This is a genomic window from Ferdinandcohnia sp. GQ5 (assembly GCF_059759275.1).
On sequence record NZ_JCAXEW010000018.1, the window covers coordinates 57,672 to 115,342 of the forward strand.

Here is a 57,671-nt window from a genome sequence, read left to right on the forward strand (position 1 = left end):
AAATTACTGCCAGAAGGTGATATGGGAAGATTCAAAATCATCGATTCTTTGACAGAGGCAGAAAAAATAATCCTGATTGAAAAGCCAGAGGCTTTATTAAATAGTTCATGGGTTGAAGGTATAGAAGAAGGTATCAAGAAAAAGCTATCCGATTTGGCAGGCAACACCCATGGCCAAATCTTAATGGTAGGTCAGTCCCATATTGATCTTGCATGGCTTTGGCCAGTAAAGGAAGCCATTCGCAAGTGCAGCAGGACCTTTTCGACGATGAGTACCCTGCTGGAGGAGAATACAAACTTCACCTATGCACAGAGTCAGCCCCAAGCCTATGCTTTTGTAAAGGAACATTACCCTGAAATCTATAACAGAGTGAAAAAGCATATTGCTGAGGGGCGCTGGGAGGTTGTCGGAGGTATGTGGGTTGAGCCTGATTTAAATATGCCATCAGGTGAATCTTTAGTCCGTCAGTTATTATATGGGATGAAATTTTACAAGGATGAATTCGGGGTCCAGCCTAAAATTGAGTGGCTTCCGGATACATTTGGTTATTGTGCATCCCTGCCGCAATTATTAAAAGGTGCTGGAATTGACTATTTTATGACAACAAAAATGAATTGGAATGATACCAATTCATTTCCTTATGATTTATTTTACTGGGAAGGTATCGACGGAACTAGGATTCTCTCATATTTGAACCATGGATTAAATGAATATACGCATCCTCAAGAAATCCATGACCACTGGAATAGCTTTAAGCAAAAGAATGTCTATCCTAAACAAATGCTTCTTTATGGACATGGCGATGGTGGCGGCGGTGTTACACAAGAAATGATTGATTATATTGACCGTTCGGCCTCACTACCTGGCCTGCCAGAAGTGATAAACAGTACAGCACACGAATTTTTTGATGGGATCAGCGAGGTAAACACACAACTCCCTACATGGGTTGGAGATATGTATCTCGAGCTTCATCGCGGAACATACACAACACATGCCCGGAATAAGAAATGGAATCGTAAGGCGGAAGTCCTTTATCGAGATGCAGAAATTTGGAGCAGTTTAGCTGTACACTTCGCTGGAGCAAACCTTCCTTCGTCAATGGAAGAAGGGTGGAAATTGCTTCTTCTAAACCAATTCCACGATATTATTCCAGGCTCATCCATTCCAGAGGTATATGTGGATTCAGAGTCTGATTACAAGAAAGTTTTTGAATACGGGGAAAAGACGAGAAAGGAAGCTTTGCAGGCATTGGAGAAACAAATAGACACCAATGGTGACGGGTTACCAATCGTCCTATTTAATAGTTTATCCTGGAAGAGATCTGAAACAGTAAAAATTGTTGGCGGACCTGAATTAGTAGGAAAGGGAGCAGTAAATCTGGATGGTGAAGAACTTCCAGCGGACTTTATTCAAAAGGGGGATGGCCAAATCGAATTAACTGTTTACGTTCCTGATATTCCAGAACTAGGCTATGTAGTCATATGGCTAAAAGATTTGGAGAAACAAGTCATCGAAGAGCAAGAGGATATAGGCCGCGAGTGGGAAACAGAATATTATCTGGTCGAATGGAATGAAAAGGGGGAAATCTCCCGTCTATATGATAAAAAAGCCCAGCGTGAAGTCACATGCAATGGCGGAGCCGCTAACGAGTTCCAGCTATTCCATGACCGCCCGATGCTTTGGGATGCATGGGATATCGATCCCAAATTTGAAGATCAGCCTGCGGAGAAGGTTGTCCTTCTTGAACAAGGCATCCGAACAGGGGCAACGAAGGACGTCATTTGGTTTAAATGGCAGTTAGCACAATCAACCATTGAACAAGATATGGTTTTATACCACCACAGTAGGCGAATTGATTTCCAAACAAGAGTCGATTGGCGGGAGGATCACAAATTATTGAAGGTCGCTTTTCCTGTCGATGTGGTTAGTAATAAAGCCACGTTTGAGATTCCGTTCGGATCGGTTGAAAGAGCAACACATTCAAATACTAGCTGGGAGCAAGCACAGTTTGAAGTATGCGGCCATCGCTTTGCCGATCTTTCTGAACACAATTATGGAGTCAGTTTATTGAATGATTGCAAGTACGGGTATGACGTGAAACAAAATGTTCTGCGCTTATCATTGTTACGGGCACCAAAATGGCCTGACCGGGGGGCAGATCAGGGGAATCATGAATTTACCTACTCCCTTCTTCCGCATGAAGGTGACTGGAGAGATGCTGATGTAGTCAAGAGAGGGTATGAGTTGAATCACCCAGCTGTTGTTTTCCGTACTTCAGCCCATGAGGGGAGTCTTCCAAGTTCATATTCCTTTATTAAGACAGAGTCTAAACAGGTCATTCTTGATACGGTTAAGCAGTCAGAGGATGGTACGGGGCTTACGCTTAGAATGTATGAATCCAGCGGGGGCAGAGAGAAAGTTCAATTATCTATGTCAGGGCAGGTTCATTCCGCATATGAAACCAATCTGTTGGAAGAGAAACCGGTGGGAATTTCGGTACAAGGGAATAAACTAACTACATCACTGAAGCCATTTGAGGTAAAAACGATTCTATTAACCTAGTACAGTGGGGTAAGTTTGAAAATACTACAATAGTTAGGTGGAAAAATGGAACATTATAATACTGCAAACGAAAAAATAGATGATCAAGTAGAAACGTTACTGGCAGGCATGACTTTAAAGGAAAAGGTTGGACAGGTCAACCAAAAATTATATGGTTGGGAAGTCTACAGAAAAACTGACACCGGATACGAACTAACGGAGAAGTTTAAAGAGCATGTTCAACGGTGGGATGGGATCGGAGTCCTTTATGGGTTATTCCGTTCCGATCCTTGGTCATCAATCAATTTTGAAAATGGGATTGCCAAAGATTCAAGTGCCGAAGTGGCTAATATGATTCAACAATATGTAAAGGAACATACCAGGTTGGGGATTCCTGTCCTTCTTTCCGAAGAGTGCCCCCATGGTCATCAAGGATTAGATAGCATGATAACTCCTGTAAACTTGGGAATTGGTGCGACGTGGAATACCGAATTACATGAAAAACTGATAGCAGCTGTTGCAAACGAAATCAGAGCAAAAGGTGCTCATTTAGGACTTGTATCGACATTGGATATCCTTCGGGATCCTAGATGGGGAAGATCGGAAGAGTGTTTCAGTGAAGATCCATATCTTACTTCTCGATTAACAGAAGCGGTTGTAAAAGGGATGCAAGGGGAAGAAAGTGATATCATTCCGGAAGGTAAAATGATTGCTGTTCTTAAACACTTTACAGCTCAAGGTAATGGAATAGGGGGGCATAATGCAGCCCCTGCATCGATAGGAGAAAGAGAATTAAGGGAGATTCATCTTCCGCCAATGAAAGCAGCTATTAAATTAGGAGCTCTTGCTTGTATGGCTGCTTATAATGAAATTGATGGAATCCCATGTCATGCTAATGGGTATCTTCTCAACCAAATCCTACGCAAGGAATCAGGATTTAAAGGGGCTGTAATGGCAGATGGTTGTGCACTAGACCTTTTAGTCCCATTAACACAAAGTCAGGAAGCAGCTGCTGCGCTGGCTCTAGAAAATGGGGTAGATATAAGTCTTTGGGACAACGTGTATACTACTTTAGAAAAAGCCATTGGAGAAGGTCTTGTCAGTGAAGAAAAGCTGGACGATGCAGTTAGAAGGGTTTTGACACTTAAATTTAAAATGGGTTTATTTGAAAATCCTTTTATAGAAACAAAAACCCCAATAAGTCAGGAACAAGCACAAAAAATCAATCTTGAGTCGGCACGGCAGTCAATTGTCTTGTTAAAAAATCAAGGGATATTACCAATAAAAGGGAGTAATAAAAAAATAGCAGTTATTGGACCTAATGCAGACTCTGTTTATAATCAGCTAGGAGATTATACACCGTTTCAACAAGAAGGTAAAGTTGTCACTGTTCTACAGGGGATTACTGAATTAGCAAATGATGCAGAAGTTGCTTATGAAAGAGGATGCGGCATTCGTTCCCTAGATACGGAAGGGATCGAAAAGGCAGTTCATCTGGCTAACAGTTCGGATGTTGCCGTCGTCGTTTTAGGTGGTTCTAGTGCAAGAAATTTTGATGCACAATTTGACCTTAATGGTGCTGTAATCAATACAACCGGAGAAGAAGAAATGGATTGTGGTGAAAATGTTGACGTAGCTAATTTAGAATTAGGTGGCCAGCAACTACACCTACTACAGCGAATCATCCAGACTGGAACACCAACTGTTGTTGTCTTGATACAAGGAAGACCGCATGCCATTCCGTGGGTGGCGGAAAATGTCCCAGCTGTTTTAAGTGCATGGTATCCAGGACAAATGGGTGGCCAGGCAATAGCAGAGGTTTTATTTGGAAAAGTCAATCCAAGTGGAAGATTGCCTGTTTCAATTCCAAGATCCTCCATGCAAATTCCTGTATTTTATAATCACAAGGAGGGTGGATACAAGAGAGATTATTTTGATATGTCCGGGAAGGCATTATTTCCTTTTGGATATGGCCTTTCGTATACTACATTCACGTATGATAATCTTCGTTGCTCTATTCAGTCCATCCCAGTTTGTAAACTCTTAGCGGGGGAAACATTCAAAATTATGGTTGAAGTCACCAATAAAGGGGACCGTGATGGCTATGATGTAATACAGCTTTATATAAAAGGAAAGGGTTCAAGTATAACGAGGAGAGTAAAGGAATTAAAAGGATTTAAGAAGATTTGGATTGCAGCAGGAGAAACAAAAGAAGTAATGTTTGAACTGGGGACGGAAGAATTGGAAGTATTTAGCAGCCAAAATAAATATAGGATCGAGGAAGGATGTATTGAAATTGAGGTTGGAAATCCTATCGATTTTGTAAGTGCCGACTTAATAATTAGCTAATTAATTCCGGTTCACTTGGAACCACTGAGTATAAGGAGAAAAAAGTAACAATTAAAAAGAGCCAATTGTCTTGGGGAAATTAAGTTATCCAGGATCCGTGGAATCTATCAAAATAACAGGGGAAGTGGCAGATATGGAGAAGTATCTTCTAGGGATTGATTTGGGAGGAACTAACCTAAGAATTGCGGTTGTAACTTCTGAAGGTCAGTTAATGGAAGAAATAAATATAAAAACAGAAAGTGATAAAGGACCAAATTATATAATCGGTCAAATGATTCAGCATTGCGAGAAAATCCTACAAGACCGAAATATCGAAGCAATTGGAATCGGGTCCCCGGGCCCATTAGATGTGAAACAGGGATTAATCCTGAGTCCAAACAATTTACCTGGGTGGGATAATATTCCAATAGTATCTATGTTAGAAAAGGCTTTGAATAAAAAGGTTTATCTTGATAATGATGCAAATGCAGCTGCACTTGCAGAAGCCATCATTGGTGCTGGGGAAGGAAAAGAGTCTGTTTTTTATATTACTGTTAGCACAGGAGTTGGCGGAGGGTTTGTATTCCGCAAGCAATTGCTTCAAGGTGCACACTTCTGTGCAGGTGAAATAGGCAATTTAATTGTAGATTGTGAGGGACCGTCACATCATGCCTTGAATGTTGGTGCCTTAGAAACACTGGCAAGTGGAACTGCAGTTAAGCAGCGTGGAAGAGAACAACTAAGGATTACAGGCCATGCAGGTGAGGTAATTGAGATGGCAATGAATGGGAATGAGGAAGCAGGAAATATTGTCGATCAAATGATAGTCTCATTGGCAAAAGGCATTGCGAATATTGTTCATACTGTTGATCCACACATCATCGTTCTTGGTGGTGGAGTTATGCAGTCAAAAGACTATATTATGCCACTCCTTCTAGAAAGGGTTAATGACTTTTTATATCCACAGCTGCAGCATAAAGTTGAAATTGTAGATGCTTCATTAGGTACAAAGGCTGGTGTCATTGGAGCTGCTCTGCTTACTCAACAAGCATCTTTTTAGTAACAGGAGGGCTGACCATGAATTCTTATATGGTATTTGATATAGGTGGTACCTTTATTAAGTATGCAGTAATGAACGAGCGCGGATTGAAGCTGGAAGGCGGAAAGATCCCTACTCCGCAAGAAGGTTTAGAGAGTTTTCTGGAGACGATTACCGAAATCACCAATGAATATCGACAGGGCTTTGAAATTGAAGGGATTGCTATTAGTTCACCAGGTGCGGTTAATGTGATAAATGGATATATCGGTGGGTCAAGCGCAATCCCATATATCCACGGTATTAGTTTGACAGAATTGATAAAGGAGCGGACCGGTCTGGATGTGTCGATTGAAAATGATGCGAACTGCGCTGCATTGGCAGAGGGGTGGATTGGAGCAGCAAAAGAAATAGATTACTATATTTGTATAGTAATAGGTACAGGCATTGGCGGTAGTATCGTGATGAATCATACCGTTTTACGTGGTGCCACCTTACAAGGGGGCGAGTTTGGCTATATGATTATGGGCGACCCGTTGAGGAATCCCCTAAAATCAACCTGGAGCCTAGTTGCCTCAACAAATGCTCTAGCCAAAGAGGCGGAACATAAGAAATCCTTGGAAAATGGGACCTTGAACGGGGAAAAGGTATTCCGGATGGCTGAAGAGGGTGATCCCATTGCAAAAGAATGCATTACTCTTTTTTACAAGAGGCTTGCAGCTGGTATCTATAATATAAAATACGCACTTGACCCAGAGAAAATCCTAATCGGCGGGGGGATCAGCAAACGTCCGGATGTAATTGAAGGCATTAATAATGAGCTAAAACTATTAAAGAATGAGATCTCTACACCGGATATTAGTGTTGAACCTTGTCAATTTGATAATGACGCTAACTTGATAGGGGCTTTACATCACTTTTTAACCAGAAAATAAGATACTAAGCGTAATAAAAATTCAGTTAACACTGAATATTGAAAGACATGAACAAAATTCACTGGAGGTTTTTTCCCGATGGAACCATTATTATTAAAACCAATTTTTAAAGAGAGGATTTGGGGTGGTACCGCGTTACAAACGGAATATGGGTATGAAATTCCATTCCAAAATACTGGGGAATGCTGGGCAATTTCTGCGCATTCTAATGGACAATCTGTTGTCGAGAATGGTCCTTTTAAGGGAATGACATTAGACAAACTTTGGCAGGAACACCCCGACTTATTTGGTAACCCCGAAAGCGTGGTGTTTCCTTTATTAACAAAGATATTGGATGCGAATATGGATTTATCAGTACAGGTACATCCAAACGATGCTTATGCAATGATAAATGAAAATGGTGATTTAGGAAAAACAGAGTGCTGGTATATTCTTGATTGCAAACAGGATGCTCAAATGATTTTTGGCCATAATGCTAGTTCTAAAGAAGAGCTAGTTAAGCAAATCGAGGAAGGTAAATGGGACGAACTACTTCGTAAAGTGAAAATCAAGCCAGGTGATTTCTTTTATGTGCCAAGTGGAACGATTCATGCTCTTTGTGAAGGAACCCTTGTCTTGGAAACCCAGCAAAGCTCGGACACTACTTACCGGATGTACGACTATGACCGTAGGGATGCCGAGGGGAATTTACGTGAACTTCATTTAGAAAAGGCAATTGAGATAACGAATGTTCCACATGAAGATATGGGGTTTACCCCACATGTTGAGGAACTTGAAAATGTTACGATTACTACTTTTGTCGAGTCAGAGTTTTTTTCCGTATATAAATGGGATGTACATGGAGATGCCATGTTCTCATTCAATGAATACTATTTACTTCTAAGTGTTGCAAATGGTGAAGGAACCCTTTTACATAATGGAGAAGAATATAATTTGAAAAAGGGTATGCATTTTATTATCCCAGTTGGATTTGGTGAGTTTGAAATCAGCGGGAAATGCCAACTAATTGTTTCTCATCCTTAGTATCAACTAACTGTAATGCGAAAATAACTAACTGCTTGCTGTTGAAAAATCATATAAAGGGAGCACGGTTATGCCTGATTTTACGACAAATGACCTACAATCTGAAAAATTCAAACGATATTCTCCCATACCATGGGAAGTGAGGGATGAGTCTTCTTAAAGAAATTATCACAAATGAAGTCTCCGGACCTCCTTGAAACCCAAGAGGATCTATTCTACCAAGTAAATGACTTTGCCTTAATGCTACCGGATTATGGCTGAGTGGACTTAGGAAGACAAGGAGGAAGACGCGGAGAATATATGACCGTCTTTTATAAAAAAAGAACAGTTAGAAATCAGTGATTTTGGATTGAAATGGTCTTCATCGAGGTTATGAAGGACATTTCATCCATGATTTCACTTAGTAATGTCCTTCATTTTATCAAAAATTTGAGTCCCAAACTCACACTATGTTTACCCCTAAATATTTGGCCCGTAAACACGGCTTTCAATTGATTTTGATTCACCTTTTAGTCGTTTTGCTAATGTTTCTTTCCAGTTCGCTGCAAGGTGTATGCAGGCTGCAAGTTTGGCTGCTGCCTCTTTATCATCTCTCTTTTCATGCATAACTTCATTGCAACTGGCAATGGTCCATTCAGGGTATGGGCGTTCTATTAACTTAATTTTATCTTGTTCTTTAACAATGCCTTCTTTGATAACGCGGAAGTACCATCCGGTTCGACCACTTTTTTGAATTCGTAGTGCAAAATCGAGTATTTTAAAGCGACGGGCAGGCTTCCAGCACGGCTGACGTGGTTGTGAAACTTGAACCAAAGCCTCACCAACCTCATAAATATCCCCGATGCAAACATTGAATTCATCAAGACCCACAATTGAGAAATTTTCTCCCATTGCTCCTGCGACAATTTGATCATTGTTTAATTCACTTTGCCATTTTTCATAATGGATTGCTGCATAGGCAAGAACGGCTTTTTCAGGTCCGCCGTGATTTTTTAAATCAGCTTGACCATCCCCGGTTAGACCTTCTTTACCAAGCATTACCGGATAATGAATGGGCTCTTTAAAAATACCACTTGTCCATTCTTTATCCATGAGCTTTTTCGCATTTGGGTCACCCATTGTTTTGGGTTTGCCAATAAATAATTGGTTTATGTATGGTTGGTTTTCCATTTCGTTATCACCTCTGGTTTTAGTTTACCATGGTTGAAGAGAGGAATCTGTCCGATTATGGCTTAACGTGTTGGATACTGAAGAGATATTTACTACTTTCTTTTAATTCAAACTATTGAAACGGATAGAGGGGCACTATACTATTAAATTAATAGTTTCTAAAGGTTGTTTTAAATTGAAGGAGGGTAACCATGGATAAGAAAAGAATCATTATGTTAAGTACAGGAGGGACTATTGCCAGTAAACGAAATCCCGAAACTGGGTTATTAACAGCTGGTGTGATGTCTGGTGAAGAACTATCTGAAATGTGTGATCTCCCTTCATATATAGATGTTGATGTGATATCTGTCTTTCAGATACCTAGTAATCATATGACGTTTGGTCATTTAATTACATTGAAGGAAAAGATTGAAGAAGTCTTTGAAAGCCCAGATATAGATGGAGTCGTAGTCACCCATGGTACGGATACATTAGAAGAAACGGCATATTTCTTAGATTTAGTTATTGCTGATGAGAGGCCAGTTGTGATCACTGGTTCACAGCGGGGACCTCAAGTGAATGGAACGGATGCTTTTGTTAACTTGCGACAATCCATTCTATTAGCTGCATATCAAGAATGTAGGGGTCTTGGAACGGTTGCTATATTTAATGAGCGGATTTTTTCTGGGCGATACATCAAGAAAAAACATGCTTCAAACGTAGATGGATTTACTTCTTTTGGCTTCGGTTACCTAGGAATTGTGGATCAAGAGACAATCTTTATCTATCAAAAACCTGTGAAACGAGAAACATATACTTTGAAAACCTCATTACCTACTGTTGAGCTCGTAAAAACCTCACTTGGTTCAGATGGTAAGTTTATAGATTGTGCCGCTGATTATGGGGCTAAAGGAATTATTGTAGAAGCCCCTGGTAGGGGTCATGCACCACCTTATATCCTCGATAGTGTGAAAAGAGCGGTTGAAAAAGGAATATATGTACTCCTTACAACAAGTGCTGAGGAAGGGGAAGTAAAGACGGTTTATGACTTCCCAGGAAGTGCCTGGTCCTTACAAAATGCGGGGGTCCTATTAGCAGGTGATTATGACAGCAAGAAGGCCCGAATTAAATTAGCGGTTCTGATAGCTGCGGGCGTAAAAGAAATAAATGAAGATCATTTTCATCATTAAATTCTTAGAAGAGGATAGGTTCATTTGTAATTTGTGAAATTCGCAAAGAGGGTGGACCTGTCCTTTTTGTCGGTTTTAGTAGTAGTTTGTAACATTTTGGGATGAGGGACCTATCCCCCTGTCCCGCTAACTGGCAAATTATTGGCTCAGGCATGTTTTGAACGGATAGAAGGTGGTTTGATGTGATTAGCTTAGTTTGGTAGCGTTTACACTCACTAATTGAATCATATGCATATGACTTTCCGAGATACCCTTGATAATGGTTTTTAAGATGTTACGATAAATACGTTCTTAAATTTTTACCACAAGGGAGACATTTGATGTTACATGAAAAAACAATCGCCTTTATAGGGGCAGGTTCTATGGCAGAGGCAATGATATCAGGAATTGTTGCGGCTGGAAAAGTTCCTTCGAATCAGATTTTTGTTACCAACCGTTCGAATACAGCACGACTACAACAGCTTGAAGAAAATTATTATATTAAAGGTTTAACAAGCAAACATCTAAACCTACAAAATATCGATATTATCGTCCTCGCAATGAAACCTAAAGATGCAGAAGTTGCACTACAGTCCATCAAAGATTCACTTCAACCAAACCAACTCGTTTTATCCGTACTAGCGGGTATTACCACAACTTACATGGAGCAGCATTTACCAGCGGGACAACAGGTGATTCGTGTGATGCCGAATACATCTAGCATGATTGGAGAGTCTGCAACAGCCATTTCAGCTGGTTCCTCGACTACTACGGAAGATATGTTACTGGCTAAAGACCTGCTTGAATCAATTGGAGAAGTTTACGAGATTCCAGAGGACCAAATGGATGTGTTTACAGGAGTAGCGGGTAGTGGACCTGCCTATATTTATTACCTAATGGAGCATATGGAAGCAACAGTGAAAAAGGCAGGATTACAAGAAAAAGTGACAAGAGAAATTATTGCTCAAACGATTGTCGGAGCAGCAAAAATGATTCAGCAACAGAATGAGACACCGACCACATTACGGGAAAATGTGACTTCCCCAAATGGAACAACAGCTGCAGGTTTAGCAGCCTTAGAAAAAAATGGTGCCGGTAAGGCGATCTCACAAGCTATTAAACATGCGGCAAAGCGTTCCCAAGAAATCAGTTCACAGCTTGAAGGCACTACTGAGAAAAAAGTTCAAGCTGTTTAACATAAGCATAAAACCCTTTTACGGGCGATAAGCGCTTGTAAAAGTATTATCGTCCGGCAATCAAATCAAAAACAAAACAGATAAGGATTGATCGGATGTCCATAGAAAAAAGAGTTGTTATAAAGGTCGGAAGTAGCTCGTTAACGAGCCGTCATGGAGAAATTAGTAAGATAAAACTAGAAAAATTGACGAATGAAATTGCTGAGTTGAAGGATGCAGGGCACGAGGTTGTTCTAGTATCATCAGGGGCCGTCGCTGCTGGATATAGAAAGCTCGGCTGTCTTAAACGCCCAGATTCATTGTCAGAAAAACAAGCAGCTGCATCGATTGGTCAAGGATTATTAATGGAGTCCTATTCCCACCTATTTTTATCACACGGCTATGTGGCTTCGCAAATCTTGATTTTAAGAAGCGACTTTTTGGATGAATCACGTTATCAAAATGTGCGCAACACATTGAATGTTTTATTAGACCGAGGGATTATTCCAATCGTTAATGAGAATGACACGCTTTCGACAGAGCGTTTGAACTTTGGTGATAATGACACATTGGCGGCTAAAGTTGCTGGTTTAGTGGATGCTGACCAACTGGTCATTTTATCTGATATAGATGGTTTATATGATAAAAACCCAACTGTACATGAGGATGCTAAGTTAATAGAGCAAGTGTCTGAAATTACGGATGAAATCGAGAATGCTGCAGGTGGTTCTGGAAGTACTGTTGGTACAGGTGGCATGAAGTCTAAAATTGAAGCCGTGAAAATTGCAATGGCGTCTGGGATTTCAACTTTTTTAGGAAATGCAAATAAAGAAAATATCATCGTGGATGCCGTGGAAGAAAAGGCGACCGGTACGTTTTTTTCTTGTAAAAAATCAGTGACAATACTTAATCAAAAGAAAAAGTGGATTGCCTTTCACTCAGGATCCAAGGGAGAAATAATCATCAATGCCGATGCAATAGAGAGAATTGTGAAGAATCGGAAGAGCTTGCGGCTAAAGGAGATTCTTCAAGTCGAAGGTAGGTTTGAAAAAGGCGCTGTTGTCCGTGTAGTGGATACGGGCGAAGAAGAAATTGCCAGAGGTTTGGTGAAAATCTCTTCAGATGAGTTAGAACGGATGCTACAGTCTCAAAGAGATCAAGTAATAGATTCCACTGTCATTATGGAAATAGGAGATTTTGTTTGCCATATAGATGCACCAATCACAATTGGAGTTTGACTTTATTCAGTAGGTAACCCAACCGAGTAAAGTCAAAGCCTCCGGCGGATGCCACAGATCTTTAGAAGTAGTTTTTCGAGCAGGCTCGAATAGATCTGGGCATCAAATACGCCAAGGCGCAATTGATTAAAGGAGGAATTAGGTGACTTTAGTAAAGGAAAATGTAGATATTAGAAATCAAGCACGTGAAGCAAAAAAAGCTGCCAAACAAGTGAGTATTCTATCAACTGACGATAAAAATAGAGCATTGTATATAATAGCTGAACATTTAGAAGCAAGCTTTGAAATTATCTTAGAAGCTAATAAGGTTGATTTGCAAAAAGGTAAAGAAGCTGGATATACGCCAGCATTCATGGATCGGCTAACACTTTCAAAGAAACGTATTTTTGATTTTGCAGAGGGACTTCGACAAGTTGCTGCTTTGGAGGACCCGACAGACCAAGTTATTTCAGATTGGACATTGGAAAACGGCCTACAGGTGAAAAAAGTAACGGTACCTTTGGGTGTTATCGGGATGATTTATGAGGCACGACCAAATGTAACGGTTGATGCAACAGGGCTCGCGTTAAAGTCAGGAAATGCAATCATCTTAAAAGGCGGCTCATCAGCGATTCACACAAATAAAGCAATCGTTGAGGTTATTCAATATGCGCTAGAGCATACGATGATACCAAGGGAAGCTGTTCAATTTATTGCAAGTACGGATCGTGAAGCTACCGGGCAGCTATTTACGATGAAGGAATATATTGATGTGCTTATTCCTCGCGGCGGGGCCTCTTTGATTCAAACGGTTGTTAAACAAGCAACAGTTCCTGTACTCGAAACAGGTGTCGGAAACTGCCATGTCTATATTGACTCTGGAGCTGATGTCAACAAGGCGTTGCCAATCCTTGTGAATGCAAAAACAGATCGACCGGCTGTTTGTAATGCTGCGGAAACAGTCCTTATACATAAGGACTGGTTGCAAAAACATAAGGATGTGCTTGTGAAAACATTACAGGAACATTCTATTACAGTGCATGGGGATGAGCAGTCACTATCAATTATCCCAAATGCAATCCCCGCAGGTAAAGAGGATTGGGCAAATGAATATTTAAGTTTGGATATTGCGATGAAGATTGTTGAAGATGTGCACGAAGCAATTGACCATATTGAAAACTATGGGACAAAGCACTCAGAGGCGGTTATTACAGAAAATCAAGAAGTAGCAGATGTGTTTATGAAACTTGTCGATGCATCTTCTCTATATCATAACGCTTCAACTCGATTTACAGACGGTGGAGCCCTAGGGTTTGGTGCTGAAATTGGTATTTCAACTCAAAAGCTTCATGCACGTGGGCCGATGGGACTACCAGCACTAACAACAGTAAAATTCTTAATGACCGGAAATGGACAAATAAGATAATAAAGAAACACGGCAGAATAAATAGGATTCTGCCGTGTTTTTTGGTGAAAGGGGTAAATTTATTGTTTCTTAAAATGGGAACTGAGTAAGTGTGCGATCCATTTACAATGTGGATGGTTCCGAACGTTTAACAAGAGTCCGTTTATAATCGCAGGGCTATATGTTCGTTTATTCACCTGTTCTTGCAATAGCAGCAGGGATTCCTTTTCAATTGAATCTTCCATTTCTTTTACTTTCTCCTCAAGTAACGAAATCAATTGTTCCTTTGTGATCTCACCCTGTCCGGATGATTCCATAAGTTCTTTTTTTAGAAAAGGAAGGGTCATGCCATGAGCTAATAAATCTGTTTTTTCCACTAGGGACTGACAAAGGAGGTCAATATCCAGTGGAACAAGCTGATACAGAAAGAGCTCCGAATACATCCTCATAAAACCTTTTATACTATAGAGTAGATCATATTTTATATGCTCTGCTTTTTCTCCATAAATGCGGTCAATCATCAAGAGAATCACTGTATTACCTAGTTTGTCATAATAATGCATTTTAAGAATTAATTTTTCGTTAAGAGACTGGGTATACTCTTTCATTAAGATATTCGCAAAATGTGAGTGTTCTTTAAATGACTGGAAGCTTACATAATAATATTCAAATAGAAGATTTTCTGTATCTTTTTTGTTTCTGACTAAATGGTCAATATTAGCAAAAAATTGCTCCATAAACTGGTCGATTAGGGCGATGATTAATTCATCTTTTGACTTGAAAGAGAGGTAGAAAGCTCCCTTTGAAATCCCACACTGATCAGTTATTTGCTGTACAGATGTTGCCTCAAAACCTTGCTTTGCGAAAAGCTCTAGCGCCTTTTCCATTATTAGTTGTTTTTTCACCATTTCGTGGTTCTCTCCCGTTTTCTTTCATTGACAAATGACTGATTGGTCATTATTATAAATAAATGGGTTTAATAAGTCAATCTAGGGTAGGTGTAAGTGTGAGAGGTATAGCCAACTTTGTATTAAAAAACAAACTAGCAGTTTGGTTATTAACAATTATTATAACTGTATCTGGAATTTATTCAGGTACACAAATGAAGACAGAAACAATTCCTGATATATCCATTCCGTTCCTAATGGTTATGGATGTATATCCTGGTGCGACTCCAGAACAGGTGATGGAAGATGTCTCAATGCCAATTGAAAAAGCGGTCGAGGGACTTGATGGGGTTAAATCTGTTTATTCCAATTCCTATTCGAACATGGCTAATATTCAAGTTGAATATGAGTATGGCGAGGATATGGACGAGGCGAAGCGTGCCCTTCAATCCGCTTTAGACGCAGTTACATTGCCAGAAGCTGCACAAGAGCCTGTTATTACGGCCATTAGCATGAATATGATGCCGGTTGTGGCATTAAGTGTAAGTAGTAAAACAGAAGATATTGTGGAATTAACATCAACAGTTGAAGATGTTTTACTTCCAAAGATTGAAAAGCTTGATGGGGTTGGATCGGCAACGATCACAGGTCAGCATATTGAAGAAGTACAACTTACTTATAATACTGAAAAAATGGCTGAACTTGACTTAACAGAGGACTCAGTCAAACAGATGATCCAAGCAAGTGATATGTCAGTATCACTAGGACTTTTTGAGTTTAAAGAAGGTGAACAAGCTGTTGCGATTGACGGAAAGTTCATGACAGCAGATGAGTTAAAGGAAATGTTAATTCCTATTACACCTACTGAAAATAATCCACAGCCATTCGTGAAACTTAGTGATATTGCTACAATTGAAGAAGTTGGACGCGTTCAATCCGTATCTCGTACGAACGGAAAAGACGCTATTGCTATTCAAATTGTTAAAGAGCAACGAGCAAACACAGTGGATGTGGTAAATGAAGTAAAGGATCTTATTGAAGACGAGCAGGAAAGAATTGAAGGTCTCGTTATCGATGTTTCACTAGACCAAGGAGAGCCAATTGAAAAATCAGTTGCAACAATGGTAGAAAAAGCACTATTTGGTGGTTTAATCGCGGTCTTAATAATTCTACTATTCCTTCGTAATTTTAGATCAACAATTATTTCGATTGTATCCATTCCGGTTTCCATTTTTATGGCATTATTGTTACTGAAGTGGATGGACATTACATTGAACTTAATGACACTAGGGGCAGTTACGGTTGCAATCGGACGTGTAATTGATGACTCCATTGTCGTTGTTGAAAATATTTATCGAAGACTACATTTAAAAGAAGAAAAGCTAAATGGCCGTGCCTTAATACGTGAAGCAACACTTGAAATGTTCAAACCAATCCTTTCCTCCACGTTAGTTACGGTTGCGGTATTTGCACCGTTAATTTTTGTAGGTGGTATGGTTGGAGAATTGTTCATGCCGTTCGCATTAACAATGACTTTTGCCTTAGGTGCTTCCTTGTTAGTTGCGATTACGATCGTTCCTGCTTTATCACATACTTTGTTTAAAAAACAGCTCTATGTTGAAAAAACAGAGTCAAAGCATAAAGAAGTAGGTAAGCTTGCAAATTGGTATAAAGGTATTTTAAATTGGTCGCTAAATCATAAAATTATTGTGTCAGTACTGTCAATATTATTATTAGTCGGTAGCTTAGCATTAACACCGCTTATTGGTTTTAGTTTTATGGGTAGTGAAGAAGAAAAGGTCATGTATCTAACTTATACGCCAGGAACTGGTGAGTTAAAAGATGAAACCTTGGATAATGTTGCAACAGTTGAAGAAGAGTTATTAAAACGAGAAGATATTGATATTCTTCAGGTTTCTGTAACAGAAAGCGGCGACCCAATGGCCGCAATGATGGGAGGCGGCGGTGACGGTGCGCTCATGTACCTCATTTTCGATCCGGAAATGGAGAACTTCCCTGAAGTCCGCGAAGAAGTTGAAGAATACGTGTTTAATATTGGCCAATCGGGTGAGTGGAAGAGCCAGAATTTCTCTTCTATGTCAATGAGCACAAATGAGGTTAGTTATACATTATATAGTGAAGATTTAGATAAGCTTTATGATGCAGTTGATATGGTTGAAGGCGTCATGAATGATGCAGACGTTTTAGAGGATGTATCGTCAAGTGCTGAGGATGCATATGTCGAGTACACATTCAATGTTGAACAGGATGAATTATTACAATATGGACTTACAACTGGTCAAATTGTGATGATGCTAAATCCAGACCGCTCACAAGAGGTTATCACAACTGTTGAAAAAGATGGAAATACATTGGAGGTTATTGTTCAGCAGGAAGAAGTAGCTACACCAGAGTCAATAGATGATCTTCTTGCAACTCAAGTACCAACAGCAATGGGTGCAACGATGCCTCTATCTGATTTAGTAACGGTTAAAGAAGGTACTACCTTAAATACACTTGCTCGTAGTAAAGGTGAGTACTATGCTTCCGTTTCAGGATCTATTATTGGGGATGATATTTCAAAAGTAACAGCTAAGGTTGGAGAAGAAGTAGAAGAACTAGACCTTCCAAAAGGAGTAACACTTGATATTGCCGGTGTTCAAGCAGATATGGTTGAAACATTTACCCAACTAGGTCTTGCAATGCTCGCAGCAATTGCAATTGTGTACTTCATCCTTGTTGTGACATTTGGTGAAGGAGTTGCACCATTTGCAATTCTGTTCTCCTTACCATTTGCAATTATTGGTTCGTTTGTTGGATTATTGATTGCAGACGAAACCATTTCGGTATCGGTTATGATGGGTCTGTTGATGTTGATCGGTATAGTGGTTACAAACGCCATCGTTTTAGTAGACCGAATCATTCATATGGAACGTGATGGACTAACAATGCGTGAAGCTGTTCTTGAGGCTGGTGCCACACGTTTACGTCCAATCTTAATGACGGCAATTGCCACAATGGGTGCACTAATCCCGTTATTATTTGGCGAAGGTGGCGGAGGTTTAATTTCGAAAGGGCTTGGTATTACCGTTATCGGTGGACTCGCAAGTTCAACTCTACTAACACTTCTAGTCGTACCAATCGTCTACGAAATTTTGTCTAAAATGTTTAAGAAAGACCGTAAAAACATTCAAGAAAACTAATCAATCCGGCCCCACAAGGTTATACATATCTTGTGGGGCTTTTATATTCACACCTTAAAAATTTTTTCGTAATTTTGTATTGACCTTAACGTTGCGTAAAGGTGTAAATTGAAATTATCAAGGGGGTGATGAGGTGGAGTATACGGTACAAAAGCTAGCGAAACTAGCAGGAGTAAGTACAAGAACTCTAAGGTACTATGATGAAATTGGGATTCTTAAGCCGGCAAGAATCAATTCATCAGGTTACCGAATTTATGGCCAAGATGAAATCGATCGTCTACAACAAATTCTTTTTTACCGTGAACTCGGGGTCAATCTAACAGATATCAAACAAATTATGACCAATCCTGCCTTTGATGAGCCTAAAGCACTCAAAGAACATCGAGAGCAGCTCCTTGATAAACGAAAACAAATCGATCTACTCATTGCCAATATTGAAAAAACCATTGCGCAAAAAGAAGGGAGAGTTATTATGTCTGATCAAGAAAAATTCGAAGGCTTTAAAAAGAAGGCACTCGAAGAAAATGAGAAAAAATACGGAAAAGAAATCCGTGAAAAATATGGTGAAGAAACAGTTAAACAATCAAACGAGATGTTCATGAATATGTCCAAAGAGGATCATGAGGCGGTAACCCGTCTTTCTGAGGAATTAATGGAGACCTTAAGTGATGCGATGAAGACTGGCAATCCAGCTGGAGAACTCGGCCAAAAAGCGGCAGAGTTGCATAAGCAGTGGCTCATGTATTTTTGGCCAAAATATAGCAAAGAAGCGCATGCAGGCTTGGCGCAAATGTACGTCGATGACGAACGATTCACAGCATATTATGACAAACAACAGCCAGGAACCGCAGAATTCTTGAGAGATGCAATAGTTGTGTATACAGGGCAAAAGGCTGAATAAGGTGGATGAGTTTTTTTGGGGGTGAGATCTTAGAGGTCTCGCTCTTTTTTTGAGAGAGTAATGTTTCAGTTCGCACGTTATTGTGTAGGAATTTGTCTAAGTGTTACCAGATTGTAGTGTTGCCATCCGGACAGAAAGTGTGGGTATCAACTGTTTGGTATCCGAGAAGAACACTACTTGCTACAGCAAGAGTGGGAAGTTGTCTGGTTGAGTCAGAATAGAGCGTTTATTGCGAAGCGAGGGCAAGAAAACGTCTGTGATGAGTCGGAAAGAAGTGTTGATTATGACAGAGAGAGCAGAAAATTGACAGAGTTGAGTCAGAATGAGGTGCTGATTGTGACAGAGCGAGTAAGGAATCAGCTGAGTTGAGTCAGAATAGAGTGCTGTTTGCGAAGCGAGGGCAAGAAAACGTCTGTGATGAGTCGGAAAGAAGTGTTGATTATGACAGAGAGAGCAGAAAATTGACAGAATAGAGTCAGAATAAGGTGTTGTTTGCGACAGAGGGAGTAGGAATCAGCAGAGGAGAGTCAGAATAGAGTGCTGATCGCGACAGCGAGAGCAGGAAATTGACAGAATTGAGTCGGAATAGAGTGTTGATTGCGACAGCGAGAGTGGGAAATCGGCAGAGGAGAGTCAGAATAGAGCGCTGATTGCGACAGCGAGCACTGGAAAATGGCAGAGTTAAGTCAGAATGAGGTGCCGATTGCGACAGAGAGAATGGGAATCAGCTGAGTTGAGTCAGAATAGAGCGCTGATTGCGACAGCGAGCACAGGAAAATGGCAGAATTGAGTCAGAATAAGGTGTTGTTTGCGACAGAGGGAGTAGGAATCAGCAGAGGAGAGTCAGAATAGAGTGCTGATCGCGACAGAGAGAGCAGGAAATTGACAGAATTGAGTCAGAATAGAGTGCTGATTGCGACAGCGAGCACAGGAAAATGGCAGAATAGAGTCAGAATAAGGTGTTGATTGCGACAGAGAGAATGGGAATCAGCAGAGGAGAGTCAGAATAGAGCGCTGATTGCGACAGCGAGCACTGGAAAATGGCAGAGTTAAGTCAGAATGAAGTGCCGATTGCGACAGAGAGAATGGGAATCAGCTGAGTTGAGTAAGAATAGAGTGTTGATTGCGACAGCGAGAACAGGAATAAGGAGGAATTGAGTCAGAATGAAGCACTAATTGCGACAGAACTCTGGAAATAAAGTAATTGCTACCACAATTTGACTTATATATATTACAATAGAATGTAAGGGATTACACAGAGCGGAAGAGATAGGACTCCTTGTCCCTTTCGTTCAATAAAGGGCTATAAAGGAGAGGAAGAAATGGAGAAAGTGAATAAAATTCCAGGTGCACTCATGGATTGGATTATTAAAACGTTAAACAGTGGCGTTAACCCTGAAGCGATTGTCGATGCAATGATTCGAAAAGGCTATGATCCTAAATTATCATATACCACTCTGTTTCGAATCGTTGGAAATAAACCAATAAACACACCAGGTGTGCAAGCTCCATATGAATATGAACAGCCCGAAATCGCGAAAAAGGGAAGTACTTTACATACAAGTGACCGTGAAATTAAGGTCCTTTCAAAAGTAGAAAAGCCTTTTATTTTACATTTGGATAATTTCCTAAGTTATGAGGAATGTGACCAGTTGATTGAAATGTCGCGAAACCGCCTTAAGCCTTCAACTGTCATTGATCCAAAGACTGGTGAAGAAAAAGCAGCTACTGGTCGAACTAGCAAAGGTATGTATTTTTATTTGCGAGAAAATGAGTTTATTAAAAAAGTAGAAAAAAGAATTGCGGAATTAACGGAGTTTCCTATTGAAAATGGAGAAGGGCTACAGGTACTGAATTATGGAATTGGTGAGGAATACAAAAGTCACTTTGACTATTTTCCACCAAGTAAGGTAGACCCTGCTAAAGGTGGTCAGCGGGTGGGGACGTTCCTCATCTATTTAAATGATGTACCTGCAGGAGGAGAAACTGTTTTTCCTAAGGTTGGAGTTTCGATTGTTCCAAAGAAAGGATCTGCTGTCTATTTTCAGTATGGAAATAGTAAAGGTGAGGTAGACCGGATGTCCCTTCATTCGAGTATTCCCGTATCCGAAGGTGAAAAATGGGTTGCAACGAAATGGATTCGCCAAGGGAATATATATAGGCACTAAACGAAATGCATTCAATTAGAATTGTCATTGTAATCATGATATAGTTAAACTAATAAATTTAAGTAAGCTGAAATTAGAGATTTTGAAAATACTAAAATGAAGTGTGTCAGTGCATAGAAAGGTGTGTGAACTTTGGATAAAGTACAAACTTTTAAAGACGTCATGGGGAATTATCCGACGGGTGTAACAGTTGTAACGACGACGGATGAAAATGGAGTACCACTTGGACTCACAGTAAACTCATTTGCCTCTGTTTCATTAGATCCATTATTGATTTTATGGTCAATTGATAAGCGAGTATCAACTTACGATATTTTTACAAATGTGGATAAATTTGCGGTTCATGTATTAGCTGGGGATCAGGGAGATATCTGTGCCCTATTTGCAAGTAAGGGAACAGATCGATTTGGTAATTGTGAATGGGAAATGTCTGATAACAACCTTCCAATCCTTAAGGGAACTTCGGGAGTATTACATTGTAAAACTCATAAGACGATTGAAGCGGGTGACCACACAATCCTAATCGGTGAAGTGGTAGAGATTGAAAATTATAATAAGCCGCCACTTCTTTATCACAACCGTAAATTCGGCAATATTCCTGCAGAGTTTTATAAATAATCATGTGGGTACCTTTCCTTATGTGGAAAGGTATCTTTAAGTTAAAATAACTCTTAAATGAAGCGAGTGGCTTTATGTGAAACTCATGTCAACATTTATGGATAGTTTGCGATTGCCGAATAAGGCAGCAATGAAACGTCTGAATAAGCTGGAAATGAGAAATACAATTCTTTTCCTTCTTTTATTATTGTTTATCGTCGCACTTCCAATTGAAATTAACTTACTTTTGGATGATTCCTATAAGGAAAGCGATATTCCTCAAAATATTTATATCATTCAAGTCCTCCTTTTTTACCCGTTTTTAATGCTTTTTTTAGGTATCGCAGGGATTTCGACTTTAGCGGGAGCGGGTGTAGGAGTCAGTAAGGTTACACATCGCCATTTGAAATTTCAATTTTTATGGAAGATGTGTGCGTTTGCGTTAACAAAACCAATTATCATTTTTGCGGTTGCCAATATCCTGATTGGTACCCATTGGATTGTGAATACAATTATATTTATATTGTTATTTTACACGATTCTACGGATGATTTTTCATTATCCGAGCCGAGTAAAGAAGCATAAGTAAAGAACCGGTGAGCCGGTTCTTTTTTTGTTTGTTACAGGAAAATATTTGAAACCTTTTGTGTGAAATATCGTACATACTTAGTGGGTTAGATTAAGAGATTTGTCTTCAATTTGTTTGCCAGTCTCCTAGGGGATTGATAAAGGAGGAGGAATATCATTATGGATGCTTTTCTGAAAGTAGATTATTTAAAGAAGTCTTTTAAAAATGTAGAGGTGCTAAAGGGTGTTTCATTTGAAGTCTATAAAGGAGAAATTATGGCGATTCTTGGTCCAAATGGCGCTGGGAAGTCAACCACGATCAGGAATATCATGGGGATCATGTATCCGGATGAAGGATCTATCACTTTCCAAGGACATACGGAAATACCTCGGAATAAAATCGGATATTTACCAGAGGAACGTGGGCTTTATAAAAATGTCAAGGTAATGGATATTCTTCTATATTTAGCTGAATTAAAGGATTATCCCATTAAGAAGGCCAAGGAACGTGCTCTTACCTACTTGAAGAAATTCGGGTTAGAGGGGAAAGAGAATTCTTCGGTTGAGGAACTATCAAAAGGTATGGGTCAAAAGGTACAATTTATTGCATCCATCTTACATGAACCTGAGTTTCTCATTCTGGACGAACCATTTTCAGGACTTGATCCAGTAAGCCAAGAGCTATTTAAAGAAGAGATCAGGAATCTGGCTAAAGGCGGCACTGCGATACTATTATCCTCTCATCAAATGAATCTAGTTGAGGAAATGTGTGATCGGTTATTTCTGATTCACCGTGGACAAAAGGTCATCTATGGATCGATGGATAATGTAAAGAAAGAATATGCCAATTTTAAATGTACCATTCGCGGTAAGAACAATTTGGAAATTCTGCATGGCCTTCCTGAGGTTCAACGGGTAGAACAACAGGAGGAAACATCAATCTTGTACCTGACAAAGGATGTTAATGTTGCAAGTTGGTTAAAGCATTTACCGGAGCAACTGGAGATCAATGAGTTATCCATTGATCGAATCTCCCTTCATGAAATATTTATTGATATTGCAACGGAAAAGAACATGCTGCGAGAGGAGGTTGCGATAGATGCGTAATGCCATGAAAGTAGCCAAATGGGAAGTAAAAAGAAATTTGAGAAATAAGTCCTTTTTGATTGGCCTATTTTTAACTCCTGTTTTATTCTTAGCTTTTATGTTCTTAGGAAGTATTTTTGGCGGATCAGAGCCCGAAGAAGAAGTTTCGACACGTGTTTTAATCAGTGATGAGCTTGGAGTTACTGATGTCATAGAAGAAACAGTCGCCGCACATGATCTGAATTGGGAACTCGAAACAACAGAAATAGGGTACGAAGAAATCCTAGAAGTACTGAAAGAGGCAGAAAATACAGCGTATATCGTGTTCGAGCAGGAGGGCTTTGAAAATGGAGTGGTTCCTGTTCATACAAGTGAAGAAATAAGTCCATATTTTATGAATCAGGTTCAAGTATTAGAGGTTCCACTAAAGACCTTACAAATGAAAAAACTCGGGCTTACAGAAGAACAATTAGCAGCATTCTCGAAACAGCTAACGTTTGAAGAAAAACTCATTGATGAAACAGAGGAAACTGCTGAAGAGGAGTCTAACTTAGTAGGAACGGATCCTCTTGAACGCATTATACCAGGCGCGTTTGCTGGAATTATTCTACTTTCAATTATTTTTTCAGGAATGTACATTTTTCAAAGTGCATCTCAAGAGAAGAAAGACAAGGTTGCGGAAATTGTATTATCGTCCCTTACTGCAGCTGAGTTGATGCAAGGAAAGATTATCGGATACTTTATATTGGGTATGATTCAAGCTGTTGTATTTCTTGGCTTTGGAATACCGATTGCACTTTGGAAGCTGGATATACCTATTTTTGACTACTTAGTGGGACCAGAGATTTTATTATATGTTTTAATTGCAATTTTAGGGTATCTCTTATTTGCTGCACTGTTTGTAGGTGTTGGCGCAACGATGGCTGATATGTCGTCAGCAGGAAACTTTCAAGGTATGGTTATGATGCTGCCATTTCTACCTTTTGTATTTATTGGGCCAGTAATTAGCGATCCAAGTGGTCTAATTGCACAAATTGGAACCTATATCCCGTTTACAGCTCCGGGTGTGTTATTATTGCGTCTCACGTTTTTAGAGGAATGGCCGTGGATTGAAATTGTTATTTCTTTAGTCATTTTAATTGTGAGTATATGGCTATTTATGAAACTCGCAGGGAAGATCTTCAAAACAGGTATTCTTATGTATGGGAAAAATGCAACTCCGAAGGAAATTTGGAAGTGGATTCGTTCCTAAGTGAAATACTAAAAAGTGGGGTGTGAAAATGGATCTTTTATTTTTGGGCATAGGCATTGCAGTCGCAGGATACTTCATCGGTGATGGTTTGAAAAATTTTAAAAATCCTGAAGCGAAGAGTGTAATGGATAAGCTTGAAGAAGATGATTTATACGAACTGATTAAAGAAAAAGATATCGCGTATCATATTGGAGTATCTAAAGAAGACGCCAAAGAATTAGTGAAGGAATATCCAAATATTCCTCATGTTGTAATAAATGGTACAGTGTATTACCCGAAGAGTAAATTAAAGCAATGGTTATCAAACCTGGGTGAATAGCTCAAAGGTCCTCCTCGATAGGTTTCTTTATGGCCCGCTGATTGTTAGCTGAGGCGCATAGGATGTGTGTCACAAAGGTTTGCCACAGACCCGCGGCGCTCTCAGTCTTTGCTCTGTGATAGGCTTTTACGGACCGTTTTCCCGTTTGAACTTCTATGTTTTCACTAAATTTTTAGTGTGGATATACTGCCCGCTAATGCGGGATAAATAAATTCCCAATCCTGTGAAACACTATCACTAGGCGAATGTGTAAGGAGGATCCTAATGGAAAAGGACATGCAGTACGGAAATGATTATAAGTTTATCCCTGCTACTTCGATTGGCAGTGGGGTTGGAATACAGGTAGTATCGGATATTTATTCTCATACCATCCAAATCGTAAACTTTATACTAGTGGGTGAGCCTGGTACATCAGATTATGTGATTGTAGATGCAGGAATGCCGGGTTCAGCGGAGGAAATAATTGCTGTATGTGAGGAACGCTTTGGCAAAGAGAGTCGACCGAAGGCGATTATCTTAACTCATGGCCATTTTGATCATGTAGGTTCAATTATTGAATTAGTTGAGCATTGGAATGTTCCTGTTTACGCTCATGAGTTGGAAATACCATTTTTAACAGGGCGAACAAGCTATCCTGAACCAGACTCGTCGGTTGAAGGGGGAATGGTGGCGAAAATATCACCGTTATTTCCGAATGAGCCAATTCAGTTAGGGAGTCATGTGGAAAAGCTGCCAGAGGATGGAACCGTTCCTCATTTGCCAGAATTTCGTTGGATTCATACGCCAGGCCATGCACCGGGCCATGTATCCTTTTTCCGAGAAAAGGATCGCGCTCTTATCGTTGGTGATGCATTTGTGACTGTGAAGCAAGAGTACTTATATAAGGTGTTTACCCAAGAATTGGAAATCAGTGGCCCTCCGAGATATTTAACAACTGATTGGCAGGCAGCGAAGAAATCTGTTGAAACACTAGCTAAATTAGAACCAAGTGTTGCCATTACGGGACATGGTTTGCCGATAACTGGCGAACTGCTAAAAGAATCCTTAACAAGACTAGTTAAAGACTTTGACCAAATTGCAATTCCGGACTATGGCCGCTATGTAGATAAAAATATCCATTAGAAAGGAAACCTGGCTGTCTAAAAAAGCCAGGTTTCTTACACTTAGCTGGGACACGGGGACAGGTCCATTGTCCCAATCCTAGATAAAAATTGGTGGGACAAGGAACCTGTCCCTCTGTCCCGGAATAAGTTAATTGTTTCATAAACAATCTTTTATATAGTATATTTTAAAGTAGAATGATTTGGTGAGAGAGGGGAATATGGTGAATATCTCTTCGTTATTATTAGGGTTGGTTATGGTCTTAAACATTGTTTTCGCCGTAGTTGTTATCTTTCGTGAAAGAAGAGATGCCAGTTCAACTTGGGCATGGTTATTAGTACTTTTCTTTATACCAGTAGCCGGCTTCATTTTGTATTTACTATTAGGTCGAAATTTAACACGCGACCATCTCTTTCAATGGGATGATTTAAAGAAAAGCGGGATTGAAGAAGTTCTAGAAAAACAAAAAGAACTGATACGTACACAAAAGTTCCTCTTTAATAATCATGTTACAAAGGATAATCAAGACCTCATTTATATGAATCTTAAAAATGATCAGGCCTTGTTCACAAAAAACAATGTTGTGGAAGTTTTTACAGATGGGCAACAAAAATTCAGGCGCTTATTTCAAGATATTGAGGACGCAAAGGAATCCATTCATTTGCAATATTATATTATTAAAAATGATAACCTTGGTCGAAAACTAATCGCGCATTTAACCAAGAAGGTTAAAGAAGGTGTTATGGTCCGCGTTCTTTATGATGAGCTAGGATCTAGAACATTAACGAAACGTTTTTTTAAAGAGTTTCGTGAGGCGGGAGGTCTAGTCGAGGTCTTTTTCCCTTCGAAGCTACGGTTTATAAATTTACGGATGAATTTTCGAAACCATCGGAAATTGGTCATAATTGATGGAAAGATTGGATACGTTGGTGGATTCAATGTTGGTGATGAGTATCTAGGTTTGAATACGAGGTTTGGATATTGGCGAGATACACATTTACGCATAAGGGGTAATGCTGTTGACACCATGCAGGCTCGCTTCATTTTAGACTGGAATCAAGCATCACGTGATTATGATATTATGTATGATCCAGAACTTTTTCCGATTGAAAATGTCAGGTTAGGCAATGTCGGGATTCAAATTGTTACAAGCGGGCCGGATTCGGAGTTTGAGCAGATTAAGAATGCGTATATCAAAATGATCTATTCAGCGAAAAAATCGATTTATATGCAGACGCCATACTTTATTCCAGATAAAAGCCTGCTTGATGCACTTAGGGTGGCATGTCTTTCAGGAGTTGAAGTGAACATCATGATTCCTGATAAACCGGACCATCCATTCGTTTATTGGGCTACCATCTCGCATATCGGAGAATTGCTACCGGTTGGAGCAAATGTCTATATTTACAGCAATGGCTTTATTCATTCAAAAACACTTGTTGTTGACGAAGAAATTTCTTCAGTTGGTACAGCGAATATTGACGTAAGAAGCTTTAGGCTAAACTTTGAGGTCAATGCATTTTTATATGATGAAAATATTTCTAAAGAGTTGACAGCTATTTTCAAAGAAGACATAAAGCTTTCTAAATTACTGACATTTGATGAATACGGAAAAAGAGGTGTTAATATTAAATTCAAAGAATCCATATCAAGACTTCTATCTCCAATCCTATAGTCGTAAAATAATTGATGTGTCTTACAACTTTGAAATGAAGTGTAAGTTGCATCGATTTTTTTATATTTTCAATTGCCTAATATTAAGGTAGGATTTATTCTGGGGGGAGTTTCTTTGAATTTAATGGATATGAATACAGAAGTGTTTTACAAAATTAATGGGTTAAGCGAGGAGTTACCGTTATTAAATCAGCTAATGATTTATATAGCGAGTTATACCTTGTATGTCCTTATCCTAGCTGTAGTGTATTACTTAATAAAAGGCTCACAAAACCGTATCATGGCGGTTAGTGCTTTGCTTTCGGTAGGGGTTGCAGTACTACTAGGAAAAGTGGCGGGAATGTTTCATTCCAATAATCAGCCTTTCGCTGAACTGCCAAATGTCAATCAACTGATTGAAAAAGCTGTCAATAATTCATTCCCAAGTGACCATACGATGATCTTTTTTGCGGTTTGTTTTACTTTTTTCTTGTTTAAAAAACCTGGAAGATATCTTTGGATGGCACTTGCATGCTTAGTCGGTTTTTCACGTATTTGGGTGGGGGTACATTATCCCGGAGATATTATCGTAGCAGCAATTTTAGCCATCCTTTCAGCGTATCTTTTATTCGTGACCGTATCAAAGCTCAAATTACGAAATCGAAAAGAGCAACTTGAGCTTCCGATAACAAAAGAAAAAGACTTTTAATAAGGAATTGGTTCCTTGAGGGGCCAATTCTTTTTCGTGCTTTCCTTTAATTTCCTTATCTATAAAATTTAAGATAGCATAGTGGTGGAGGAGAAACGTATGTGTAAAATAATCATTGTTGAAGATGACCGTCAGTTGGTTCGTTTGCTTTAAGAGCATACGCAACGATTTGGTTTCGAAACAAAAGCAGTTGAGAAGTTTGAATCGGTATTATCTGAGTTTTGAGGAGTTTACTCCACATCTTGTTCTTTTAGATGTAAACTTGCCAAGGTTTGACGGCTATTATTGGTGTCATCAGATTCGCAGTAAGTCGACTTGCCCAATATTATTTATATCAGCACGTGATGGAAAAATGGATCAAGTGGATCAAGTAATGGCGCTCGAAATTGGGTCAGACGATTATATTACAAACCCAATTTATGCGAAATTTGAAAAAGTCTATGATTTAGAACCTAATTCAATACAATATGTTTTGCCTGTTACTGATGGAGAATTGCGACAGGGATTTTTTTACAAAGGCTACTATACTTTGTGACTTCCCAGGATAGACTATTACAATAATGGAGGAATAGGTATGAATAATCATTTAGTATTGCAGACCGATTTTGGAAAGAGTGATGGGGCTGTAAGTGCAATGTATGGTGTTGCTTTATCGGTTCACCCAGCGCTACCGATCTTTGATTTAACCCATGACATATCGCCATTTAATATCTGGGAAGGCTCTTATCGACTATTTCAGACCATAAAGTATTGGCCGGAAAGGACTGTCTTTGTTTCTGTCGTGGATCCAGGTGTTGGGTCTGATCGTTTAAGCATCGTGGTGCAGACTGAGACGAACCAATATATTGTGACACCTGATAACGGAACAATCACTCATATCAAACAGAGGTTCGGAATTAAAGAAGCGAGAATGATTGATGAAAGTAAAAATCGTCTGCCATTTTCAGGTGAATCATACACCTTTCATGGAAGAGATGTTTATGCCTATACAGGGGCTAGACTTGCTTCTCGAGTTATCACTTATGAAGAGGTTGGGCCAACAGTTCCGGTAGAGTCCTTGGTGGAATTGCCTATTTTTGAAGTGGAAATTGATAATAACACAATTATTGGAAATATTGATATCCTGGATGTCCGCTTTGGTAACCTTTGGACCAATATTGACAAATCCCTTTTTAATCAACTTAGTAATAGGTATGGTGATTTCTTCGAAGTCATCATTGATCGTGAAGGAAGCAATGTATATAAAAGTACGATGAAATATGGACGTTCTTTCGCTGACAGTGAACTTGGGGATCCTCTACTCTATGTAAATTCTTTAGACAAAATAGGAGTTGCCCTTAATCAGGAGTCCTTTGCTGAAAAATTTAAAATTGGTACTGGTGCAGAATGGAAAATTAAAATCCGTAAAACAAATTAAAACACCGTTCAGGTAATGAACGGTGTTTTTTGCGTATTATGTTAAAGGCTTGTTTTGCTTTAATAAGTTTGAAGCGGGAAGCGTAATGATTTTTCCTCCGATTTGTACATGGATGGAATCATTAAATATTGCTTTTACTATCCCTTTTAACTGGACAGTTGAATTAACCGCGATCTCTTTTTTGGATTCATTATTGGTAGTCATGGCAATTCCCCTCTCAGGTTTTTATATTTAGAGGCATTAAAATAAAAACATTATATCCCATAATTATGAAAACTATACGTGTAAAATTATTATTTTATATTATTTTACCTTGAAAATTTTGTCTTGTGCAAGTTTGATGAATTGGTTTTTATTTCTTTTTTGGCGACCCTCGATAAACTGCTTCTCTAAGCTCTAAAGCATACTTATCAAAGTACGGCACTCCCATTTCGGCAGCAATACGTAATTCTTTTTCAATGTCATAGGGAACACGAACAATTTCGATTGAAAAAGGTGCGACTTCCTTTGATTGATATTCCCCGTGAAGAATTGCAAAGGTTGCTTGTGTCGTATCAAGCGGGTTACCGACACTTCCTACATTTAATAGAGTTTGCTCTGTATTCATTGGTTCAATCAAGGCAGCATGAATATCTCCGAAACCAATAATGTCTGGTGTCTTTTCCTCTAAAGGAATAATCCATTCAGTGTGATCAAACATTGCCCTTTTCTCCTCGTCGGAATGAATCATGGGGACAACACGGTGGTGGACGCTTTTTGCAGAGGCATGGTACAACCGAATGTATTTCCCACTCATATAAAAATCAAAATGAAAGGGAAGGGTTCCTAAGTATGAAAGGCGTTCTTTACCAAGCTGATTTCGGTGCCATCTAATTCCGTCATCAGGATGTTCATTTTGAATAAAGTCATCCCAATTTCCCAAAAGCACAACCTCACACACGTTTTGTATCCGGTCAACCGCGGCGGCTGAGTTTGGCCCTTTTCCTACAAGGTCTCCAAGACAAATGATGGTCTTGATTTCACGAGCTTTTATATGTTCCAAGACAGCTTCTAGTGCTGTCATATTTCCGTGTATATCGGAAATGAGCGCAATGCTCATGCTAAGGCCCCCTTGGTTTTAGTTATACTAATCTAATAATAAAATAGATTGAAAATTTTGTCATTATTAAATTAGCTAAAATTACTAAATATTCTTTCCATATATGTTTTGTCTGTTTAGAATGAAGAAAAGGGGGAGAGCGCTGTCATGGTTCAAAGGATGTTTTTATTATGTATGATATGTTTGGTTTTTATGTTAACTTCTTGTTCATCTCAAGAAATGAAGGAAGTTGGGGGAGTTGCATACGGGAATCACAACATTGAACAGAAAGAAGAAACGATTCCGAACGCAAGATTTTCTGTTGATTCATCCTGGAAAAATGAATACCTTCTTGAAATAAAAGGGGAATCTCCTTACCTAGAAAAAAAGACCGTAGCGTCCATGCAAAAATGGCGGGAAGAGATTATTGAATTCTCAAAAACTCAAGAAAATGTGTATATCAATGGTCCTAATAAAAAACAAGTGGCTTTAACGTTTGATGATGGGCCAGATAGTACGGTGACATCAGCTGTGATTGGGGTTTTGGATAATTATGGAGTCAAGGGGAATTTCTTCTTTCTGGGAAGTGAAGCCGAGAAGCATCCAGAGGTAGTGAAAGAAGCCTATGAAAAGGGGCATCTTGTTTTAAGTCATAGCTACCATCATGTTCAATTAGATAAGTTGTCCGAAGTTGAAATTCGTAATGAAATAGAAATGGCAGGGACTGCGATTGAAGAGATCATAGGTAAAGAGCCCGCATTGGTAAGAACGCCGTACGGCTCAACAAATGAATTGGTGGTAGAGGTAGCAAAAGAAAATAATGTCTCAATCATTATCTGGTCAATTGATTCACTTGATTGGGCTCAAAGAAGTACGGATGTCATATACTCCAATGTATTTTCAAACATTCGAAACGGTGACATCATACTCATGCACACAGACTCTGATGAGTACGATACATATGAGGCCTTACCACGTATCATTGAGGAATTACAAGAGCAGGGCTATGAAATAGTGGATTTAGAAGCTTTGCTTGGCCAACCAGCCTATCAATAGAGGGAAGAATCGTAGGGACCAATCTAAATGAAACCTACGATTCTTTTTATCTATTTTTTCATAATTAATTTCCACGTATCGATAACAACACTAACGGATACTATGAATAAGACCATTGCCAAGACGGGATGCAAGGCCCCAACCCACGGTGCAACCCTTGTAAAGTTTGCGCTAAAATACATACTGAAGACGAGTACTGCAAGTCCAATTACATATCCATACCCCCACCGAGGCAATTTTCCAACGAAAGCTGCAATCAGCATAAGAACAAGTATATTAAATCCAAAAATATGAACAAGTGTTGTATGTTTCAACCAATTTTCGGCGCCTACAAAAATGGCCATCCCAGCTGAAAATACTTGTCCGATAATGAATAGCGCAAAAATTGCAGCAAATAAGAAGTAAATTCCTCGTCCAATTCGGATTCGAGTAGACGGTGTAGATTGTTCCATTCGTAAAACCTCCTTCCTTAGGAAAAGCGCCCGTATTCGAGCGCTTTGCATTATCTGATGTCCACTTTTCCGCTACTCACTTCAATTTTCACATCATAGGTACCTGCACCATGTTTACCTTCAATACTGCCTTTATTTCTTGTGGATTCATCAAGGGAAAAATCATTAGAAATATATCCGCTATTTGCTTTACCTTCTAATGTAAAATCAGCATCATTTGGTAAGTCAAGGTCAAGTAAGCCGGATCGAACATCTGCTTTAATCGAATCAGTAAGTTTTGAAATGCTTGCTTTTAATCGTCCAGAACGCACTTCAGCTTCAAGTTTTCCCTCATATTCATCAATGGTTACATTCCCGGAACGAACATCAATCTCACCACTTTTTGTTGTAAGATTCTTAATTCTAGAATTTCCAGAAGCTACATTGTGTGTAAAGTGTTCAGCAGAAAGGTTTTCCAAACGTACATTTCCAGATTGGACTTCGGTTGAGAGTTCGTTCATTTTCATAGGTGAACCATCGAATTCTAAATGGCCAGATCCTACTCTTAGTGAGAGTTCCTTTTCAAAGTCTTCCGGGATATAGACGGTAAGTTTCGTATTGTCAAAGAAAGGGAACCAGCTCCAGTTGAAGAATCCACGTTCATATGTGACTTCTATTGAGTCACCGCTTTTTGTAACATGTACTTCACCTTTACCTTTTAACTCTGCTTTTACGTCATCACGATTGTCAGGGATGACCGTCGTACTGATTGATGTTATATCAATTTCGATTTCATCAATTCTTTCCGTAACCTTAGCTGAGTCTCCAGAATTCCCAAAAGGAAGTCCAGGAATTCGGTAGAGGTTTGTCATTACGAGATAAGCCCCAATAAGAATGAAAAATATAATTAAGATTTTCTTCATTTTCTAACCTGCCTTTATCATTTATTCTAACCCTATCTTAAAAGAGGATTAAGAATTAAGTAACGCACCACCGATATATTTTTAATTAGGACCTGAGGCGTATTAAAAGAAAAAAGCAGATTGCTTCTAATACAATCTGCTCTACGTTGGTGATTTATGATTCTGTTTTAACCCAGTCCTGCGACCATTTTTGAATTTCATCCATCAAAGGTTTTAAGGCCCGCCCTTTTTCGGTTAACGAATATTCAATGCGTACAGGGGTTTCTGGGTACACATGCCTTTTTACAATACCTTGATTCTCAAGATCTTTGAGTCTTTCTGAAAGAACTCTTCCACTAATTCCTATCGATGATTCAATTGTACAAAAACGCTGTGGACCTGAAAGAAGTTGATAAATCACGAGTCCTGTCCAGCGTTGGCCAAGTAAACTCATAGCTTTTTCAAATTTAGGACAAATTACACTTGAATCCATATTTCCCTCACCCCTATTTCTATATTATAGCGTATTGTAAGAAATTATAAACTTACTTGACATAATTTAATTACGAAAATATAATTACTTACATAAAGTAAGTTAGTAATACGAAATTTAGGAGGCATAAAATATGAAATATCAACGCCCACCATATACATTTGTAGAGCTTGTAGAATTAAAAGTAACCGACTTACAACGTTCCTTAACGTTTTATCAAAATATAATTGGATTTAAGGTATTAGAACAATCGGGTAGAAAGGCGCTTTTAACTGCAGATGGGAAAACAGCATTGTTATCAATCGAACAGCCTGAAAACATAGTTCCTAAGGAACCGCGTCGTACAGGACTTTACCATTTTGCATTGCTTTTACCATCCCGTGCAGAGCTAGGAAAAGTACTTTATCATTTAGTCCAAAATAATATACCAATTGGCGCGTCTGATCACGCAGTGAGCGAAGCCCTCTATTTAGATGATCCAGATGGAAATGGCATTGAAATTTATGCAGACCGCCCTGATACAGAATGGGAATGGTCAAATGGCGAAGTGAAAATGGTGACAGAGCCTCTTGATGGGCAAGGTGTACTGGCTGCTGCGAATGGCGAAAAATGGACCGGACTTCCAGAAGAAACGGTCATGGGTCATATTCACATGCATGTATCTGAACTAGCAAAGACAGAGGAATACTATACCAAAGGTCTTGGTTTTGATGTTGTAACTCGCTACGGAGGGATGGCATTGTTTATCTCAACAGGCGGGTATCATCACCATATTGGTCTAAATACATGGAATGGTGTAGGGGCACCTGCGCCATCTGAAAATAGTGCAGGGATTAAGCGGTTTACACTTGTATTACCAACCGAAAATGCATTACAAACAACCATTGAAAACCTAAAGAAAATTGGGGCATATGTCCAAGAAGAAGATGGAGTCATGGTAACAAAAGATCCTTCTGAAAATAAAATAAAACTTATTGTTGCATAGGTGACAATGGATAAAGTAGCTATCTTCGGGTAGCTACTTTTTTATTAGGGTGACAAAAGATACAGCTGAACAACTACTAGGTTGCTAGTTTTGTAGGAATGGATATGGTATAATTGGAAATGTGTGGTAGGCCTTTCTTTGTATAAGGAAGGCCTATATTTTTATATAAAAAAGGGAAGGGGAAACAAAAATGAAGGTGAAAATGAAATTTTGCAGAGTGTTTGATCCTAGCAAGGAGGATATCTACTATGAGCCATAAGGATTATTTTAATGATCAGCTCCAGTATATCGACCAAAACTTGCCAGAATTAAACAATCTCTATTCATCCTCCACACCATTTAATGAAAGGAATCGGACGTTCTTTAGTTCTTATGTCAATGAACTTAAAAGCTATGTGGATAGTGGTGCGGTAGAACCCATACCTAAGGTTTTTATTGGAACAAAGGTAACGGTTATGTTTGATGGAGAAGACGATACAGAGGATTATTATATATGTTTACCGAAACAATCTGACCCGGATACCGGATGTATCTCATTTTTATCTCCGGTTGGAAGACAATTGTTATTGTGTAAAGTAGGCGACAAAGTATTGCTGAGTACACCAGCGGGCGGCCTTCCGGTGATGATCCAAGATATAGCATTTGCAGGAAATTTAATTTTGCAGTAATAGCGTTGAAAATATAATTAAGCGCTTACAATCCACTTCCCTTTATATGCGTATAAAACGGAAGTGGATTTTTGCTTGTTAAATAGTGAATTATTCGTTAAAATAGCCTTTATATTGAATAGTAAAGTGATGATAGGAATCAGTAGCAGCTTATCTCCCTGTATTAGAGAGCCGGTGGTTGGTGAAAACCGGAACAAAGATAAATGTGAATTACCTCCTTGAGCTTTCTTTGTGAACTCATATTTAGTGAAAATTAGCAAAGAACGGACGAGCCGTTATTCGAATGAAGCGGAAGATACATATCTTCAATCAAGGGTGGTACCGCGTGCAACCACGTCCCTTTTTAGGGGCGTGGTTTTTTGTGTTTTCATCAGATTATTGGTGATCACGGACAAAGGTAGGTCAAGATTGGTACGAAATGTCTTTGAGAGGATGTCTCGAAGACAAAAGAAGTTTGAATTTAGGTTTGAATGTCTTTGAGGCGGTGTGTCGTGGACAAAAGTGGTCTAAGAATAGGCTGAAATAGCTCTGAGGCTGCATGACACAGACAAAAGCGGCAACAGATATGAAAGAAAAACCTAGAAATAATTTTAGTAAATGAACAAACCGGAGGGAAACCAAATGGAGAATTTTATTGAACAGTTAACAGGCGAACAAAAAATAGAACTGGAAAGACAATTTGCTATTTACACAAATGGGGTACAAGAGGTTGTCCCAGCACATGAATTAAAACAAAAAATTGCAAAGTCTATTGTGACCAACCAGCCATTAAAAGTGAAGCTCGGGCTTGACCCATCAGCGCCAGATGTTCACTTGGGACACACAGTGGTATTAAATAAATTAAAACAATTCCAGGAAAATGGTCATGTGGTCCAGCTTTTAATCGGTGACTTTACAGGGAAAATTGGGGACCCAACTGGAAAATCTGTTGCCCGTAAACAATTGACAGATGAAGAAGTGAAACATAATGCGAAAACATATTTTGAACAATTTGGAAAAGTATTAGACATGGAGAAGGTTGAGCTTCATTATAATTCCAAATGGCTATCAACGCTAAATTTTGAGGATATTATTAACTTAGCGGCAAGTATTACGGTTGCTCGTTTACTTGAAAGAAATGACTTCTCTGAGCGTTTAGAAACAGGAAAGCCGATTTCTCTTCATGAATTTTTCTATCCGCTTATGCAAGGATATGACTCAGTTGCCCTAGAAAGTGACATTGAACTAGGTGGAAATGACCAGCATTTCAACGTGTTAATGGGAAGACATTTACAAGAGCATTTTGGTAAAGAAAAGCAGGTTGTGATTCTTCTTCCACTATTAGAAGGACTTGATGGCGTTGAAAAAATGTCTAAGTCAAAAGGTAATTACATTGGTGTGGATGAGGCACCAAATGATATGTATGGCAAAACAATGTCCATTCAGGATGAAATGATGGCCAAATACTTTGATTTAGTGACAGACCTTGCTTTGGAAGAAAAGAATGAAATCAAGGCTAAAATAGAAAATGGCACTCTACACCCACGTGATGCAAAAATGCTTCTTGGAAGAACAATTGTAAGAATGTACCATGGTGAGGATGCAGCTCAACAGGCGGAAGAACATTTTAAGACAGTCTTTCAAAAAGGTGTCATTCCAGACGATATTCCAGAAGTAATTTGGTCAGGAGAAAATAATATTTCGATCATTGATTTACTTGTTCAATTGGATTTACAAAAGTCTAAAGGAGAAGCTAGAAAAATGATCCAAAATGGTGGAGTCAAACTAAATGGCGAAAAAGTCGAAGATATACATCTAGAGCTTGAAATAACAAACGACATGATTGTTCAAGTCGGAAAACGTAAGTTTGTAAAAATTAATAAATAACAAGTAAAAGCGGGGCGACATCCATAGATGTCAGCCCCGTTTTTTTTTAAGAGCACCCAGTTAAGTCAGGGATTCTCTCTTTATTTTCCAATAAACATTTGTGACCAGTAGTTACCGCTAGCTTGGTGCCCAACTCCGATATGAGTAAAGTTTGGATTTAGGATGTTTTTACGGTGTCCTTCACTGTTCATCCAAGCGTTTACTACTGCCTCAGGTGATGCTTGTCCTTTTGCGATATTTTCACCTGCTGTCTTGTACGATACACCGAAATCCCTCATCATATCAAACGGAGATCCGTAAGTCGGACTTGTATGAGAGAAATAATTTTTTTGTTGCATATCATTAGCTTTTGTTTTCGCAACTTTACTTAATGATGTATCGGCTTTAAGAGCAGATAAGCCATTTTTCGTACGCTGTGCATTCGTAAGGTCAATAACCTGTCTTTCAAAATTACTAATTCCAGCTGCAGGGGCTGGGGCAGGAGCAGGCTGCTGGGTTGCAGGCTGACGGTTTTGTTCAGGCGCTGTGTCACCTGCTGGGTAATCAGGCGCCGGAGTTACATTATTATTCGGTGCTGGTACAGCATTATTTCCATTACCACCTATAAAACGATTAAAATCGTTTGGAATTGCGTTTGTACCGTCAGGAGTACGAACAACAATTTTTTTATTGATAAATCGAGAATACTGTTGTTCTCCTCTTGCATGTTGTACGCTTGTAGTATGTGGATATCTATCACTTGACATTGTCGTGCGATAGGGACGGTCTTGTTTAATGATATAGCCGTTATTCACACTTTCAACGTTTGCTGAACGGTTATTGTCATCTGCAGCATTGTCGTTATTATTGTTACATGCGGACATTAAAAGCATTGCAGAGCCAAGAATTGCGATACCTGTTTTTGTAAATCTTTGCAATGTGAATTCCTCCTTAGCATGATTCGATTTACTTTTATATTTTGCTCTGCAGTAGCGAAAGTATTGGTGGTAATAAAAGAGAATCGGATTGGCAAAAAGCCATCGTACACCTTAACGAAAGTATCAACTTCCATTAAAATAAAGGAAGAAAGCAAATACAAAATCCAAGAGGTGAAAGCAATGAAAATCATTGATATTTCTCAGCCTTTAAGTCATACAACACAAGAGTGGCCAAATGATACCCCATTTAACTACGCTCTTACATGGTCCATTGAAGAAGCTTCAACAGTAAATGTCGGACAAATCACAACAAGTACTCATATTGGAACTCATATTGATGCTCCATTTCACTTTGACAATGAAGGGAAAAAGGTGCATGAACTAGACCTTGACTTATATGTAGGAAAAGCAAGAGTTATTGAAGTATCAGAAAAAAAGGAAATTGAGATTGAGGATTTAAAAAGGTTTGACTTATCTGGTGTTAAACGGCTCTTAATACGTACAAATTCATGGAAAAATCGGGACCGATTTCCGACCGCCATTACAAGTGTAAATCCAGAAATTGCATTTTACTTGGCTGAAAAAGGGATTCAATTGATTGGAGTGGACACTCCTTCTGTCGATCAATTAGATAGTAAAGATTTACAGGCTCATCATCAATTGCATAAGCATGGAATCAATATACTTGAGGGAATCATCTTAGAACATGTAGAACCTGGAGATTATGAATTAATTGCGCTGCCACTCCCAATTGAGGGTGCTGACGGTAGTCCGGTTCGTGCGGTTTTGAAGAAGTTTTAGGAATAAAGAAAAATCCATTGTCATAAGAACAATGGATTTTTTAAACCTCTAAATGGAGGAAAAACAAGCGGGTTTAACAAGCAGCAGGTATGAGCTCATTCCTATTAACAAGCTCTACCTTAAATAGTAATTCCATTTGTTTGATCTCATACATTCCATTTTCATAAACGTACAAAACTTCATACAAATCGTTTTTATAAACGACTTTATCACCCAATTTCATGGAATACTACCTCCTAATTAATGCTTATCCTCAGTTTAATATATATAAATTTCAACTTCTATACACCTTTAGTAATATTCTGGTAGATAAAAGTGCGGATTTTCATTTGAATAATCGAAATATTTGATGTAAAACAACTTTTAGGAGTGGTATAGACAACTACACAGCCCGGTGATAAAATGAGTTGCAGTAATTAATCTGACTATCCTTTGGTTACACTAACGTGTAAGCGTTAAACATAATGAAATCATTCTTGAAATATTAATAGTTAAAACCGAAGAATAGCAGAAAATCACAAAAATAAAGGAGGAAATCATCATGATGAAATATCTTCAAAAACTTGGTCGTTCATTAATGTTACCGGTTGCAGTATTGCCTGCAGCGGCTATCTTGATGGGGATCGGTTATTGGATTGACCCACAAGGATGGGGTGGGGGAAGTCCGATAGCAGCTTTCTTAATAAAAGCAGGAGGAGCCATCATTGACAACATGTCGATACTCTTTGCAGTAGGTGTCGCATTAGGAATGTCGAAAGATAAAGATGGTTCCGCTGCATTAAGTGGGTTAGTGGGATATCTAACAGTCACAACCTTACTTGCTACAAATACGGTGGCAATGCTTCAAGGGGTTGATCCAACTGAGGTAAATGCAGCATTTGGAAAAATTCAAAACCAATTTATTGGGATTATCTCAGGTATTATTGCTTCCATCATGTACAATCGTTTCAGTGATGTACAATTACCTGACGCACTAGCATTCTTCAGTGGAAAAAGACTTGTTCCAATTCTAACATCTGTTGCAATGCTAGTAGCATCACTTGTGTTGTTATTTGTTTGGCCAGTTATTTACTCAGGATTAGTTGCGTTTGGTAAAGGTATTCTTGATTTAGGTGCAGTAGGTGCCGGATTATATGGATTCTTTAACAGACTTCTAATTCCAACTGGTCTTCACCATGCATTAAATTCTGTATTCTGGTTTGATGTAGCAGGTATTAATGATATAAATAATTTCTTAAGTGGTGCTGGCGAAAAAGGTATTACTGGTAGATATCAAGCCGGATTCTTCCCAGTTATGATGTTTGGTTTGCCAGCCGCAGCTCTTGCGATGTACCATACAGCAAAATCCACAAGAAAGAAACAAGCAGCATCATTACTAATGGCAGCGGCTTTCGCGGCATTCTTCACTGGTGTTACCGAACCATTAGAATTTGCATTCATGTTCTTAGCACCAGGATTATATGTGGTGCATGCTGCATTAACCGGTATTTCTTTATTTGTGGCAGCTACATTCCACTGGACTGCTGGTTTTGCATTTAGTGCAGGCTTTGTTGACTTTTTCCTAAGTCTTCGAAACCCAATCGCAAACCAACCATGGATGCTACTAGTACAGGGACTTATCATAGCGGTTATTTATTATGTGCTATTCCGTTTCCTAATTGTTAAATTTAATCTTAAAACACCTGGTCGTGAAGATGAGGAAATTACCGAAACAACTACACAGTCAGATGGTAAATCTAGATTCGCTAGTATGGCCGCTCAAATCTATGAAGGTTTAGGTGGAGATGAGAACGTAACATCGGTTGATAACTGTGTAACTCGCTTGCGTTTAGAAGTTAAAGACATGGATAAAGTTGATCAGAAAAAAATTAAAGCAACAGGGGTTCCTGGAATCAATATTGTTGGTAAAAACAGTATTCAAGTTATTGTAGGAACAAACGTTCAATTCGTTGCAGATGAAGTCCATAAAATTCGTAAAGAGAAATAAGAATGAAAAAGAGGCTGTCCTAAGTTGGACGGGTCAGAGTTCCAAAACGGTATATTTCAATACACTTTTAGCGTGAATTCACATACGAATTCACGCTTTTATTTTTTAAGAAACTGTTATTTGCTTAAGGGAAAGTCACTTCGGACACATACTTCTTGGGCATACCTTCGCTTGTCTGAAGTTAGAGTAACTTCAGACAGAATTGAGCTGAAAAAGCCCTTATCTTGTCTGAAGTAAGTTCACCTTCGGACAGACCTGAGCAGAAAAAGCCTTTGTTTGTCTGAAGCCAGCTCATCTTCGGACAGAACGGAGCTGCAAAAGCCCTTGTGTGTCTGAAGTCAGCATAACTTCGGACTCAACGGCGATGAAAATGCCTCTGCTTGTCTGAAGTAGGCCCACCTTCGGACAGACCTGAGCAGAAAAAGCCTTTGTTTGTCTGAAGCTAGCTCATCTTCGGACAGAACGGAGCTGCAAAAGCCCTTGTGTGTCTGAAGTCAGCATAACTTCGGACAGACCTGAGCTGAATATACCTTTGCTTGTCTGAAGTCAGCTCACCTTCGGACAGACCTGAGCTGAATATGCCATTGCTTGTCTGAAGCCAACTCACCTTCGGACAGACCTGAGCTTAAACTGCCCTTGTTTGTCTGAAGTCAGCTCACCTTCGGACAGAACTGAGCAGAAAAAGCCTTTGTTTGTCTGAAGCCAGCTCATCTTCGGACAGAACGTAGCTGCAAAAGCCCTTGTTTGTCTGAAGTCAGCATAACTTTGGACTCAACGGCGATGAAACTGCCTCTGCTTGTCTGAAGTAAGCTCGACTTCGGACTCAACCACGCTAAAAAAGCCTCTTCTTTTCTGAAGCCAGCCAACCTTCGGACTCACCCGCAATGAAATTCCTTCCGCTTGTCCGAAGTTTATCTGAATTGCTCAATAGCTTTTTTGCTAAGGTTGTTATTAACAAGATAATTGGTATGTTTGCGACCCCAAATAAGCCGTTTATCCAAGTTGGACGGTTCTTTTATTTATTATAAAACACAATAATTTTAGGATAAGAGGGGAAAAGTAAGGTAAAAATAACAAAGTATTGAGTGGTATAGACAACTAGCCTTCATTCAAGATATAATGAATGAGATGAAACATAAAAGGAGTCCTTGACATGTTTATTACTAACCTAACTATATACGCAGAAGACGGTATCATCGAAAAAGGGTTTATTGAAATCGATGGGGAAAGGATTAAGAGAGTAGCGCCAATGGCTGACTTCCAAGCAAGTGATCAAGATGAAGTTGTCAACTTTGATGAATCTTACTCATTAATCCCAGGTATGATTGATTTACATATACACGGGGCAAGCGGGGCAGATGTTATGGACGCAACCCCTGATGCATTAGAAACAATGGTAAAAGCATTGCCTAAGGAAGGTACAACAAGTTTTCTTGCAACAACGATGACGAAGTCGAAGCAAGATATAGAGCATGCAATTGGGAATATCGCTGATTATATGCCAAAACAAAGTACAGGTCATGCAGAAATTTTGGGGGCACATCTAGAGGGGCCATTTTTATCTCCGAAAAGAGCGGGAGCACAGCACCCAGATAATATTATTAACCCCGATGTGGAACTGTTTAAACAATGGCAAACCTTATCAGGCAATAATATACGTCTTGTTACATTGGCACCAGAAGAACCAGGAGGTCTAAAGCTAACAGCCCATTTGAAAAATACAGGTGTAGTTGCTTCCATTGGCCATTCTGATGCCGTATACGATGAGGTTGAGGCTGCGATAGAAGCTGGAGTATCTCATGCTACCCATTTATTTAACGGGATGCGTGGAATCCATCACCGTGAGCCGGGTGTAGCTGGTGCTGTTCTTTTACATGATGAAGTAAAATGTGAAATGATTGTAGATGGGATTCATATAGCGCCAAAAATGGTTAAGTTTGCCTATAAAGTTAAAGGGAGTGAAGGCTCCATTCTTGTAACCGATGCGATGCGTGCGAAGTGCCTTGGCGCAGGCACATATGACCTAGGTGGACAAGAAGTAATCGTGAATGGAGAACGTGCAGTATTAAAAGATGGAACCTTAGCAGGAAGTATCTTAAAATTGAATGATGCAGTTCGAAATATGATGAGATTCGCAGATTGTTCATTACAAGACATTATACAAATGACAGCTGTTAATCCGGCAAAGCAAATAAATGTGTTTGATCGAAAAGGTAGTATTAAGGCTGGAAAAGATGCTGATGTTGTGATCGTGAATGATCAATTAGAAGTAATCATGACAATTTGTCGTGGAAAACTTGCGTATTCAAATAGGGAGGAATAACAGATGAAAGTTGTAGCAGTTAAAAATTTTGACGAAATGAGCCAATATGCTGCGGCCGTCATTTCACATCAAGTAAAAGAAAAACCAAACTCGCTATTAGGTCTTGCAACTGGTGGAACAGTTGTTGGAACCTATAAGGAGTTAATTAAGGACCACGGACAAAATAAGACGTCCTATGAGCAAGTTCATACTGTAAATCTCGATGAATATTTAGGAATTGAAAAGAACCATCCTAATAGTTATCACCATTTCATGATGGAAAACTTTTTTTCACATATCAATATTAATCAAGATAATATCCATATTCCTAACGGATTGGCAGAGGATTACGAAGAAGAGTGCCAAGTATATGAAAAGGTGATTTCGGAATTAGGTGGGGTCGATCTTCAACTTCTTGGAATTGGAGTTAATGGCCATATTGGTTTTAATGAACCTGGAACATCTTTTAATGCAAAAACACATGTTGTTGAGCTTGAAGAATCGACACGCCAAGCGAATTTGCGCTTTTTTAATAACATTGATGAAGTACCAACACATGCAATTACAATGGGAATTTCCACGATAATGAAAAGTAAGAAAATCCTTTTACTCATATCAGGAAAATCAAAAGCAGAGATTCTCGAAAAGGTAATCAACGAGGGAGTTACTGAAACGATTCCAGCAACTGTTCTTAAGAATCACCCTGACGTAACAATTATTGCGGATGAAGAGGCACTTTCATTGGTGGATGCTGAAGTGAAGAGGGGCTTTGCTCATGATAAAGAAGAATTCACCCGTACCTATTTACTTTCAGATTGAGCAATATATTCGTGAAAAAATCGATAAAAAAGAGCTTAAGCCTGGTGAAATGATCCCATCTGAAAGGGAATTTGCGGAGAAGTACCAAATCAGTCGAATGACAGTACGACAAGCTATCACTAATCTTGTGAATGAAGGTTACTTACAAAGGGAACGAGGAAAAGGGACCTTTGTAGCAGTTAAGAAATTTGAGAAGAATGTACGGGGCTTAACGAGCTTCTCTGAGGATATGCGTTCTAGAGGGCTTGAGCCAGGAACAAAGGTCTTAGATTTTATAGTAATTGAAGCAGATTCACTGATTGCCTCTAAACTACAGATAGAAGAAGGGGCTAAGGTTTACCAAATAGAACGTTTGCGACTAGCAGACCAGCAGCCGATTGCGTTTGAAGTTTTTTACATGTCAGAAGATCTAGTGCCCGGCTTAACAAAAGAAGTGGCGGAGCACTCTATCTATCGGTATGTGGAGAGTGAAATTGGATTACATCTTACTTCTGGGGTCCAGGAGCTTGAAGCAACTACTGCCTACAAGCGTGAGGCGGCTGCTTTAGGAATTAAGGTAGGAGCACCTGTTCTTTACATTCAGCAAATTTCATACCTAGAGGGTCAGCAGCCGCTCGAATTTGTAAAATCCTATTATAGAGCTGACCGATATAAATATAAGGTCGAAATGGTTCGAACATAATTTAGGAGGTAACATCTTGAAACGTCTATTAGATTGCACAGCCTCAGACTTCAAAAAAATGAACGGCCAGGACTTAAAGCAAGCCATAAAAGCCTCAGAGGGAAGAGTCATTTTATCAGAGGTGATTGGTTCCTTCCAACCCATGTATCCGGCAGTGACGAATGCAGAAATGGCCTCAGCATTTGGCGCCGATTTGTTAATCTTTAATTATTTTGATGTGTTTTCTCCTTTTGTAGAAGGTTTTCAAGCACAAGAGGGAGAATCAATTGTCGAGAAATTAAAGGAGTTAACAGGAAGACCCATCGGATTGAATTTAGAGCCAGTTGACCCAAATGCGATGCAACTTGAAACGTTAAGTAAGCTTCCGAAAGGGCGTTTAGCAACAGAAGAATCTTTACGTGAAGCAAAAAAGCTTGGCTTCGATTTTGTTTGTTTAACGGGTAATCCAAAAACAGGCGTTACAAATAATGAAATTGTTGTTGCTATAAAGAAGGCTCGTGAGGTACTTGGAAGTGAGGGCCTTATCATCGCTGGCAAAATGCATGGTGCAGGTGTTGCTAATGAATCGGGCAGTGGAATCATTTCAGAGCAAACGTTAGAAAGTTTTATAGAAGCAGGGGCAGACGTCATCTTAATGCCAGCGCCTGGGACGGTTCCGGGAATTACTCTTGAAGCAACCGAGAAAAATGTACGTTTTGTTCATTCAAAGGGAGCAATGGTGATGCTGACAATCGGTACGAGCCAAGAAGGTGCTGATGAAGCAACTATCCGTCAAATTGCATTAACTAGTAAAATGGCAGGTGCGGATATTTACCATATTGGAGATGCCGGATATCATGGAATTGCTGTCCCAGAAAACATAATGACCTATTCAATCGCTATCCGCGGAAAACGTCATACATATATAAGAATGGCTGCTTCCGTTAATCGATAAAGGAGATGAGGTTCCAAATACAAGGGTGTATTTGACCTCATCTCCTTTTTTTGCGTGTTGCTTTACGAATTCTCATGATTTGCAATAAAATAAAGCCAATTACAGCCCCAACTGTATTCAGAATAATATCATCTACATCAAAACTACCTAGCATACTAAAAAGCTGCAGAACCTCAAGGGATGTGATCCCAATGACAAAAGCGAAGATAAATAAAAAGAAATTTGAAAGCTTTGGAAAAAGAATCGGCAGCACGATTCCAAATGGTATAAAAACTCCTATATTTCCTGCAATATTAATGATCCAAATATGAAAAGGGAAATGATCATAATACGTAAAGTAATTTTTGATTGTTGTAAAGGGTGTGAAATTATACCTGAATTCCCCTCCTTCTGTCCGGGAAAATGCAAAAAACATCCAATATATTAGAAATAATGAATAAGTGATAAACACAATACCAGCCAAAAATCGTTTCATTGCTTGTCCCAATTGTATAAAACTCCAATCTTATCAAATGCGCCTTGGCTATTTGCGCCCGATTTTCGGACCTCAGGAAGTGGCGTGTTCTTATGATTAAAAAACTCTCATTGGAAAATCGTGGCATCGCCGGAGGCTTTAACTTTATTTGTCGGGTTTAAACCGCTACTGGATAAAGTTAAACTATTACCCCATCTACATTAACGCAAAAAGAGTACGATGTCACATAGGTTTTTCGTTTCTATTATTTTTCGCTTATAATAGGATTAACTTATGAAAAGGATGTTGGAAAATGGATACGATTACAATGCTTCAAATAGGTTTAGGCATTATCTTCATTATTTTAATTTATGATACCTTTAAACCAGTAAAGGACCTCAAACAATTATCGGAAGCTGATTTTAAAGAAGTACTGAAAAAGCAAAAGGATATTGCAATCATTGATGTGAGAAACCCTTATGAATACCAAACAAATCATATAAAAGGTGCCATAAATTTCCCATTGTCTAAAATTAAACGAAACAAAGTTGAGATTCCAACCGATAAAGACATTATTTTATATTGCCAAACAGGAATACGTAGTAAACAAGCCGCCAAAGTCTTGAGAAGAAGACATAAGAACCTGCCTCTTGCACATATAAAAGGGGGCCTCTATAGCCTAAAAGCAAAAGAAACCCCAAGGGAGAAAAGGTAATAAAAACATTGGGTCAAAACCGTACCGAAAAACCATCACGTTTGACTGTACGGTTTATTATACATATAATAGAAGAGTAGAAGACTGATAGAAGGGTGTTCAAAAAGGAGGATGAAAAGGACCAAGAAGTTCTAGGCGGCGCAGTTTTGACTAGCGGAGCGTATGTAGTTAATACGTAAGCAACGGAAAAACAAGCCAACGAAGAAATTCGATGTGTCATTTTCACCGGACTTATTGAACTTCTTATAGAAGGGGTGAAGCCGTTGGGAAGTTATACCGTATTGGAGAATTAGCAAAAGAAGCAAATGTATCAAAGCGTACGATTGATTATTACACACAACTAGGTATTTTAACTCCTGAACGCTCAGACTCTAACTATCGATTCTATGGTGATGAAGCTGTGGAAACCCTTCATCTTGTAGCACAGTATAAGGAGTTAAACATCCCTTTACTTGAAATCAAGGAAAAGGTAGAGCTATTTAAAACAAACCGTGTAGAGCAAGAGAAAGTCTTAAAATACACACAGGATTTATCAAAGCGAATGGAATACCTAGAAACTGAACTTAAAGAAATAAAGCCGATGCTTGAGGGATTATCCGCAGAGCAACAAAAATCGGTATTGAATAAGATGTCTTCACAAAGCATGGCACTTGCAAAGTTAATTATGGTTCTGTTTACTTGAGTTAAAGAATCATATAGTTATGAAACTTGCAGAATAAAAATTCATTCTAAGAGAATAAAAAATCATTGTCATAAATACTTTATATAAACAACATTTCATGTAATCTAATTGAAAGAATACTAAAAAACTGAAATGGAGTTTCAAAAAGGAGGGTAAAAAGGACCGAGAATTTCAAGGCGTTGCAGCTTTGAGTACCGGAACGTATGAGTAAATACGTGAGGAACGGAGAAGCAAGCCAACGTAGAAATTCGATGTGTCATTTTCGGCCGACTTTTTGAACAACATCTAAAAACTTACCTATTTAGGAGGTGTAATCCTTACTCGTTTCGGACGTGTAAGGAAACTATTTGGAGATATTTAATTTGGTCATGGTTGCAATTTTGATTGCGTTAACTGCCTTTTTCGTAGCGTCGGAGTTTGCGATTGTAAAAGTAAGAAGCACTCGCATCGACCAGCTCGTAGCAGAAGGGAGGAAAAGCGCAACTGCTGCTAAGACTGTCATCTCAAACCTGGATGAATACCTGTCTGCATGTCAATTAGGTATAACAGTAACAGCTCTAGGACTTGGTTTTCTTGGAGAATCAACTGTGGAGGCTTTACTTCATCCATTATTCGGTATTTTAAATATACCGGATTCGTTTTCAACTGTTTTATCAATCGCATTAGCCTTCTTGACCATTACGTTTTTACATGTAGTTGTCGGGGAGCTCGCACCTAAAACAATTGCGATTCAAAAAGCGGAACGAATAACCTTGTTTTTTGCTAGACCATTAATCTTTTTCTATAAATTGATGTTTCCGTTCATTTGGGTATTAAACGGCTCTGCTCGTTTGTTAACTGGATTATTCGGCTTTAAAAGAATCTCAGAACACGATATTGCCCATACCGAAGAGGAATTGAGACTTATTTTGTCTGAAAGTTATAAAAATGGTGAAATTAACCAGTCTGAATATAAATATGTGAATAATATTTTTGAATTTGATGATCGTGTAGCCAAAGAAATTATGGTACCTCGTACCGAGATCATCGCGCTTGAAAATGACAAATCTGTCCAAGAAATTTTAACGATTATGACGAGTGAAAAGTATACACGTTATCCGGTCCTTGACGGGGATAAGGACCATATCATTGGATTGGTTAACCTAAAAGAACTACTAACCGATGTTGTGACAGGTACAGGAGCAGATGGGAAAACAATAGAGGATTATACGAGACCAATTATCCATGTGATTGAGTCAATTCCAATTCAGGAATTATTAGCAAAAATGCAAAAAGAACGCGTACACATGGCAATATTAATAGATGAATATGGTGGAACTTCTGGATTGGTTACGGTTGAGGATATTATCGAAGAAATCGTTGGGGAAATCCGCGATGAATTCGATACAGATGAAAAACCGGCCATCCAAAAAATTAACGATACGACTACCATCTTAGATGGTAAGGTCTTAATCGGAGAAGTTAACGATTTGTTTGGTTTACAAATTGACGATACAGATGTGGATACGATAAGTGGTTGGATTTTAACAGAGCAAATCGATGTTCACCCTGGTGACAAAATTCCATTTGGGGATTATGAGTTTAGAATTATCGAAATGGATGGTCACCATATCAAGTCACTCGAAATTAAAAAAAACATCCAACAAGAACACATCTACACCATTGGCCAAAGCGCTAGTGCATTAGAATAGTTGTAAAGCCTTGACGACTTTTTCGTCAAGGCTTTTTATGTTGTTGGCTAAGGTTGGTATTGTGCAATTTTTTCTGGCTACAGCAATTCCACACACTTCATCATTCAAAAATTAGGTTCAAGCCTAGACAGACACATTTCTAGACACATGTAATAAATTATAGAAATGTTATGTAATTGTTATATAATATAAAAGCGTTAATGTTAAAATAAAGGGTATACGAATTTTTAGGAGGAAGCTTAATGAAGGTAAAACTAGGCTTGCTATACGGAGGGAAATCAGCTGAGCATAAGGTTTCCTTACAAACCGCATTAGCTGTTATCAAAGCATTAGATCACTCAAAATATGATATTCATCCCATTTATATATCAGAACAAGGCGAATGGATTCGTGGGAATCAATTGACAGGTCCAGTTGATGACGTGAAGAAGTTAGTATTAAAAGAGACCGGAACAGCCATTTCACCTGTTTCGTTAAATTCAGAACTTTTTCCTGCGCAGCAATCAGCTCAGAATGAATCAATCGATGTTGTGTTCCCGTTGTTACATGGACCAAATGGTGAGGATGGAACGGTTCAGGGACTGCTTGAGCTTATGAACATTCCATATGTTGGAAATGGTGTGCTTGCTTCATCAGCTGGCATGGATAAAGTCATTATGAAAAACATCTTTGGTCAAGCTGGGTTGCTTCAAGCGAAATATGCTTCATATATTCGTAGCGAATGGAAACAAAATCCAGAAGAGGCGTACGCTAAAGTTGAAAAAGAACTTGGCTATCCTTGCTTTGTAAAGCCAGCAAACCTTGGTTCAAGCGTTGGTATTAGCAAAGCAACAGACCGTGAAAGCCTGGAAAAAGCGTTCGAAGAAGCTTTCATGTTTGACCGTAAAGTCATTATTGAAGAGGCCATCATTGGCCGCGAAATAGAAATCGGTGTCCTTGGAAATGACAATCCTAGCTGTTCAGTTGTTGGAGAAATCGTACCGAAGAAAGATTTTTACGACTATAAAGCAAAATATGAAGATGGCGATACAGCTCTCATCATTCCTGCGGATATCACAGATGAGCAATATGAAAATGTCAAAACAGAAGCAATTAAAGCGTTCAAAGCACTTGATTGCTCAGGATTAGTTAGAGCGGACTTCTTCCTAACAAAAGAAGGAAAGGTCATCATTAATGAAGTTAACACGATGCCTGGATTTACACCATTCAGTATGTTCCCATTACTTTGGCAGGAAGCTGGTGTAAGTTATCCAGAACTTATTGAAAAATTAGTTGAGCTTGCAATCGAGCGCCATAACGAAAAACAAACGATTAAATACACTATCTAAAAAACTTTATTCAATACAAATCTCACTCTTTTGGGTGGAATGAATGTAATAAAGGTATACAATTTAGTAAGGGCTGAGACCTAGATTGAATAAAGTTAAGCCTCCGGCGGATGCCACGATTTTTCAAAGGAAAGTTTTCGAGCAAGCTCGAAAAAATCGGGCGCAAATACGCCAAGGCGCATTTGATTAAAAAACACTATTCTTAATTCTGAATAGTGTTTCTTTATGAAAGGAGAGAATCTCATGATAAAAAAGACATTGGCACAAATCGCACTGATGGCAAATGGTGAAAAGCTTGATCTACAATACCAAAATGTTGTGATAGAAGGTGTATCCATTGACACAAGAACGATCTCACCTGGAAATCTGTACATACCAATCATCGGTGAAACGTTTAATGGCCACCAATTTGTGGAGTCAGCGATTGATAATGGTGCAGTAGCGGTACTATGGGGCAGTGACCAACCAAATCCACCACAGCAAATACCTGTTATCTTTGTAAAGGACACATTAGAAGCTCTTCAAACTCTATCCAAAAACTATAGGGATGAGCTTTCGATAAAAGTCGTCGGGATTACAGGAAGCAATGGGAAAACAACAACAAAAGATATGGTTACAGCTGTTTTATCAACGAAAATGCGTGTTCAAAAAACAGAAGGAAATTTCAATAATCATATCGGCCTGCCTTTAACTCTTTTACGCTTAAAAGAAGATACGGAAGTTGCTGTGCTTGAAATGGGAATGAGTGCTTTCGGCGAAATTGAATTCCTAACTTTATTAGCACGTCCTGATGTGGCAGTTATAACGAATATTGGTGAATCTCATATGATGGATCTCGGTTCTCGTGAAGGAATTGCCAAGGCAAAACTTGAAATTGTTGATGGGTTAGCTAAGGATGGCTTGCTTATTTATCATGGAGATGAGCCACTTTTAACAGAGCGGGTTAAGGCAATGGATATTCATACGACAACCTTTGGTGAGACAACGAAAAATGATCTATATCCGTTACGTATTAAACAAGAAAATGAGGGTACTTATTTTTCCATTAATGAACAGGAGAACAAGGAATTTTATGTGCCAGTTTTAGGAAAACATAATGTTAATAACGCGATGGCAGCAATTGAAGTTGCTCGTCATTTCGGATTATCCTGGGACCAAATCGAAAATGGCTTGAAACAAATTAAGATTACGAATATGAGGCTTGAGTTAATTGAGGGAGTCAACGGTACAAAACTAATTAATGATGCTTACAATGCAAGCCCACTATCTATGAAAGCTGCCATCAGCCTAGTTCATGATTTAAAGTCCTCTGGCAAAAAAATAGTCGTATTGGGTGACATGCTTGAGCTTGGGGACAACGAAAATGAATATCATGAAGAGGTGGGGCGCTTCATTCAGCCTGACAAGGTTGATTATGTATTCACATACGGTACATTAGGTGAACATATCGCCAACGGAGCAAAAGAACTTTTTCCTGAAGAACGTGTTTCTGCGTTCCAAGACAAAGAAAAGCTAATAGAAGCTTTACGGAACCTATTATCAGAAGAGGATATTCTTTTAGTAAAAGGTTCAAGAGGGATGAAGCTCGAGGAAGTCATCTTTGCCTTCAAAAAATAAGAAAAAGCTCGGCGTGCACCTGCCGAGCTTTTCTAGTTTATAAATGGTAGTATGATTAGAATAGTCAGTAAAATACCTAAGGAGTAAGATAATAGTTCTTTCATAAAATCTGAGTTTTCATTGAATAGCTTGTCCATTTTAAAACCTCCCAAATTTGTTTCTTACTTATTAGTACGTTTGAAAACAATAAATGTTACAAAAACATTACAATTATTTCAAAAATATTTTTACTGTATTCAGCCTCGACTGAATAAAGTAAAAAGGCCCCGGCGGATGCACGATTTTTAAGAAGTAAATTTCGAGTAGTAAGATCAAAAACTAAATACGCCACTTCCTGTGGCAACGTCTTTATGACCTACTTCCTGTAGGCCTAAAAATCGGGCGCGAATACGCCAAAGCGCATTTGATTGAAAGGAGAAATTTTGGTGATTGGCTGTCTGTTCATACATGGTTTTACTGGGGCTCCATATGAGGTTGAGCCACTTGCAGAGCATATCCGCCATACAACAGATTGGGTTGTCCGAACACCAACCTTGCCCGGTCATGGTGAGAATTTGAATTTAAAGGGAACCCATTACTTGGAATGGATTGAATATGCAGAAAAAGAGTTAGTTGAGCTCCTTCATACTTGTGATCAGGTATTTGTCATCGGTTTTTCGATGGGAGGAATAATCGCTGGTTACTTAGCAACGCGTTTTCCAATTCAAAAGCTTGTCTTACTAAGTGCCGCTGCTTATTATATCAATCCAAAACAACTCGTTTCCGATATAAAACTAATGCTTCGCGATGGCCTAAACAAAAATCTTCATAAAAATGAACTTTTTTTACGGTATAAAAAGAAAATCGTTGACACTCCTCTATCGGCGACAATTGAATTTCGAAAGCTTGTGAGAAAGATTAGGCCGTTGCTAAACCAAATAAATGTGCCTACCTTAATTGTTCAAGGCGAATGCGACGGGATTGTCCCAATTAAAAGTGCGCATTACTTGAATCAAGTCATCTCATCTACGCAAAAAAGACTCCTTTTTTTACCATGTGCAAAGCATCATGTTTGTTATGGTGGGGACCAGGAAACACTATTTAAAGAGGTAGATTCATTCTTACATGAAACCACAAAAGAATGTATATACTAATCATTGAAAATTCAGCTTTATTGCATTTATAAAGGGGTAGTGGTAAGATTACAACTACAGTGTTAAAAAGGGCATAACTTGTAATTAATTGGTAACGCCCTTTTATTAACTTTTTGGACGTGAACCCTGAGGGCATTACTTCCGTTATTTCACGGAAAATGTCCTTTTTTTAAGCAGAATTAGATTCTGATCTACTATAAATACTAGGCAGATGCCTACCTACCACGCACTTATCATCATGTGTAGGTTTTGCGATCATGATGCAAACATTTGTATCCAGCTTAAAAATCGTATTTAACTTTATTCAGAAAAGCCCTCACTATTGTATGTGGGATGAATGCAAGAAAAGCATCGAAAATTTATTAGGGGTCTAAACCCCGTTTGAATAAAGTTAAGGCCCCTGGCAGATGCCACGGTTTTTCAGAGGTGACTTTTAGGAAAAAGAGTAAAGACTGTGGAGCACGTCATGTCCCAACGTCTTTATGATCCACTTCCTTTTGGCCTAAAAAATCGGGCACAAATACGCCAAGGCGCATTTGATTAGAGGCGAAAAGCCCAGTGTCTATACAGATTTCCCGTCTAAATAGTCAATTTTGTCATTGTACAAATAGATTAGCAAAAAGGAGTATGAAAAAATTGGCAGTTTTTAACGAACTAGGGATTAGTCAAGACCTAATGAAATCAATTAGTAAAATGGGGTTTGAAGAGGCAACCCCTATTCAAGCACAAACGATTCCATTAGCATTAAAAGGGCATGACGTAATTGGTCAAGCTCAAACAGGAACAGGAAAAACAGCGGCTTTTGGAATTCCGCTTATCGAAAATGTTGATGTAAAAGACGACAACATTCAAGGAATTGTCATTGCACCAACTCGTGAACTTGCGATTCAGGTATCTGAAGAACTTCATAAAATCGGGCACTTCAACCGTGTTCGAATCTTACCAATCTATGGGGGGCAGGATATCTCTCGCCAGATTCGTTCACTTAAGAAACACCCTCATATCATTGTTGGTACTCCGGGACGTGTAATAGACCATATTAATCGTAAAACTCTTAAGCTTCAAAATGTAAAAACGGTTGTCCTAGATGAAGCAGATGAAATGTTAAACATGGGCTTTATTGAGGATATTGAAGCAATTTTAAAAGGTGTTCCCGATGAACGTCAAACTTTACTTTTCTCTGCAACTATGCCAGGTCCAATCCAACGCATTGCTGAGCGTTTCATGAAAGACCCACAAGTTGTGAAAGTAAAAGCAAAAGAAGTAACAGTACCAAACATTCAACAATACTACCTAGAAGTACAAGAAAAGAAAAAGTTCGATGTCCTAACTCGTTTATTAGATATCCAATCTCCAGAGTTAGCGATTATCTTTGGACGTACGAAGCGTCGTGTTGATGAACTTTCTGAAGCACTAAATTTAAGAGGATATGCAGCAGAAGGTATTCACGGTGACCTTAGTCAGGCAAAACGTATATCCGTCTTACGTAAATTCAAAGAAGGATCTATCGAAGTATTAGTTGCAACAGATGTTGCAGCCCGTGGACTTGATATTTCTGGTGTGACTCATGTTTATAACTTCGATATTCCGCAAGACCCTGAAAGCTATGTACACCGAATTGGACGTACAGGTAGAGCAGGAAAACATGGTATGGCGATGACTTTCGTAACACCAAGAGAAATTGGTCAACTTAAAAACGTGGAAAATACAACAAAACGTAAAATGGACAAAATGAAGCCACCTACATTAGATGAGGCTTTAGAAGGTCAACAAAAGATCACGATGGAAAAAATCGTATCTATGATCGAGTCCAATAATTTATCATATTATACTCGTATCGCTGAAGAGCTTTTAGAAGAGCATGATTCAGTTTCTGTTGTTGCAGCTGCAATTAAGTTAATGACTAAAGAGCCAGATGCAACTCCAATTAAACTAACTGAGGAAGCACCTGTTCGCGTAAAGAGAGACAACCGTGATAATAATCGTGGTGGTGGACGTGACCGTGGGCGTTATAAGGGTGGTCGTGACCGCGGTCGAGGAAATGCAGGACGACAAGGTTCAGGTGGTCGTCAAGGATCCGGCGGAAATCGTTACTCTTCAAGTAGCAATCGACGCGGCAATTTCCGTAAAAACGAAGAATAATTTTAACAACCAAAGAAAGGCGTGTAAACTGACCCCAGTTTAGCACGCCTTTTTTGGTTTGTATGAATGATGAACACGAAAAGTGGTCGAGAGCTGTTTGGATTTCTCATCATAGCGTGGATGAAGAGGAAAAACGGTAGATAAATCAGTACGAAATCCTCTTTATTGCGGGGATGAAAAGGAAAAGCAGTAGAGATACTGTTAGAAGTCCTCTTCATAGCGTGGGTGAGTGGAAAAGTGGTAATGAAAAAGTACGAAATCCCCTTCATAAAGTCGATGAAGAGGAAAAGCGTAAGAGAATCAGTACGAAATCCTCTTCATAGCGTAGATGAAGAGGAAAATAGGTAGAGAATCAGTAGGAAATCCTCTTCATAGGGTGGATGAAGGGGATAATCGGTAGAGAATCAGTACGAAATCCTCTTCATAAAGTCGATGAAGAGGAAAATAGGTAGAGAATCAGTAGGAAATCCTCTTCAAAGCGTGGATGAAGAGGAAAAACGGTAAAGAAATAGTATGAAATCCCCTTCATAAAGTCGATGAAGAGGAAAAGCGAAAGAGAATCAGTAGGAAATCCTCTTCATAGCGTAGATGAAGGGGAAAAACTGTAGAGAATCAGTAGGAAATCCTCTTCATAGCGTAGATGAAGAGGAAAAACGGTAGAGAATCAGTCCGAAATGCTCTTCATATGGTGGATGAAGTGGATAAACGGTAGAGAATCAGTCCGAAATGCTCTTCATATGGTGGATGAAGAGGAAAAGCGGTGGAGAAACAGTATGAAATCCTCTTCATAGCGTAGATGAAGAGGAAAAGTGGTAAAGAAAAAGTTCGAAATCTCTTCATAGAGTATATGAAGGGGATAAGCGGTCGAGAGTCAGTACGAAATCCCCTTCAAAGTGTGGATGAATATCACCCAGAAGATAATCTTGTGTCAATTAGTCGGATGTTATTATGGCTACTATTTTTTCTTATGTCAAATTTTCTCAAAATCATTTATACTGAGAAGGTTGGTAAGAATAATATTCCAATTCAGAAGGGGTTGTTGATTATGAGGGACATCCCGAAAAATCGGATTAGTACACGTGCCTTAACAGTATGGAAAACATCTGCAATCATTTCGTCTATGATTGGTTGGGCTATAGCCATTACGGTCTTAGTCCTTACGATTATTTTTGATTGGACGTACTGGATATTAACTGGTCTACTTATACTTTGCATGATTGAGTCAATTTTAACTATTTTCATTTTACCGAAGCTGAAGTGGAAACGCTGGAGATATGAGGTACATGAACATGAAATTGACCTCCAACGTGGCGTTTTAATTGTAAAAAGAACAATTATACCGATGAACCGCGTCCAACACGTTGATACTCAGCAAGGTCCGTTGTTGCGTAAACATCATTTAGCTACTGTTACTATTTCCACAGCAGCAACAGTTCATGAAATACCAGCACTTGATTTGGAGGAAGCAGACCAATTGCGTGACTCAATTTCAAGATTAGCAAGGGTGGATGAAGATGATGTTTGAATCACGTCGGATGCATCCGGTTGCTGGCATTTTAAGCTTCCTTAAGCAACTGAAAGAAATGATACTCCCTTTAGTTTTCCTCTTTTTTGTTGGGCCGGGGGATGATTTTGAAAAGTATTATTTATTAGGTGCATGTGCTTTTATTCTATTAATGTTGATCTATGGAGTCTTGCATTGGTATCGTTACACCTATCGGATAGAAAGTGGAGAGTTACGAATTGAATATGGAGTGATTATCCGTAAAAAACGCTATATACCCATTGAGCGAATTCAAACGATAGATGTTTCCGCTGGTATTATTCAACGAATTTTTGGATTGGTCAAACTACAGGTGGAAACAGCGGGTGGGGGTATGCAGGCTGAGGCTGTTCTAACAGCTATTAAAGAAGAAGAAGCCAATCAATTACGTGAAATTTTATCCCGTTCGAAAAAGCATGAGGAAGAAGAAACTGAAACACAAAAAACGAGATTTACATATCAAATTACTCCAAAGGAACTGCTGGTCCTTGCATCCACCTCAGGGGGAATCGGGATTGTTATTTCCGGTGTACTCGCATTTTTGAGTCAGTTTGCAGAATATCTACCGTTTGAAAAATTATATAATACGATTGAAAAATATGTCAGT

50 protein-coding genes, 1 pseudogene and 1 other annotated feature (2 of these 52 cut by a window edge) are annotated in these 57,671 nt (G+C 39.0%); of the genes and pseudogenes, 41 read left to right on the plus strand and 10 right to left on the minus strand.

What is annotated here, in order from left to right; translation table 11 throughout:
* From AC6CHV_RS19965 to manA, 5 genes are all read left to right on the plus strand, one after another.
* Positions 1 to 2,562, plus strand: partial view of a glycoside hydrolase family 38 N-terminal domain-containing protein gene (locus AC6CHV_RS19965; protein WP_498079554.1) — the 3' portion only. It extends 561 nt beyond the left edge of the window; only the last 2,562 of its 3,123 coding nucleotides appear in the window; its start codon lies beyond the left edge, outside the window; it ends in the stop codon at positions 2,560 to 2,562.
* A gap of 45 nt (positions 2,563 to 2,607) precedes the next feature.
* Entirely contained in the window at positions 2,608 to 4,890 is a 2,283-nt protein-coding gene (locus tag AC6CHV_RS19970; RefSeq protein ID WP_341329680.1) for a glycoside hydrolase family 3 N-terminal domain-containing protein, read from the plus strand.
* A 133-nt stretch (positions 4,891 to 5,023) separates the two neighbouring features.
* Entirely contained in the window at positions 5,024 to 5,929 is a 906-nt protein-coding gene (locus tag AC6CHV_RS19975; protein WP_341329681.1) for an ROK family protein, read from the plus strand.
* A gap of 17 nt (positions 5,930 to 5,946) precedes the next feature.
* Entirely contained in the window at positions 5,947 to 6,840 is an 894-nt protein-coding gene (locus AC6CHV_RS19980) for an ROK family protein (RefSeq protein ID WP_341329682.1), read from the plus strand.
* A gap of 78 nt (positions 6,841 to 6,918) precedes the next feature.
* A complete protein-coding gene (gene manA / locus AC6CHV_RS19985; RefSeq protein ID WP_341329683.1) occupies positions 6,919 to 7,863 on the plus strand; it encodes a mannose-6-phosphate isomerase, class I in 945 nt (314 codons plus the stop codon).
* A gap of 459 nt (positions 7,864 to 8,322) precedes the next feature.
* Here the strand turns inward: manA and AC6CHV_RS19990 are convergent, their stop codons facing one another.
* A complete protein-coding gene (locus AC6CHV_RS19990; RefSeq protein WP_341329684.1) occupies positions 8,323 to 9,033 on the minus strand; it encodes an MOSC domain-containing protein in 711 nt (236 codons plus the stop codon).
* Between the two features lie 191 nt (positions 9,034 to 9,224).
* Here AC6CHV_RS19990 and AC6CHV_RS19995 point away from each other — a divergent pair, with 191 nt between their 5' ends.
* The 4 genes from AC6CHV_RS19995 to AC6CHV_RS20010 all read left to right on the plus strand — a co-directional run bounded on the left by AC6CHV_RS19995 (position 9,225) and on the right by AC6CHV_RS20010 (position 13,999).
* Complete coding sequence (locus AC6CHV_RS19995; RefSeq protein WP_341329685.1) at positions 9,225 to 10,202, plus strand: asparaginase; 978 nt, start codon at positions 9,225 to 9,227, stop codon at positions 10,200 to 10,202.
* Positions 10,203 to 10,522: 320 nt separating this feature from the next.
* The gene (gene proC / locus AC6CHV_RS20000) at positions 10,523 to 11,377 is read left to right on the plus strand and encodes a pyrroline-5-carboxylate reductase (RefSeq protein WP_341329686.1); all 855 of its coding nucleotides are present in this window, start codon (positions 10,523 to 10,525) and stop codon (positions 11,375 to 11,377) included.
* Between the two features lie 95 nt (positions 11,378 to 11,472).
* Entirely contained in the window at positions 11,473 to 12,594 is a 1,122-nt protein-coding gene (gene proB / locus AC6CHV_RS20005) for a glutamate 5-kinase (RefSeq protein WP_341329687.1), read from the plus strand.
* A 142-nt stretch (positions 12,595 to 12,736) separates the two neighbouring features.
* Positions 12,737 to 13,999: a glutamate-5-semialdehyde dehydrogenase gene (locus AC6CHV_RS20010; protein WP_498079555.1), complete on the plus strand. Its 1,263-nt coding sequence runs from the start codon at positions 12,737 to 12,739 to the stop codon at positions 13,997 to 13,999.
* A 59-nt stretch (positions 14,000 to 14,058) separates the two neighbouring features.
* Here AC6CHV_RS20010 and AC6CHV_RS20015 read toward each other — a convergent pair whose 3' ends face one another.
* Positions 14,059 to 14,886 (minus strand): TetR family transcriptional regulator, encoded by an 828-nt coding sequence (locus tag AC6CHV_RS20015; RefSeq protein ID WP_498079556.1) that lies wholly within the window; start codon positions 14,884 to 14,886, stop codon positions 14,059 to 14,061.
* A 98-nt stretch (positions 14,887 to 14,984) separates the two neighbouring features.
* Here AC6CHV_RS20015 and AC6CHV_RS20020 point away from each other — a divergent pair, with 98 nt between their 5' ends.
* From AC6CHV_RS20020 to AC6CHV_RS20080, 13 genes and pseudogenes are all read left to right on the plus strand, one after another.
* The gene (locus AC6CHV_RS20020; RefSeq protein ID WP_498079557.1) at positions 14,985 to 18,068 is read left to right on the plus strand and encodes an efflux RND transporter permease subunit; all 3,084 of its coding nucleotides are present in this window, start codon (positions 14,985 to 14,987) and stop codon (positions 18,066 to 18,068) included.
* A 133-nt stretch (positions 18,069 to 18,201) separates the two neighbouring features.
* Entirely contained in the window at positions 18,202 to 18,969 is a 768-nt protein-coding gene (locus AC6CHV_RS20025) for a MerR family transcriptional regulator (RefSeq protein WP_341329691.1), read from the plus strand.
* Positions 18,970 to 20,291: 1,322 nt separating this feature from the next.
* The gene (locus AC6CHV_RS20030) at positions 20,292 to 21,137 is read left to right on the plus strand and encodes a 2OG-Fe(II) oxygenase (protein ID WP_498079558.1); all 846 of its coding nucleotides are present in this window, start codon (positions 20,292 to 20,294) and stop codon (positions 21,135 to 21,137) included.
* 162 nt (positions 21,138 to 21,299) lie between these two features.
* A complete protein-coding gene (locus AC6CHV_RS20035) occupies positions 21,300 to 21,755 on the plus strand; it encodes a flavin reductase family protein (RefSeq protein WP_341333458.1) in 456 nt (151 codons plus the stop codon).
* An 85-nt stretch (positions 21,756 to 21,840) separates the two neighbouring features.
* Positions 21,841 to 22,323 (plus strand): DUF1189 family protein, encoded by a 483-nt coding sequence (locus AC6CHV_RS20040; protein WP_498079559.1) that lies wholly within the window; start codon positions 21,841 to 21,843, stop codon positions 22,321 to 22,323.
* A gap of 158 nt (positions 22,324 to 22,481) precedes the next feature.
* Positions 22,482 to 23,408, plus strand: coding sequence for an ATP-binding cassette domain-containing protein (locus AC6CHV_RS20045; protein ID WP_498079560.1), 927 nt, complete (start codon positions 22,482 to 22,484; stop codon positions 23,406 to 23,408).
* Positions 23,401 to 24,639, plus strand: a complete 1,239-nt coding sequence (locus tag AC6CHV_RS20050; RefSeq protein ID WP_341329695.1) for an ABC transporter permease — start codon at positions 23,401 to 23,403, stop codon at positions 24,637 to 24,639. Before AC6CHV_RS20045 ends, AC6CHV_RS20050 begins: the two co-directional genes overlap by 8 nt.
* A 28-nt stretch (positions 24,640 to 24,667) precedes the next feature.
* On the plus strand, positions 24,668 to 24,958 hold the full coding sequence (locus AC6CHV_RS20055) for a DNA-binding protein (protein WP_440272433.1): 291 nt from the start codon (positions 24,668 to 24,670) through the stop codon (positions 24,956 to 24,958).
* A 264-nt stretch (positions 24,959 to 25,222) separates the two neighbouring features.
* Positions 25,223 to 26,080: an MBL fold metallo-hydrolase gene (locus AC6CHV_RS20060; protein WP_498079561.1), complete on the plus strand. Its 858-nt coding sequence runs from the start codon at positions 25,223 to 25,225 to the stop codon at positions 26,078 to 26,080.
* A 202-nt stretch (positions 26,081 to 26,282) separates the two neighbouring features.
* Positions 26,283 to 27,734, plus strand: a complete 1,452-nt coding sequence (cls, locus tag AC6CHV_RS20065) for a cardiolipin synthase (protein ID WP_341333459.1) — start codon at positions 26,283 to 26,285, stop codon at positions 27,732 to 27,734.
* Positions 27,735 to 27,857: 123 nt separating this feature from the next.
* Complete coding sequence (locus AC6CHV_RS20070) at positions 27,858 to 28,421, plus strand: phosphatase PAP2 family protein (RefSeq protein WP_498079570.1); 564 nt, start codon at positions 27,858 to 27,860, stop codon at positions 28,419 to 28,421.
* 99 nt (positions 28,422 to 28,520) lie between these two features.
* Positions 28,521 to 28,836 (plus strand): annotated as a pseudogene (locus tag AC6CHV_RS20075) (response regulator); the annotation flags it as partial.
* Between the two features lie 159 nt (positions 28,837 to 28,995).
* Positions 28,996 to 29,838, plus strand: a complete 843-nt coding sequence (locus tag AC6CHV_RS20080; protein ID WP_341329698.1) for an SAM hydrolase/SAM-dependent halogenase family protein — start codon at positions 28,996 to 28,998, stop codon at positions 29,836 to 29,838.
* Between the two features lie 36 nt (positions 29,839 to 29,874).
* On the opposite strand, the gene AC6CHV_RS20085 is transcribed toward AC6CHV_RS20080, so the two are convergent.
* Together AC6CHV_RS20085 and AC6CHV_RS20090 are read right to left on the minus strand one after the other, a co-directional pair.
* The gene (locus AC6CHV_RS20085; RefSeq protein WP_165918242.1) at positions 29,875 to 30,042 is read right to left on the minus strand and encodes a hypothetical protein; all 168 of its coding nucleotides are present in this window, start codon (positions 30,040 to 30,042) and stop codon (positions 29,875 to 29,877) included.
* A gap of 148 nt (positions 30,043 to 30,190) precedes the next feature.
* Entirely contained in the window at positions 30,191 to 30,937 is a 747-nt protein-coding gene (locus AC6CHV_RS20090; RefSeq protein WP_498079562.1) for a metallophosphoesterase family protein, read from the minus strand.
* 147 nt (positions 30,938 to 31,084) lie between these two features.
* Between AC6CHV_RS20090 and AC6CHV_RS20095 the strand changes: the two genes are divergently transcribed.
* Complete coding sequence (locus tag AC6CHV_RS20095; RefSeq protein WP_498079563.1) at positions 31,085 to 31,972, plus strand: polysaccharide deacetylase family protein; 888 nt, start codon at positions 31,085 to 31,087, stop codon at positions 31,970 to 31,972.
* A 50-nt stretch (positions 31,973 to 32,022) separates the two neighbouring features.
* Here AC6CHV_RS20095 and AC6CHV_RS20100 read toward each other — a convergent pair whose 3' ends face one another.
* The 3 genes from AC6CHV_RS20100 to AC6CHV_RS20110 all read right to left on the minus strand — a co-directional run bounded on the left by AC6CHV_RS20100 (position 32,023) and on the right by AC6CHV_RS20110 (position 33,798).
* Positions 32,023 to 32,424: a DUF6220 domain-containing protein gene (locus AC6CHV_RS20100; protein ID WP_341329701.1), complete on the minus strand. Its 402-nt coding sequence runs from the start codon at positions 32,422 to 32,424 to the stop codon at positions 32,023 to 32,025.
* 50 nt (positions 32,425 to 32,474) lie between these two features.
* Complete coding sequence (liaG, locus tag AC6CHV_RS20105) at positions 32,475 to 33,326, minus strand: LiaG family protein (RefSeq protein WP_341329702.1); 852 nt, start codon at positions 33,324 to 33,326, stop codon at positions 32,475 to 32,477.
* 154 nt (positions 33,327 to 33,480) lie between these two features.
* The gene (locus tag AC6CHV_RS20110; RefSeq protein ID WP_498079564.1) at positions 33,481 to 33,798 is read right to left on the minus strand and encodes a winged helix-turn-helix transcriptional regulator; all 318 of its coding nucleotides are present in this window, start codon (positions 33,796 to 33,798) and stop codon (positions 33,481 to 33,483) included.
* A gap of 133 nt (positions 33,799 to 33,931) precedes the next feature.
* On the opposite strand from AC6CHV_RS20110, the gene AC6CHV_RS20115 reads away from it, so the two are divergent.
* The 3 genes from AC6CHV_RS20115 (at position 33,932) to tyrS (ending at position 37,317) form a co-directional block, all read left to right on the plus strand.
* Entirely contained in the window at positions 33,932 to 34,783 is an 852-nt protein-coding gene (locus tag AC6CHV_RS20115; protein WP_341329704.1) for a VOC family protein, read from the plus strand.
* 248 nt (positions 34,784 to 35,031) lie between these two features.
* Positions 35,032 to 35,451 carry a GreA/GreB family elongation factor gene (locus AC6CHV_RS20120; RefSeq protein ID WP_341329705.1) on the plus strand — a complete coding sequence of 140 codons (420 nt, stop codon included), beginning with the start codon at positions 35,032 to 35,034 and terminating at the stop codon, positions 35,449 to 35,451.
* A 120-nt stretch (positions 35,452 to 35,571) separates the two neighbouring features.
* Positions 35,572 to 35,795: a binding site (T-box leader), on the plus strand.
* Positions 35,796 to 36,072: 277 nt separating this feature from the next.
* Positions 36,073 to 37,317 carry a tyrosine--tRNA ligase gene (gene tyrS, locus AC6CHV_RS20125; protein WP_498079565.1) on the plus strand — a complete coding sequence of 415 codons (1,245 nt, stop codon included), beginning with the start codon at positions 36,073 to 36,075 and terminating at the stop codon, positions 37,315 to 37,317.
* Positions 37,318 to 37,397: 80 nt separating this feature from the next.
* Here tyrS and AC6CHV_RS20130 read toward each other — a convergent pair whose 3' ends face one another.
* Entirely contained in the window at positions 37,398 to 38,234 is an 837-nt protein-coding gene (locus AC6CHV_RS20130) for a CAP domain-containing protein (RefSeq protein ID WP_341329707.1), read from the minus strand.
* A 171-nt stretch (positions 38,235 to 38,405) separates the two neighbouring features.
* Here AC6CHV_RS20130 and kynB point away from each other — a divergent pair, with 171 nt between their 5' ends.
* A complete protein-coding gene (gene kynB, locus AC6CHV_RS20135) occupies positions 38,406 to 39,035 on the plus strand; it encodes an arylformamidase (protein WP_498079571.1) in 630 nt (209 codons plus the stop codon).
* Positions 39,036 to 39,108: 73 nt separating this feature from the next.
* Here the strand turns inward: kynB and AC6CHV_RS20140 are convergent, their stop codons facing one another.
* Positions 39,109 to 39,258 (minus strand): hypothetical protein, encoded by a 150-nt coding sequence (locus AC6CHV_RS20140; protein WP_440272423.1) that lies wholly within the window; start codon positions 39,256 to 39,258, stop codon positions 39,109 to 39,111.
* A 318-nt stretch (positions 39,259 to 39,576) separates the two neighbouring features.
* Between AC6CHV_RS20140 and nagE the strand changes: the two genes are divergently transcribed.
* The 5 genes from nagE (at position 39,577) to AC6CHV_RS20165 (ending at position 45,759) form a co-directional block, all read left to right on the plus strand.
* Complete coding sequence (gene nagE / locus AC6CHV_RS20145) at positions 39,577 to 41,022, plus strand: N-acetylglucosamine-specific PTS transporter subunit IIBC (protein ID WP_121448450.1); 1,446 nt, start codon at positions 39,577 to 39,579, stop codon at positions 41,020 to 41,022.
* Between the two features lie 1,153 nt (positions 41,023 to 42,175).
* Positions 42,176 to 43,345, plus strand: a complete 1,170-nt coding sequence (nagA, locus tag AC6CHV_RS20150; protein ID WP_341329709.1) for an N-acetylglucosamine-6-phosphate deacetylase — start codon at positions 42,176 to 42,178, stop codon at positions 43,343 to 43,345.
* Between the two features lie 3 nt (positions 43,346 to 43,348).
* Complete coding sequence (gene nagB, locus AC6CHV_RS20155; protein ID WP_341329710.1) at positions 43,349 to 44,143, plus strand: glucosamine-6-phosphate deaminase; 795 nt, start codon at positions 43,349 to 43,351, stop codon at positions 44,141 to 44,143.
* Positions 44,100 to 44,825 (plus strand): UTRA domain-containing protein, encoded by a 726-nt coding sequence (locus tag AC6CHV_RS20160; protein WP_121448453.1) that lies wholly within the window; start codon positions 44,100 to 44,102, stop codon positions 44,823 to 44,825. Before nagB ends, AC6CHV_RS20160 begins: the two co-directional genes overlap by 44 nt.
* Before the next feature lie 16 nt (positions 44,826 to 44,841).
* The gene (locus AC6CHV_RS20165) at positions 44,842 to 45,759 is read left to right on the plus strand and encodes a DUF7916 family protein (RefSeq protein ID WP_121448454.1); all 918 of its coding nucleotides are present in this window, start codon (positions 44,842 to 44,844) and stop codon (positions 45,757 to 45,759) included.
* 37 nt (positions 45,760 to 45,796) lie between these two features.
* Here the strand turns inward: AC6CHV_RS20165 and AC6CHV_RS20170 are convergent, their stop codons facing one another.
* Positions 45,797 to 46,246, minus strand: coding sequence for a VanZ family protein (locus AC6CHV_RS20170; protein ID WP_341329711.1), 450 nt, complete (start codon positions 46,244 to 46,246; stop codon positions 45,797 to 45,799).
* A 280-nt stretch (positions 46,247 to 46,526) separates the two neighbouring features.
* On the opposite strand from AC6CHV_RS20170, the gene AC6CHV_RS20175 reads away from it, so the two are divergent.
* The 9 genes from AC6CHV_RS20175 to AC6CHV_RS20215 all read left to right on the plus strand — a co-directional run.
* Positions 46,527 to 46,928 (plus strand): rhodanese-like domain-containing protein, encoded by a 402-nt coding sequence (locus AC6CHV_RS20175; protein ID WP_341329712.1) that lies wholly within the window; start codon positions 46,527 to 46,529, stop codon positions 46,926 to 46,928.
* 280 nt (positions 46,929 to 47,208) lie between these two features.
* Entirely contained in the window at positions 47,209 to 47,610 is a 402-nt protein-coding gene (locus AC6CHV_RS20180) for a MerR family transcriptional regulator (protein ID WP_099355750.1), read from the plus strand.
* A 368-nt stretch (positions 47,611 to 47,978) separates the two neighbouring features.
* Entirely contained in the window at positions 47,979 to 49,301 is a 1,323-nt protein-coding gene (locus AC6CHV_RS20185) for a hemolysin family protein (RefSeq protein ID WP_341333462.1), read from the plus strand.
* A 242-nt stretch (positions 49,302 to 49,543) separates the two neighbouring features.
* Complete coding sequence (locus tag AC6CHV_RS20190) at positions 49,544 to 50,629, plus strand: D-alanine--D-alanine ligase (protein WP_341329713.1); 1,086 nt, start codon at positions 49,544 to 49,546, stop codon at positions 50,627 to 50,629.
* Between the two features lie 243 nt (positions 50,630 to 50,872).
* A complete protein-coding gene (locus AC6CHV_RS20195; protein WP_341329714.1) occupies positions 50,873 to 52,246 on the plus strand; it encodes a UDP-N-acetylmuramoyl-tripeptide--D-alanyl-D-alanine ligase in 1,374 nt (457 codons plus the stop codon).
* Between the two features lie 425 nt (positions 52,247 to 52,671).
* Positions 52,672 to 53,379 carry an alpha/beta hydrolase gene (locus AC6CHV_RS20200; RefSeq protein WP_341329715.1) on the plus strand — a complete coding sequence of 236 codons (708 nt, stop codon included), beginning with the start codon at positions 52,672 to 52,674 and terminating at the stop codon, positions 53,377 to 53,379.
* Between the two features lie 636 nt (positions 53,380 to 54,015).
* Positions 54,016 to 55,521 carry a degradosome RNA helicase CshA gene (gene cshA, locus AC6CHV_RS20205; protein ID WP_121448462.1) on the plus strand — a complete coding sequence of 502 codons (1,506 nt, stop codon included), beginning with the start codon at positions 54,016 to 54,018 and terminating at the stop codon, positions 55,519 to 55,521.
* 1,045 nt (positions 55,522 to 56,566) lie between these two features.
* Positions 56,567 to 57,046, plus strand: coding sequence for a PH domain-containing protein (locus AC6CHV_RS20210; RefSeq protein WP_498079566.1), 480 nt, complete (start codon positions 56,567 to 56,569; stop codon positions 57,044 to 57,046).
* Positions 57,036 to 57,671: the start of a PH domain-containing protein gene (locus tag AC6CHV_RS20215; protein ID WP_498079567.1), read on the plus strand. Its footprint extends 828 nt past the window's final position; the window shows 636 of its 1,464 coding nt (coding positions 1–636); it begins with the start codon at positions 57,036 to 57,038; its stop codon lies beyond the right edge, outside the window. The genes AC6CHV_RS20210 and AC6CHV_RS20215 overlap by 11 nt, the downstream gene beginning before the upstream one ends.

Bases quoted from the DNA above. Each gene is read 5' to 3' on its own strand.
- AC6CHV_RS20195 (WP_341329714.1), top strand. From the start codon at position 50,873: ATGATAAAAAAGACATTGGCACAAATCGCACTGATGGCAAATGGTGAA.
- nagB (WP_341329710.1), top strand. From the start codon at position 43,349: ATGAAAGTTGTAGCAGTTAAAAATTTTGACGAAATGAGCCAATATGCT.
- AC6CHV_RS20140 (WP_440272423.1), bottom strand. From the start codon at position 39,258: ATGAAATTGGGTGATAAAGTCGTTTATAAAAACGATTTGTATGAAGTT.
- AC6CHV_RS20030 (WP_498079558.1), top strand. From the start codon at position 20,292: ATGGAGAAAGTGAATAAAATTCCAGGTGCACTCATGGATTGGATTATT.
- tyrS (WP_498079565.1), top strand. From the start codon at position 36,073: ATGGAGAATTTTATTGAACAGTTAACAGGCGAACAAAAAATAGAACTG.
- AC6CHV_RS20100 (WP_341329701.1), bottom strand. From the start codon at position 32,424: ATGGAACAATCTACACCGTCTACTCGAATCCGAATTGGACGAGGAATT.
- AC6CHV_RS20210 (WP_498079566.1), top strand. From the start codon at position 56,567: ATGAGGGACATCCCGAAAAATCGGATTAGTACACGTGCCTTAACAGTA.
- manA (WP_341329683.1), top strand. From the start codon at position 6,919: ATGGAACCATTATTATTAAAACCAATTTTTAAAGAGAGGATTTGGGGT.
- AC6CHV_RS20070 (WP_498079570.1), top strand. From the start codon at position 27,858: ATGGATATGAATACAGAAGTGTTTTACAAAATTAATGGGTTAAGCGAG.
- AC6CHV_RS20090 (WP_498079562.1), bottom strand. From the start codon at position 30,937: ATGAGCATTGCGCTCATTTCCGATATACACGGAAATATGACAGCACTA.
- nagA (WP_341329709.1), top strand. From the start codon at position 42,176: ATGTTTATTACTAACCTAACTATATACGCAGAAGACGGTATCATCGAA.
- AC6CHV_RS20120 (WP_341329705.1), top strand. From the start codon at position 35,032: ATGAGCCATAAGGATTATTTTAATGATCAGCTCCAGTATATCGACCAA.
- AC6CHV_RS20015 (WP_498079556.1), bottom strand. From the start codon at position 14,886: ATGGTGAAAAAACAACTAATAATGGAAAAGGCGCTAGAGCTTTTCGCA.
- proB (WP_341329687.1), top strand. From the start codon at position 11,473: ATGTCCATAGAAAAAAGAGTTGTTATAAAGGTCGGAAGTAGCTCGTTA.
- AC6CHV_RS19980 (WP_341329682.1), top strand. From the start codon at position 5,947: ATGAATTCTTATATGGTATTTGATATAGGTGGTACCTTTATTAAGTAT.
- AC6CHV_RS20085 (WP_165918242.1), bottom strand. From the start codon at position 30,042: ATGACTACCAATAATGAATCCAAAAAAGAGATCGCGGTTAATTCAACT.
- AC6CHV_RS20060 (WP_498079561.1), top strand. From the start codon at position 25,223: ATGGAAAAGGACATGCAGTACGGAAATGATTATAAGTTTATCCCTGCT.
- AC6CHV_RS20055 (WP_440272433.1), top strand. From the start codon at position 24,668: ATGGATCTTTTATTTTTGGGCATAGGCATTGCAGTCGCAGGATACTTC.
- AC6CHV_RS20050 (WP_341329695.1), top strand. From the start codon at position 23,401: ATGCGTAATGCCATGAAAGTAGCCAAATGGGAAGTAAAAAGAAATTTG.
- AC6CHV_RS20035 (WP_341333458.1), top strand. From the start codon at position 21,300: ATGGGGAATTATCCGACGGGTGTAACAGTTGTAACGACGACGGATGAA.
- AC6CHV_RS20115 (WP_341329704.1), top strand. From the start codon at position 33,932: ATGAAATATCAACGCCCACCATATACATTTGTAGAGCTTGTAGAATTA.
- AC6CHV_RS20190 (WP_341329713.1), top strand. From the start codon at position 49,544: ATGAAGGTAAAACTAGGCTTGCTATACGGAGGGAAATCAGCTGAGCAT.
- AC6CHV_RS19970 (WP_341329680.1), top strand. From the start codon at position 2,608: ATGGAACATTATAATACTGCAAACGAAAAAATAGATGATCAAGTAGAA.
- proC (WP_341329686.1), top strand. From the start codon at position 10,523: ATGTTACATGAAAAAACAATCGCCTTTATAGGGGCAGGTTCTATGGCA.
- AC6CHV_RS20175 (WP_341329712.1), top strand. From the start codon at position 46,527: ATGGATACGATTACAATGCTTCAAATAGGTTTAGGCATTATCTTCATT.
- AC6CHV_RS20110 (WP_498079564.1), bottom strand. From the start codon at position 33,798: ATGGATTCAAGTGTAATTTGTCCTAAATTTGAAAAAGCTATGAGTTTA.
- liaG (WP_341329702.1), bottom strand. From the start codon at position 33,326: ATGAAGAAAATCTTAATTATATTTTTCATTCTTATTGGGGCTTATCTC.
- nagE (WP_121448450.1), top strand. From the start codon at position 39,577: ATGATGAAATATCTTCAAAAACTTGGTCGTTCATTAATGTTACCGGTT.
- AC6CHV_RS20185 (WP_341333462.1), top strand. From the start codon at position 47,979: ATGGTTGCAATTTTGATTGCGTTAACTGCCTTTTTCGTAGCGTCGGAG.
- AC6CHV_RS20095 (WP_498079563.1), top strand. From the start codon at position 31,085: ATGGTTCAAAGGATGTTTTTATTATGTATGATATGTTTGGTTTTTATG.
- AC6CHV_RS19975 (WP_341329681.1), top strand. From the start codon at position 5,024: ATGGAGAAGTATCTTCTAGGGATTGATTTGGGAGGAACTAACCTAAGA.
- AC6CHV_RS20080 (WP_341329698.1), top strand. From the start codon at position 28,996: ATGAATAATCATTTAGTATTGCAGACCGATTTTGGAAAGAGTGATGGG.
- AC6CHV_RS19995 (WP_341329685.1), top strand. From the start codon at position 9,225: ATGGATAAGAAAAGAATCATTATGTTAAGTACAGGAGGGACTATTGCC.
- AC6CHV_RS20040 (WP_498079559.1), top strand. From the start codon at position 21,841: ATGTCAACATTTATGGATAGTTTGCGATTGCCGAATAAGGCAGCAATG.
- AC6CHV_RS20045 (WP_498079560.1), top strand. From the start codon at position 22,482: ATGGATGCTTTTCTGAAAGTAGATTATTTAAAGAAGTCTTTTAAAAAT.
- AC6CHV_RS20160 (WP_121448453.1), top strand. From the start codon at position 44,100: ATGATAAAGAAGAATTCACCCGTACCTATTTACTTTCAGATTGAGCAA.
- AC6CHV_RS19990 (WP_341329684.1), bottom strand. From the start codon at position 9,033: ATGGAAAACCAACCATACATAAACCAATTATTTATTGGCAAACCCAAA.